General features: G+C 60.4%; 48 protein-coding genes, 1 pseudogene and 1 riboswitch. Of the genes and pseudogenes, 16 read left to right on the top strand and 33 right to left on the bottom strand.

Going from position 1 to position 50,591, the window contains the following annotated elements:
* Positions 1 to 148: 148 nt before the first annotated feature.
* On the bottom strand, positions 149 to 904 hold the full coding sequence (istB, locus tag AX760_RS15060) for an IS21-like element helper ATPase IstB (protein WP_071833745.1): 756 nt from the start codon (positions 902 to 904) through the stop codon (positions 149 to 151).
* Between the two features lie 14 nt (positions 905 to 918).
* Complete coding sequence (gene istA, locus AX760_RS15055) at positions 919 to 2,430, bottom strand: IS21 family transposase (protein WP_087149263.1); 1,512 nt, start codon at positions 2,428 to 2,430, stop codon at positions 919 to 921.
* Positions 2,431 to 2,516: 86 nt separating this feature from the next.
* Between istA and AX760_RS15050 the strand changes: the two genes are divergently transcribed.
* On the top strand, positions 2,517 to 2,771 hold the full coding sequence (locus tag AX760_RS15050; protein ID WP_139275968.1) for a hypothetical protein: 255 nt from the start codon (positions 2,517 to 2,519) through the stop codon (positions 2,769 to 2,771).
* Between the two features lie 534 nt (positions 2,772 to 3,305).
* Here the strand turns inward: AX760_RS15050 and AX760_RS15045 are convergent.
* The 10 genes and pseudogenes from AX760_RS15045 to AX760_RS15000 all read right to left on the bottom strand — a co-directional run bounded on the left by AX760_RS15045 (position 3,306) and on the right by AX760_RS15000 (position 13,344).
* Positions 3,306 to 4,140 (bottom strand): annotated as a pseudogene (locus AX760_RS15045) (IS5 family transposase).
* A gap of 346 nt (positions 4,141 to 4,486) precedes the next feature.
* Positions 4,487 to 5,224, bottom strand: a complete 738-nt coding sequence (locus tag AX760_RS15040) for an acyltransferase (RefSeq protein ID WP_071833742.1) — start codon at positions 5,222 to 5,224, stop codon at positions 4,487 to 4,489.
* A 65-nt stretch (positions 5,225 to 5,289) separates the two neighbouring features.
* Positions 5,290 to 6,624: a KpsE/RkpR family capsule polysaccharide export protein gene (locus tag AX760_RS15035; RefSeq protein WP_071833741.1), complete on the bottom strand. Its 1,335-nt coding sequence runs from the start codon at positions 6,622 to 6,624 to the stop codon at positions 5,290 to 5,292.
* Positions 6,624 to 7,283, bottom strand: a complete 660-nt coding sequence (locus AX760_RS15030; RefSeq protein WP_071833740.1) for an ABC transporter ATP-binding protein — start codon at positions 7,281 to 7,283, stop codon at positions 6,624 to 6,626. The genes AX760_RS15035 and AX760_RS15030 overlap by 1 nt, the downstream gene beginning before the upstream one ends.
* A complete protein-coding gene (locus AX760_RS15025) occupies positions 7,280 to 8,050 on the bottom strand; it encodes an ABC transporter permease (protein ID WP_071833739.1) in 771 nt (256 codons plus the stop codon). The genes AX760_RS15030 and AX760_RS15025 overlap by 4 nt, the downstream gene beginning before the upstream one ends.
* A gap of 225 nt (positions 8,051 to 8,275) precedes the next feature.
* Entirely contained in the window at positions 8,276 to 9,073 is a 798-nt protein-coding gene (locus AX760_RS15020; protein ID WP_071833738.1) for an ABC transporter permease, read from the bottom strand.
* A gap of 6 nt (positions 9,074 to 9,079) precedes the next feature.
* Entirely contained in the window at positions 9,080 to 9,907 is an 828-nt protein-coding gene (locus tag AX760_RS15015; protein WP_071833737.1) for an ABC transporter permease, read from the bottom strand.
* Positions 9,908 to 10,108: 201 nt separating this feature from the next.
* A complete protein-coding gene (locus tag AX760_RS15010; protein WP_071833736.1) occupies positions 10,109 to 11,188 on the bottom strand; it encodes an ABC transporter substrate-binding protein in 1,080 nt (359 codons plus the stop codon).
* Between the two features lie 57 nt (positions 11,189 to 11,245).
* A complete protein-coding gene (locus tag AX760_RS15005; RefSeq protein WP_071833735.1) occupies positions 11,246 to 12,319 on the bottom strand; it encodes an ABC transporter ATP-binding protein in 1,074 nt (357 codons plus the stop codon).
* 128 nt (positions 12,320 to 12,447) lie between these two features.
* Positions 12,448 to 13,344 carry a LysR substrate-binding domain-containing protein gene (locus AX760_RS15000; protein WP_071833734.1) on the bottom strand — a complete coding sequence of 299 codons (897 nt, stop codon included), beginning with the start codon at positions 13,342 to 13,344 and terminating at the stop codon, positions 12,448 to 12,450.
* A 159-nt stretch (positions 13,345 to 13,503) separates the two neighbouring features.
* Here AX760_RS15000 and AX760_RS14995 point away from each other — a divergent pair, with 159 nt between their 5' ends.
* Positions 13,504 to 15,102 (top strand): zinc-binding metallopeptidase family protein, encoded by a 1,599-nt coding sequence (locus AX760_RS14995; RefSeq protein ID WP_071833733.1) that lies wholly within the window; start codon positions 13,504 to 13,506, stop codon positions 15,100 to 15,102.
* 2 nt (positions 15,103 to 15,104) lie between these two features.
* The gene (locus AX760_RS14990) at positions 15,105 to 16,022 is read left to right on the top strand and encodes a dimethylarginine dimethylaminohydrolase family protein (protein ID WP_245295031.1); all 918 of its coding nucleotides are present in this window, start codon (positions 15,105 to 15,107) and stop codon (positions 16,020 to 16,022) included.
* Between the two features lie 430 nt (positions 16,023 to 16,452).
* Here AX760_RS14990 and doeB read toward each other — a convergent pair whose 3' ends face one another.
* The 10 genes from doeB to ehuR form a co-directional block, all read right to left on the bottom strand.
* On the bottom strand, positions 16,453 to 17,457 hold the full coding sequence (gene doeB, locus AX760_RS14985; protein WP_071833731.1) for a N(2)-acetyl-L-2,4-diaminobutanoate deacetylase DoeB: 1,005 nt from the start codon (positions 17,455 to 17,457) through the stop codon (positions 16,453 to 16,455).
* Between the two features lie 6 nt (positions 17,458 to 17,463).
* Positions 17,464 to 18,645: an ectoine hydrolase DoeA gene (doeA, locus tag AX760_RS14980; RefSeq protein ID WP_071833730.1), complete on the bottom strand. Its 1,182-nt coding sequence runs from the start codon at positions 18,643 to 18,645 to the stop codon at positions 17,464 to 17,466.
* 32 nt (positions 18,646 to 18,677) lie between these two features.
* Positions 18,678 to 19,667: an ectoine utilization protein EutC gene (gene eutC / locus AX760_RS14975; protein WP_071833729.1), complete on the bottom strand. Its 990-nt coding sequence runs from the start codon at positions 19,665 to 19,667 to the stop codon at positions 18,678 to 18,680.
* Complete coding sequence (gene eutB, locus AX760_RS14970) at positions 19,664 to 20,665, bottom strand: hydroxyectoine utilization dehydratase EutB (RefSeq protein WP_071833728.1); 1,002 nt, start codon at positions 20,663 to 20,665, stop codon at positions 19,664 to 19,666. The genes eutC and eutB overlap by 4 nt, the downstream gene beginning before the upstream one ends.
* 4 nt (positions 20,666 to 20,669) lie before the next feature.
* On the bottom strand, positions 20,670 to 21,452 hold the full coding sequence (eutA, locus tag AX760_RS14965; RefSeq protein WP_071833727.1) for an ectoine utilization protein EutA: 783 nt from the start codon (positions 21,450 to 21,452) through the stop codon (positions 20,670 to 20,672).
* Entirely contained in the window at positions 21,449 to 22,111 is a 663-nt protein-coding gene (gene ehuD, locus AX760_RS14960; RefSeq protein ID WP_071833726.1) for an ectoine/hydroxyectoine ABC transporter permease subunit EhuD, read from the bottom strand. Before ehuD ends, eutA begins: the two co-directional genes overlap by 4 nt.
* Positions 22,112 to 22,113: 2 nt before the next feature.
* Complete coding sequence (gene ehuC / locus AX760_RS14955; protein ID WP_071833725.1) at positions 22,114 to 22,773, bottom strand: ectoine/hydroxyectoine ABC transporter permease subunit EhuC; 660 nt, start codon at positions 22,771 to 22,773, stop codon at positions 22,114 to 22,116.
* 116 nt (positions 22,774 to 22,889) lie between these two features.
* Positions 22,890 to 23,744, bottom strand: coding sequence for an ectoine/hydroxyectoine ABC transporter substrate-binding protein EhuB (gene ehuB, locus AX760_RS14950; protein ID WP_087149262.1), 855 nt, complete (start codon positions 23,742 to 23,744; stop codon positions 22,890 to 22,892).
* A gap of 61 nt (positions 23,745 to 23,805) precedes the next feature.
* The gene (ehuA, locus tag AX760_RS14945; RefSeq protein WP_071833724.1) at positions 23,806 to 24,591 is read right to left on the bottom strand and encodes an ectoine/hydroxyectoine ABC transporter ATP-binding protein EhuA; all 786 of its coding nucleotides are present in this window, start codon (positions 24,589 to 24,591) and stop codon (positions 23,806 to 23,808) included.
* Between the two features lie 122 nt (positions 24,592 to 24,713).
* Positions 24,714 to 26,099: a MocR-like ectoine utilization transcription factor EhuR gene (gene ehuR / locus AX760_RS14940; protein ID WP_071833723.1), complete on the bottom strand. Its 1,386-nt coding sequence runs from the start codon at positions 26,097 to 26,099 to the stop codon at positions 24,714 to 24,716.
* 105 nt (positions 26,100 to 26,204) lie between these two features.
* Here ehuR and AX760_RS14935 point away from each other — a divergent pair, with 105 nt between their 5' ends.
* The 3 genes from AX760_RS14935 (at position 26,205) to AX760_RS14925 (ending at position 29,733) form a co-directional block, all read left to right on the top strand.
* Positions 26,205 to 26,699, top strand: coding sequence for an Lrp/AsnC family transcriptional regulator (locus tag AX760_RS14935; RefSeq protein ID WP_071833722.1), 495 nt, complete (start codon positions 26,205 to 26,207; stop codon positions 26,697 to 26,699).
* Between the two features lie 120 nt (positions 26,700 to 26,819).
* Entirely contained in the window at positions 26,820 to 28,316 is a 1,497-nt protein-coding gene (locus AX760_RS14930) for an NAD-dependent succinate-semialdehyde dehydrogenase (RefSeq protein ID WP_071833721.1), read from the top strand.
* A 40-nt stretch (positions 28,317 to 28,356) separates the two neighbouring features.
* Complete coding sequence (locus AX760_RS14925) at positions 28,357 to 29,733, top strand: aspartate aminotransferase family protein (RefSeq protein ID WP_071833720.1); 1,377 nt, start codon at positions 28,357 to 28,359, stop codon at positions 29,731 to 29,733.
* Positions 29,734 to 30,036: 303 nt separating this feature from the next.
* On the opposite strand, the gene ribB is transcribed toward AX760_RS14925, so the two are convergent.
* The 5 genes from ribB to AX760_RS14900 all read right to left on the bottom strand — a co-directional run bounded on the left by ribB (position 30,037) and on the right by AX760_RS14900 (position 35,353).
* Positions 30,037 to 30,672 carry a 3,4-dihydroxy-2-butanone-4-phosphate synthase gene (ribB, locus tag AX760_RS14920; protein WP_071833719.1) on the bottom strand — a complete coding sequence of 212 codons (636 nt, stop codon included), beginning with the start codon at positions 30,670 to 30,672 and terminating at the stop codon, positions 30,037 to 30,039.
* A 113-nt stretch (positions 30,673 to 30,785) separates the two neighbouring features.
* Positions 30,786 to 30,930: riboswitch (FMN riboswitch) on the bottom strand.
* A gap of 75 nt (positions 30,931 to 31,005) precedes the next feature.
* Positions 31,006 to 31,794 carry an SDR family oxidoreductase gene (locus AX760_RS14915; RefSeq protein WP_071833749.1) on the bottom strand — a complete coding sequence of 263 codons (789 nt, stop codon included), beginning with the start codon at positions 31,792 to 31,794 and terminating at the stop codon, positions 31,006 to 31,008.
* A gap of 12 nt (positions 31,795 to 31,806) precedes the next feature.
* Positions 31,807 to 33,300, bottom strand: a complete 1,494-nt coding sequence (locus AX760_RS14910) for a sugar ABC transporter ATP-binding protein (RefSeq protein ID WP_071833718.1) — start codon at positions 33,298 to 33,300, stop codon at positions 31,807 to 31,809.
* A 21-nt stretch (positions 33,301 to 33,321) separates the two neighbouring features.
* The gene (locus tag AX760_RS14905) at positions 33,322 to 34,257 is read right to left on the bottom strand and encodes a substrate-binding domain-containing protein (RefSeq protein ID WP_071833717.1); all 936 of its coding nucleotides are present in this window, start codon (positions 34,255 to 34,257) and stop codon (positions 33,322 to 33,324) included.
* A 121-nt stretch (positions 34,258 to 34,378) separates the two neighbouring features.
* Positions 34,379 to 35,353: an ABC transporter permease gene (locus AX760_RS14900; RefSeq protein WP_071833716.1), complete on the bottom strand. Its 975-nt coding sequence runs from the start codon at positions 35,351 to 35,353 to the stop codon at positions 34,379 to 34,381.
* A 210-nt stretch (positions 35,354 to 35,563) separates the two neighbouring features.
* On the opposite strand from AX760_RS14900, the gene AX760_RS14895 reads away from it, so the two are divergent.
* From AX760_RS14895 to AX760_RS14875, 5 genes are all read left to right on the top strand, one after another.
* Complete coding sequence (locus AX760_RS14895; RefSeq protein ID WP_071833715.1) at positions 35,564 to 36,373, top strand: transketolase; 810 nt, start codon at positions 35,564 to 35,566, stop codon at positions 36,371 to 36,373.
* Positions 36,373 to 37,341 (top strand): transketolase family protein, encoded by a 969-nt coding sequence (locus AX760_RS14890; RefSeq protein ID WP_071833714.1) that lies wholly within the window; start codon positions 36,373 to 36,375, stop codon positions 37,339 to 37,341. Before AX760_RS14895 ends, AX760_RS14890 begins: the two co-directional genes overlap by 1 nt.
* A gap of 76 nt (positions 37,342 to 37,417) precedes the next feature.
* Entirely contained in the window at positions 37,418 to 38,887 is a 1,470-nt protein-coding gene (locus AX760_RS14885; RefSeq protein WP_071833748.1) for an FGGY family carbohydrate kinase, read from the top strand.
* 21 nt (positions 38,888 to 38,908) lie between these two features.
* A complete protein-coding gene (locus AX760_RS14880) occupies positions 38,909 to 39,859 on the top strand; it encodes a sugar-binding transcriptional regulator (RefSeq protein ID WP_071833713.1) in 951 nt (316 codons plus the stop codon).
* A 51-nt stretch (positions 39,860 to 39,910) separates the two neighbouring features.
* The gene (locus AX760_RS14875; RefSeq protein ID WP_071833712.1) at positions 39,911 to 40,696 is read left to right on the top strand and encodes an SDR family oxidoreductase; all 786 of its coding nucleotides are present in this window, start codon (positions 39,911 to 39,913) and stop codon (positions 40,694 to 40,696) included.
* A gap of 83 nt (positions 40,697 to 40,779) precedes the next feature.
* On the opposite strand, the gene AX760_RS14870 is transcribed toward AX760_RS14875, so the two are convergent.
* The 6 genes from AX760_RS14870 to AX760_RS14845 all read right to left on the bottom strand — a co-directional run bounded on the left by AX760_RS14870 (position 40,780) and on the right by AX760_RS14845 (position 46,023).
* Positions 40,780 to 42,099, bottom strand: a complete 1,320-nt coding sequence (locus tag AX760_RS14870) for an MFS transporter (RefSeq protein ID WP_071833711.1) — start codon at positions 42,097 to 42,099, stop codon at positions 40,780 to 40,782.
* Positions 42,100 to 42,109: 10 nt separating this feature from the next.
* A complete protein-coding gene (locus AX760_RS14865; protein ID WP_071833710.1) occupies positions 42,110 to 42,385 on the bottom strand; it encodes a metal-sensing transcriptional repressor in 276 nt (91 codons plus the stop codon).
* Positions 42,386 to 42,596: 211 nt separating this feature from the next.
* On the bottom strand, positions 42,597 to 43,856 hold the full coding sequence (locus AX760_RS14860; protein WP_139275974.1) for an ABC transporter substrate-binding protein: 1,260 nt from the start codon (positions 43,854 to 43,856) through the stop codon (positions 42,597 to 42,599).
* A 2-nt stretch (positions 43,857 to 43,858) separates the two neighbouring features.
* The gene (locus AX760_RS14855; protein ID WP_071833709.1) at positions 43,859 to 44,905 is read right to left on the bottom strand and encodes an aldo/keto reductase; all 1,047 of its coding nucleotides are present in this window, start codon (positions 44,903 to 44,905) and stop codon (positions 43,859 to 43,861) included.
* Positions 44,906 to 44,915: 10 nt separating this feature from the next.
* The gene (locus AX760_RS14850; protein ID WP_071833708.1) at positions 44,916 to 45,266 is read right to left on the bottom strand and encodes a TIGR04076 family protein; all 351 of its coding nucleotides are present in this window, start codon (positions 45,264 to 45,266) and stop codon (positions 44,916 to 44,918) included.
* A complete protein-coding gene (locus AX760_RS14845) occupies positions 45,259 to 46,023 on the bottom strand; it encodes a GntR family transcriptional regulator (protein ID WP_083531199.1) in 765 nt (254 codons plus the stop codon). The genes AX760_RS14850 and AX760_RS14845 overlap by 8 nt, the downstream gene beginning before the upstream one ends.
* A 100-nt stretch (positions 46,024 to 46,123) precedes the next feature.
* Here AX760_RS14845 and AX760_RS14840 point away from each other — a divergent pair, with 100 nt between their 5' ends.
* The 5 genes from AX760_RS14840 to AX760_RS14820 all read left to right on the top strand — a co-directional run.
* Positions 46,124 to 46,933: an ABC transporter ATP-binding protein gene (locus tag AX760_RS14840; RefSeq protein ID WP_071833707.1), complete on the top strand. Its 810-nt coding sequence runs from the start codon at positions 46,124 to 46,126 to the stop codon at positions 46,931 to 46,933.
* On the top strand, positions 46,930 to 47,673 hold the full coding sequence (locus tag AX760_RS14835) for an ABC transporter ATP-binding protein (protein WP_071833706.1): 744 nt from the start codon (positions 46,930 to 46,932) through the stop codon (positions 47,671 to 47,673). The genes AX760_RS14840 and AX760_RS14835 overlap by 4 nt, the downstream gene beginning before the upstream one ends.
* The gene (locus AX760_RS14830; RefSeq protein ID WP_071833705.1) at positions 47,670 to 48,581 is read left to right on the top strand and encodes a branched-chain amino acid ABC transporter permease; all 912 of its coding nucleotides are present in this window, start codon (positions 47,670 to 47,672) and stop codon (positions 48,579 to 48,581) included. Before AX760_RS14835 ends, AX760_RS14830 begins: the two co-directional genes overlap by 4 nt.
* Positions 48,578 to 49,549 carry a branched-chain amino acid ABC transporter permease gene (locus AX760_RS14825; protein ID WP_071833704.1) on the top strand — a complete coding sequence of 324 codons (972 nt, stop codon included), beginning with the start codon at positions 48,578 to 48,580 and terminating at the stop codon, positions 49,547 to 49,549. Before AX760_RS14830 ends, AX760_RS14825 begins: the two co-directional genes overlap by 4 nt.
* A 5-nt stretch (positions 49,550 to 49,554) precedes the next feature.
* A partial coding sequence (locus tag AX760_RS14820; protein WP_071833703.1) for an aldo/keto reductase occupies positions 49,555 to 50,591 on the top strand: 1,037 nt, incomplete at its 3' end.

The following is a 50,591-nucleotide window of genomic DNA, read 5'->3' as shown; positions in this document are numbered from 1 at the left end:
TGCGTATTCCGATGATGCCGGCCACCTATTCCGACGCGAAGCCGGCCACCCATTCCGAATTCATTCCGGCCACGATTCCGGCGTGAAGCCGGTCATCTCAAGCTGAACTCTGGGTCTAGGCAATGAATGGCTCCTGATTGTCGCGTCGTCAAGCCTGGGTTGTTTCGGCGGCGGTGACGGAGCGTTGCTTTCGCATGCTCTCGCCGGACAACTCGATGCGGTATGCATTGTGCACGAGGCGGTCCAGGACGGCATCGGCGATGGTTGGATTGCCGATCATGTCGTACCAATGTTCGACGGGCACCTGGCTGGTGACGATGGTGGATCGCTTTTCGTATCTGTCCTCGACGATCTCCAGGAGGTCGCGTCTTTGCTCGTCATTGAGCTTCTCCGGGCCCCAGTCATCGAGAATGAGCAGGTCGGTTCTCGCCAAGGCCTTCAGCACCTTCGGATACCGGCCGTCACCACGCGCCAAAGCCAGAGTGGCGAAGAGCCTCGGCAGGCGATGATAGGCGACGGAGAAGTCCTCGCGGCACGCCTTGTGTCCGAGCGCGCAAGAAAGCCAGCTCTTGCCGACGCCGGCAGGCCCGATCATCAGTATGCTGTGGCGCTGCCGGATCCAGTCGCATCCGGCGAGCTTCAGGAAGAGATTACGATCGAGGCCACGGGTGGCGCGGAAGTCAATGTTCTCGAGCTGGGCATCGTGGCGGAGTTTTGCGGCCCGCGCCCTGGCCTCGAAGCGCTTCTGGCGGCGTGCGGTGGTCTCGCGCTCAAGAAGAAGAGCGAGCCATTCGCCGTGCTCGAGGTGCCTGGCTTCCGGTTGCGTGTCGAGTTCCTGAAAGGCGCTTGCCATGCCGGAAAGACCGAGTTCGCGCAGCATGTCTACGGTAGGGTTGGTCAGCATGATGGAATGTCTCCTCAATGAAAGTAGCCGGGACCGCGCAAATTGGCGTGTTCCATAACGGCGGCAGGTTCGGTGGAAGGTTTTTTGCCCTTGTAGGTGGCGATGAGCGAGGCGATGGTCTTGCTGTTCAAGCCGCCGATCTCGACAGCGCGTGCTGAAACGGCCTCGGCGCGGTCATGGCCGATATCCCGGTAGAGACGCAGAATCCCTAAGCAAGTTCTGAAGCCCTGTTCCGGATGTGGACGGCTGGCGAGAGTGGCGATGATAAGCCCCTCGGTCTGCGGCCCGATGGATGCGCCCCACCGCCGGAAGCGTTCCGGTGTCCATTCGGCATATCGGCGGTGCGAACTCGGCATATGGGCCGGGTCTGTTCCGTAACGCGGGCCACCATAGCGGCGCTGATGCACGGCAACGCGTTTGCCTCGATGGAAGATCTCGATCATCCGTGCGGTGGCCCGGACATCGACCTGGCTCCGGATGAGACCGTGCGGGACCGAATAGAAGAAGTTTTGGAATTCGACGTGATAATCCGTCGACACCCGCGCCAAGCGCCATTCGGCGAACTCGTAGTGTTCTGTGGGCAGGCTTGCGAGTGCTGCCTGTTCGACCGTCTCAAAGAGGTTCCGACGACTGACGCCCAACCGGCGCATGACGTGATTGTTGATGCGCTCCAGCACCTGGGCGATCGCGGCATTGGCTTCAGTGAGCGAGAAGAATGTCTGCTTGCGAAGACGGCCGAGAATGCAGCTCTGGGCGAACTTTACGCCATTCTCCACCTTGGCCTTGTCCTTCGGGCGTCGCGGACGTGCTGGCAGGACACCAACGCCATAATGAGCAGCCATGACCCCATAGCTGCGGTTGATCTCCGGATCGTAGAAGCTGGCGCGGTTGACGCCGGACTTCAGATTATCGGGCACGATCAGCCGGGGCACACCGTCGAAGAAGGTGAACATGCGCACGTGCGAGCCAATCCAGTCCGGCAGGGTCTGGGTCCATGTGGCTTCCGCGTATGTGTAGCTCGACGCGCCGAGCACGCCGAGAAACAGTTCCGCCTCGCGGATCTCACCGGTCTTGCGATCGACGATCGGCACGCGTCTGCCGGAATAATCCACAAAGACCTTGTCGCCAGCGACGTGTTCCTGGCGCATCGTCGGTGACAGGCGCTTCTCAAAGCCACGGAACAGCTCGCAAAAACGGCTATATCCATACCCATCCGGATGGGCGCTGCGGTATTCCTCCCAAAGGATCAGCAGCGTCACGCCTGGCTTCTTCAGCTCGATCGAAAGCGGCCCCCAGTCGGGCTCTTGGCGCAATCGCTGGCCCTGCTTGACGCCGGGGTGGACGAAGAGCTTGGCCTCAAGAACATCGTCTGTCAGGTCGCTGGCGAGGGGCCAACTCAACCCAGCCATCGCAGCCCGCTTCAGGTTGTCCTGAACGGTGCTGCGAGCAATGCCAAGCATCACCGCGATCTCGCGGCTACTCGTTCCGCTACCCGCAAGCCGCAGCATTTGTCGTATGTGTCGCATGGTCAGCTTTCTTTTTGCAGGCATTAAATTCCCCTCGTGGATATCGAGGGGACACATGCCAAGGTTGCTGACCCAGGGGAACTTGAGTGCCGGAAACTGGCCGGTTATTGATTGGAATGGTGGCCGGCTTCAAATCGGAACGGTGGCCGGTCAATGATCGGAATGGCGGCCGGCTTCAGAGCGGAATCCGCACACTCAACGGCTTTTTTTGGGAAGAAGCGGTTCAAGCACAGCCCATTCTTCATCGCTCAATTCGTGACGGCGCATCGCAATCTCCTTTCAAGGAGATTGAATCACATCGAATGCCGAAGATGAACCCCGTTTATGGGGACGCTCCCTAGAGGCGGAGTTGAGCCGGCATGGGTGGGGCCGTCATTGATTTGGCCGTGGAGTAGGGGCCTCCCCATGTAAATCCAGCCGAGCATTCTGTGATGGTTTCCACGCCGAACTGAGCCGGTTTTACACCGAGAAGTGAGCCACCTCTAATACCAATCGGTATTGATCATGACCGATGGGCCCAATCTCGCAATCCGATTGAGATGATCTTCCATCCCTAAACACGGCGAAAATTGTGACACGCATAATTTTTGCTGGGAACGGATTCACCTAGTATAAAATTTATACAATCATCGCTGATCATGTGAATCGTATTATAATAGTCCGGTCTTCCGGGGACATAAAATGAATTATATTCTCGAAATGAAACATCGAGAAATATTCGACGCGATAATTCGGAAATATTTTTGTCAATTCATAATTTAATATATTTACCACTTTAATCTGTCCTTTTCTTATTTTATGATTTTGATCTTATATGCGAGTTTTCATGGTTACCGCAGCTAATGTTGCAATTTAGAGACCGTCCGAAAACTTTCTCATTTTGAACACAGCCTTCGCAGCATGAGGCGGATGGATGCTAATTTGAGGAAAGCCAGTGCATTTCTCGACAGGTTTTCGAGGTCCTTGGCCAGTCTACGGCATCGCCCGAGCCATGCGATGGTTCGCTCGACCACCCATCGGCGTGGCAGCAGTTAGAAGCCTTTCGCCGTATCGGATCGCTTGATGATTTCGGTAGTCAGGCCTGGTCTGGCCTTCTTCTGACCCTTGGCGAAGATCGGCCCCTGATAGCCGCCATCGGCGTACAGCCTCCTCAAAAATGGGTAGCGCCCGAACAACGTCTTGAGAACGAGAACGCTGCCGTCGCGGTCCTGGATATCTGCCGGGTGAACAAGTGCATGCAGCAGCAGTCCTACTGTGTCGACAAGGATATGCTGCTTCTTGCCTTTGATATTTTTCCCAGCATCATACCCGCACGGGTCGATGCAACGCCCCTTTTTCAGCGCCTTTGACACTCTGGCTATCGATGACAGCCGCAGTAGGACTGGCTTCCCGGCCCATCGCTTCCCGGCATTTCACGTAGAGTTCCGCATGGATACGGCCAAGCGTCCCGTCCCAATTCCAGAGGTCGAAATAACCAAACAGCGTGCTCCGGGGTGGCAGGTCTTTCGGTACAGCCCGCCATTGGCAACCCGTCGACAGAACGTACATGAGGCCGTTCACCACTTCGCGCAAAACCACTGTGCGCTTGCCACCACCCCGCTTACCTGCCGGGATCAACGGTTCAACGATGGCCCATTCTTCGTCGGTAAGATCACTCGGATAACGCAATTTGCTGCGATCATATCGTCCGCGGTTTTCGATCGTCCACATCGGAGCTTCCTCTTGCGATTCGAAAGCCCAAAGGAATCACAACTGCGCCCAACCCGCAAACCTACAGGCACGAATTCCGCTAAACGATTCCACCAATTCCAAAAGTGCTCGGACGGACATTTAAACTCCGATTGGACTGCCAAGCATTGCTGCCGATTATTCATATCTCGTCGTGTTAGAAAATCAACAATGAATCGGTCAATAGTCATTTCGCCAGCGATTTGCTTCTACATATACTGGATGCTTGCGAAAATGACGCCGACTATCCATAAAGTTTTACATGTCTATGAACGCGTTTCATGCTGCACCAATTGTTGTGTGCAGCATGAAACGCGCTTACTATTCGTCAGAGATCGCTTGGCGGCAGTCGCCACTCTTCCATCTCGGCTGGCGAGTATTTCCGCTTTCGTCCCCTGTGCCAGGTTATGTCTTTTTTGATGATCTTCGCCGGCACGCCGGCAATGAGGCTGCCGCTTTCCGCAAACGGTTTGTTAACGAAGGACTTGGCCCCGACAACGCAGTCGTCGGCGATCGTCGTGCCCTTGTTGATGATCGAGCCAACCCCAACCCAGACGTGATCGCCGATGGTGACCGAGGCCGCCGGATTGAGGCGTTTGCCGGTCTTGCGGTCCAGCAGCGAATGGGCATCGCTGGTGCGGACTTCGATCTCGCGGGAAAACATGCACCAGCGGCCGATGCGGATATGGCTTGCTTCGATGCAAAGAAGGTAGACGGAGGCAAAGGTCGTTCCTTCGCCAATTGATACGGACTGGTTCGAGCCCTTGACGACAATGTCTGCGACGAGGCGGCAGTGTTCGCCGACGCTCACATTGATATTGTTTCCCTGAATAAAAATATGGCCCCTAAATTGTGCCGAGGGGGGAACGTCGATCCGGTTGTTGTTGCCTTTGACGCGCAGGGTGCCGAGGAAGCGCCCTTTGATCGACAGGACGTTCTCTCGTCCCCACTCCAGCTTGACGGCGAGCGGCCGCATCCATCGCATGCGTGGCAGGGCCGTGAGGAAATCACGCAGCTTTGCCCATAACGCCATGCCGGAAACGCCCCCCTTCATTTCATTGCCCATAGACCCTCGTCCTAAACCTGAGGGCCGCTTCTTTAAAGGCGTGTTTCGACGGCTTAAGCCGCCAGCTAGGTTCTGTCCCGTATATTGTAATAGCCCATGACGAGAACTGACCAGGCAAACAGGAGACCGAGCGTGACGAGAAAGGAATTGAGCAGTCGGCTTGGATATTGCGCCATCTGCGACAGCGTCGGCTCGATGAAGACGGCGAGATAACGCTGGCGATTGTTGGCGTCAAGCCGGGCCTTTTCCAGGCTTATGAGCGATGCGGCATAGGCGCGTTCCGCAAACTCCCGTTGCGTCTCGAGGGCCTCAAACCGCTGAATGCGGCCCGCAACGTCGGAACTGGAAGCCCCGTCTGTGCTATCCATACCGCTGCCCAGACGCTGCTTCTCGGCTTCGATCTGCTCCTCGATGGATGCAATCCTCGCCTTCATCACGCGGATGCGCGGAGTGTCGTCGCTCATCTGTGTCCGCGCCGTTGTCAGGTCGGAATTCAATTGCACGAGTTGCGCCTCCAGTCCGCCGATCAATTGTGCCGCCAGTTTGGCGCCTTCGACGGGATCGACTTCCTGAGATTGATCACGGTACTGGCGCACACCTACGCGCGCCTGCGCGAGGCGTACCTCAGCGACCAGAACTTCATCCTGCGCTGATTTGAGCACGCCGTCGCGCGCGACAGCGGAGAGGTTGTTGACCAAGGCGTCGCTCTGCTCGATGACAAATTTGGCAATGTCCTGCGACTGCTGCGGATCGAACGCCTTGACCTGTAATTGCATGATGCCCGAGCCATGATCGAAGTTGATGTCTATCATGCTACGCCAGAATGCCACTCTGTCTTCGACCGGCAGGCCGCTTGCCAACCCATAGAAGTAGTCGAGACCGCGGGCGGCATAGATAGCTTCAAGGTCGAATTTTGTCTCGACCGCTTCCAGCATGCGCTCGCTGCGGACAAAATCCATCAGGATGTAGCTGTCCGACACCGTGCTGCTGGATGTCGCCTGCGTAAACATACCAAGAAGGTCTGACGATCCTACAGAAGAGATGCTGCGAACGGAAAAGGAGGACGAACTGTGATATTGGTCAGCAGCCAGGAATACCATGTAAAAGCTCGCCAGCGTTGCTGGAACGGCAACCATCAGGAAAAAGCTGGCGACGATCACTGCGTGACGAAGCCGTAGCGATTTCATCCAGCCACGCTTCTTGGTCACCTCCTGCTTGATTGTCTGGATCTTGTTGCGGCCCTCTGTGATCGGGATCACAAGACGATCGTCTCTTCCCAGAAGCCCTTCGAGAAGGTGAACGCCCTTCGACTTCGCAGCCACTTCCTTGACTTTCCCCGCCTTGTCCGCTGCGGCATCGGCCGATGCGGCACCAGAGTCTACATTCTTGATGACCGCCATTAGCGCTCCTTCATATTTGCATCATGGGCGCGAATTGCATCCTCAATATCATCGTAGTAGATCAGTTTGCCATTTTCCATCACCACGCCGCGATCACAATAGTCGCGAAGCGTCGACGTGCTGTGCGACACCATGATCACATCGGAATCCTGCAGTCGACTTTGAAAAACAATTTGACACTTTTTCTTAAAATTTGCGTCACCGACGGCAGTGATCTCATCAACGAGATAATAGTCGAAATTCACGCCCATACTCAACCCGAAAGCCAGACGTGCCTTCATACCCGAAGAATAGGTGCCGACGGGTGCCTTGAAGAACGGGCCGAGTTCCGCGAAATCCGCGACATAGTCGATGAGTTCGCGTGTATCTACTCCATAGATCCGGGCCACAAAGCGGACGTTCTGTTCACCGGTCATGCCGGCCTGAAAGCTGCCCTGAAATCCCAAAGGCCAGGATACCCGACCGCGTCGGATAATGCGCCCGCTGTCTAGCCTGATGGTACCGGCGATCAGCCGTAGCAGGGTTGATTTGCCCGCACCGTTGCGCCCGAGCAGCCCGGTGCTCTTTCCACGCTTAAGAACAAGTGACGCCCGATCGATGATAGGCTTCGCAATACCCTTCGTGCGGGCAATCTTTGTTGCGTTTTCAAGCCTAATCATTCGTTTCTCAACAATGCAGCGGAAAAAGAGAAAATCACCATTCCAAAAAACAGTGTCAAAAATGCGAAGCTGTAGAGATAGGAAGTATCTAGGCCAATTGCCCTGTATTCGTCATAGAACCCGGTTCTGAAAAGCATGGTTAGGTGGACGAGTGGATTAAGTAAGACCACTTCCTTGTAGGGCGCAGGGATAGAGTCTGGAAGAAAAAAGACGCCGGAAACCATAAACAGAGGTCGGCTGATAATGCTGAACACCTGTTCGTAGAGTGGATATTTGACAAACATAACATTGTTGATCAGGCCGTTGCCCAGCGCTAATATGCTGCCCACAAAGGCCGCCTCGATCAGCGCCGGCCAATAAAGATCAACCGGCACGCGCATGAAAGCGATAATGCCACCGAGCACAACGATTGCGACAAGCGCCGTCGTTCCGAACTGCAGTAAATAGCGCGCAACCATCGCGTCGATGGGGGCGACATTCGGATAGCTAAGCAGTGACTTGTTCGCCTTGACCGCACCATTCAAATAGCCTGCCATGGCCTGATAAAACTGAAATCCTATGTACCCTGTTGCAAAGAAGAGCGGGAAGCTCGTGCCAAGCGCCGGAGCATGTGCAATCGCCTGGAAAATTAAGGTCATCAGCAACACATGCGAAACTGGATCCATCAACGCCCAAGCATAGCCTCCGGGCTTGCTGCCAAAGCGCGCTTCCATTTCCCTTATCAGTAGGGCTGCAACGACGCGGAGATGGGTTTGTATGTGGTTCAAAAGATTTCCAAACCGGCTGCACACGCGACGCAGGAACCAGAATATGCAGATGCCTTGCAAAATCAGACACGGCGGCTATCAAAGTTAACTTTGCGTCATATAGGCGGAAATTTCAAGGTGTCTAGAGCGATAGTCCGCGACAAGTCGATTTCGACCTTCTAAGCGCAAGGCGAGATTTCCATCTAGCTCGTGGTCACTTTGTTAGAAGTCTCTCCAATGCGACTCTCACATTTTTTCCCGTTGGGCGATTGCGGTCTTAATCAGCACAGCCGAAATCACGACGACGATGAGGATGACCGAGATCGCGGCGATTGCCGGGTCGATGTTGTCGCGCAGGCCCATCCACATCATTCGCGGCAGTGTCACCGCATCGATGCTGGTGATGAACAGCGTCACGCCGATTTCCTCCCAGGAGAGGACGAAGGACAGAAAAAAGGCCGTGAGGACGCCGAAACGGATGGTCGGAAGGATCACCTTGAAGACACGCTGGCCGACGCTTGCACCAAAACCCCGGGCCGCCAGATCGATACGCCGGTCCACCTGCGATAGGGAAACCGTGACCATTACGACGGCAAACGGCGCGATCATCACCGCATGGGCAATGGCGACGCCGATCCAGGTGTCGTAGGCGACGATCGAATTGATCTTGGAAAGTCCGATCAGGAAGAAATACAGCGTAATCGCAGAAACCACCGGCGGTGCGACCATCGGCAGAAGCACGAAACCGAACAGCAGGCCGGAAAACCAAGGCCTGAACATCCAGATCCCAAGGCTGAACATCAGCGCCAGAAGCGTCGCGATCCCGGAACTGAGGATGCCGATGCGGATGCTCAGCCCTGTCGCCTGCAACCAGGCCGGATTGTCGATAAGCGCCTGATAGTGGCGCAGCGACCAGATACCCGTCGGCATCGACAGGAACCGCGCTGGCGTGAACGACACCGGAATGACGGCGATCAAAGGCAGAAGCAGGAAGACCGCGACCGCGAAAGCAAGCACGACGGCGATGGGGCTGGGTTTCATCATGATCGGCTATCCCAGCATTCTGTTGGGACGCACGAAACGAACGAGCAGCGCAAGCAGCACCCCCACAAAGACCATCAGCAGTACACTGACCGCAGCCCCCAGCCCCCAGTCCGGGCTCTGGAAGATGCGCAGATAGATCAGTTCGGCAATCATCACGCTGCGGCCACCGCCGAGAATGGCGGGCGTGATGAAGAAGCCTAGCGCAAAGACGAAGACCATCAGGCCGGCACCCAGAATTCCTGGAAGGGTGATCGGCACGAAGATCGTCCAGAAGGTCCGCATCTGCGAAGCCCCCATGCCGCGGGCCGCCAAAAACACGCGCTCGTCAAGACTGCGCATGGCCGACGCGATCGGGAAGACGGCAAAGGGAATGAGGAAATGCGTCATGCCGAGCACGACGCCGAATTCGTTGCGCACCATGGTCAACGGCTCGGAAATAATACCAAGGGACTGCATCCATGTGTTCAGCAGACCACGATTTGACAGAAGCGCCACCCAACCAAACGCGCGGGTGAGAACCGAGATCCAGAAAGGGATGAGAATGCACAGTTCGGTCAGCAGACGCTGTAGCGGCGTGCCACGAACCCAGACATAAGTGATGGCATAGGCACACACGACAGAGGCGACCGTGACGATCAGGCAGATGCGGAACGTCCGCAGGAACACCGAATGGATCAACGGATCGCTGATCGCCTTGCCATATTGGCCGATACCCGGCTCCGGCAGCGTCACACTCCACTGCATGACACCGAGAAACGGAACGAAATAAGCAAGGCCAAGGAACAGGACCAGCGGGCCGAGCAGCAGGACGGGTTTCAGTCTGTCGAGTGTCATCGCGGGCCTCCTTTCTGCTGATTCCAGGTTTTGACTAAGGATGCGAGAAGCGCTCCGCGTTCCCGCTTCTCCCCAGCAGGGAGAAGGTGGCGCATCGCGCCGGATGAAGGAAGCGAAGCATCTGGCTTCAGCGTCGCTGAAGCGCCCTCCTCGTCTCGCTGGGCTCGACCCTCCTCCCCGCAGGGAGAAGGGTCATGATCCTTATGCCGAGATGATCTTGGTATATTCATCCAGCGCCGGGCCGTAATGGGTCTCGTACCAGGCCATGTCGAGTGCCACCTGCTTGGCCATGTTGGCGGGGTCCACAGGGTTTAGCATGGCCTGTTCTGGCGTCAGCATTGCGTCGGTGGCCGGGTTGGCCGGTCCCTGTCCGAGCATTTCGAACATGATCACCTGCTTTTTCGGATCCTGCGCGGAAGCGATAAACTTCATCGCCGCATCCTTCCCGCCCGGATTGCCCTTGATCACGCCCATTGCGCCGGGCGAAATCAGGCCCTGGTCCCAGATGAACTTGATCGAACCGCCGGAATCCTTCTCGATCAGGCCGGCGCGGGTCGACCAGATCAGCGCCATCGAGGCTTCGCCGTTCAGCAGAACGGACTGGCTCTCGGCACCGCCGCCCCAGTAGGAAACGATATTGTCCTTGAAAGCGGCGATCTTCTTGTGGGCGCGCTCGAGATCGAGCGGGTAGAGCTTGGACGGCTCGACGCCGTCCGCCATCAGGGCTGCCTCCCACATACCCGCACCCCACTTGTAGAGCGAACGCTTGCCGGGAAACTTCTCGACGTCGAAGAAGTCCGCCATGCCGGTCGGCACCTTGTCGCCGAATTTTGAGGCGTCATAGGCGATGATATAGGAGAAGAAATAGGTCGAGGCTGCATATTCCCAGGCAAAACCGTCGCGCATCTTGGACTTGTCGACGACCGCATAATCGATCGGCTCCATCATGCCCTTCTTGCCGAGCGCCTGGGCTGAGAACGGATCGGCATCGACGAGGTCCCAGCTCGGCTTGCCGCTTTCGAACTGCGCAGCGATTGCGCCTTCAGTCGGTCCGGAGCCGTCCTGCTTGACTGTTACGCCGGCCTCTTCCTTGAAGGGCGCACCATAGGCCTTGTCATAGGCAGGCCCGGCATCGCCGCCCCAGTTGACGAAGACGAGTTCGCCTTCGGCCGCGCGGGCCCACGAGGCGCTGAGCGCGATCGGGCTTGCGGTCAGAAGCAAAGCGGCCATCTGCGTGAAGCGCCGGCGGGACAGACCGTTCGGCTCGAAACTCTTGGTCATGACGTTCTCCTCTGGTTTTGCGGCGGCTTCTTTGGCGAGGCCGCTCGTTTCAGGCACTTACAGAAAGAAACCCTGGTTGGCGGGCCATCCGGCCCAGACACTCCGGCCCGGTGCAAAGGCACCTGTCACCTCGCGCGTCGGCATCTGCAGGACAAGATCGATGCCGCCAGGCGTCTTCAGCGAAAACCGCGTTTCGGCACCGAGATAGGTCACGTCGCCGATCGTTGCCTGCAGCATGTTGCCGTCCCGGGGCGCCTGTTCGAACAGAACCATGTGCTCCGGGCGGATCGCGAACTGCGCGCTGATCGCCTGTCCCGGTGCCGAAATGCGCATTGGCCGGCCCTCGAAGAGGCCTTCGGCTCCATCATCCGTCGGTTTGACCGAGGACAGGCTGAGGAAATTCACATCGCCGAGAAACTCTGCGACGAAGCGGTTTGCCGGGCGCTCATAGACGTCCTTGGGCGTACCGATCTGCTGCAGCCGTCCCTGATTGAAGATGCCGATCCGAGTCGACAGCGCCAGCGCCTCGGACTGGTCGTGGGTTACAAAGACGAAGGTGGTCCCGGTTTCCTGATGCAGCCGGCGGACTTCCTCCTGCATGGCGCCGCGCAAGTTCTTGTCGAGAGCAGAGAAAGGCTCGTCGAGCAGCAGAACCGACGGCTCGAAGACAAGCGCGCGCGCAAGCGCCACGCGCTGTTGCTGGCCGCCGGACAGGCCGGCAGGGCGCTTGTGTTCATGACCGCGCAGTCCGACACGAGCAATCATGTCATCGACACGGCGCTTGATGTCCCTAGCCGACCGCTTCTGCACCTTGAGTGGAAAGGCGATGTTCTGCTCGACGGTCATGTGCGGGAACAGCGCATAGCCTTGGAAGACCATGCCGAAGGCACGTTTCTCCGCTGGCACTCTGGTAATGTCGAGGCCATCCTTGTGGAGTTTTCCGGAGGTGGGTTCCTCGAACCCGGCAAGGATCATCAGGAAGGTGCTCTTGCCCGAGCCGGATGGGCCAAGCAATGTCAGGAACTCGCCGGAACCGATCGTCAACGAAATATCGCTGAGCGCATGGAAATCACCATAGGCCTTGCCGATTCCCGCTGCTGTGATCTCGGCCGCCTCGTGTCCGCCGTGCATTGACGCTCCTCTATCAAGGGGAAATCGTAGGAGTGTTTCCAGGTGAGGACAAACGAAATATTTTCCTGTCTTCCGCAAATGTAATTTGTCAAATATCGCCGGTTCCTGCGGCGAAAATCCATACCGTTCTAGGCATCTGCGTTATTTTTGAGCATTTCCGTCCGAAGCCAGGCGCTGAACGCAAGGACAGCCTGGCTGTCGGCCTTGGCGTCGGACACCACCATATAATAGGAACGGCTGGACTTGATGCTGATGTCGAAAGGCTGCACCAGTTGGCCGCTGGTCATGGCATGGCGGCAGGTGAAGCGATCGCCGACCGCGACCCCCTGCCCGGAAAGCGTTGCGGCAAAGACCAGGTTCATGTCCGAGAAAATGATGCCGGTGGAGGCGTAGCTCTGGTCGACGCCGGCAAGCGCCAGCCAGTTCTCCCAGTCTTCATAGTCGCCAAGATGCAGCAGGCAGACTTTCTTGATGTCGCCGGGATCGTTGAGGCCACCGATCTTGTTCAAGAGAACCGGGCTGCAAAGCGGCGCAAATTCTACCTCGACAATCAGTTCCACCTTCATCGACGGCCAGTTTCCCGTGCCGAAGGCGATGAACAGATCGACGTCCGGATTGCTGATATCGTCCAGCCGGCGCGGTGTGACGATTGAAATCCGCACATCCGGATAGGCCTCGCGGAAATGCGAAATGTAGTTGCACAGCCAGTTGGAGGCGAAGCCCGGCGGACAGCTGACGGTGATCGCGCCACTGACACCGCGGCTGGCATGGCGCGACGCCGATCCGGCAATAGTGTTGAGTGCCTGCCGGATATCGGCGGCATAGCCGAGCCCCTGCTCGGTCAATTCGATGCGGGTGCCGACGCGGTTGAAGATCTGGAAGCCAAGTTCGCGCTCGAGAAGCCGCAACTGGTGGCTGATGGCGCTGCGGGTCAGGTTCAGTTCATCGGCGGCCTTCCAGACCGTGCCGTGACGGGCAAAGCTTTCCAGCGCCCTCAAGGCCTGCGTCGATGGGATACGCTGCATGCTTGCGTCCTCTGATCCGGATGTGAGGCTAGACCGGTTTTTGAGCAATGGCGAACATAATTTGCCGAAGACGAGAAAACATTTCACTTTTTCGCGCTGCCAATCGGCGTTTAACTGCCGCGACGGCCTGTTTCGCCTCGTCAAGGAATGATTGTCGCAATGCCCGTCTCCGCCGCCCAGTCTTCAGCCGCGACCTTCGTCGACAGTCTCCGGAGGGATCTTTCGCTCTGGACCTCGACGATCTTCGACTTCGGCGAGACGGCCTGGCGGGAATACCGATCAGCCGAATGGTATGTGGCGCTTTTGAAGCGGAACGGCTTTTCCGTCGAGGAAGGCTCCGGCGGCATGCCGACGGCGTTTTGCGCGCAATGGAGCAACGGCGCCGCTCCGGTGGTCGGCCCAACTGTCGGAATGTATGCCGAATACGACGCCGTCCCGGGAAACTGCCAGGCCGCGACGACAAACCGCGAACCGCGCGACAATCTCGGTTTTGCCGCCGGCGGCCATACGGATCCACATTCGGCTTTGGGCATTGCCGCGCTCGGCGGACTGCTCGCGACCAAGGCAGCGATGCAGCGTCACGGCATTGCAGGCAGCCTGCGCTTCACCGGCGAGCCGGCCGAAAAGGTTCGTGGTTCCAAGCCGATCCATGCGGCGAAGGGCTATTATGACGGTCTCGACGGCATGTTTTCATTTCATCCGTTCTACATGCTGCCGCTCTGCAACACGGTGCGCTGGGACACGCATTGCGGCGCGGCCTATGCGATGATCTACCGCTTCGTCTGTGACGACCCCGAGACCTGGGGCATCAGCGACGGCGCCCCGATCCCGCAGTCGCATTCCGCGGTTCGCGCGCCGGGCGCCAACGACGCGCTGATGACCATGTACATGGCCTCGAAGGCGTTGCGCGATTCAATGCTGCCGCATCAGGGCGGCTGGTCGATCAGCGAGGCGATCCTGACCGCCGGCCAGGCGACCGCCGACAACCTGCCGGCCGGCCTTGCGGAGATCCAGTATATGATCCGCGTGCCGACGATCGCCATGGCCGAACAGGTAACGGCCGCGCTCGATCGCAATGCGCAGGCCGCCGCCGCCATGACTGGTTGCCGTTTCGAGCGCCATTGGGTGTGCAAGTCGAGACCGGGGCTTGCCAATCATGCGATGGCCGAGCTTGTCTGGCAATCGCTTCAGGCCGTCGGCGCGCCGCGCTGGGACGAGGCTGCAAAGCGCGTTGCGCGTGACATCCAGGGCAATCTCGGTCTTGCGCCGATGGACGAGCCGTTCATCCCGGAGATGGAGCGGCTGATGTCGCCGCAGGATGCCGAGGCCATCCTGCGGCGCGACCTGCCACCCTCGCAGGGCAACTCGACCTCCGACGACTATACCGACATGACGTGGCATGCACCGACCGCCCGCTTTTATATCGCCCGGCCGGCCCTAAAGGCACCGCAGGGCATGCGCTACCCGGGCTGGGTGATGAATGCGCTCGGCGGTATTCCCGCAACCATCGATCCGACCGTCATCTGTGCAGCAAAGACGCTGGCATTGTCCGCCGTTCGCCTGCTTGAGGATGCGGATATGCGCAGCGCAGCCAAGACGGAATTTCGCGAGCGCACCGGCGGCGGCATGGGCGGCAGTCGCTGGATCGCGCCGCTCTGCGACTACCCGCCCCCCATCCATTTCCGCTGGCCCGAATATGTGACGACCGCCCGCGGACGCGACTGGTCGATCCCCAACCTGAAAACCATGGAGGCATGATCATGCAGTTTAACGAGCCCTTCTCGCTACAGCGCCGCAATCCGAAGGGTGGCACAAGCCGCCTGGGCAATTGGGGTTTCAACAATGAAACCGATCCGCTCACCGACGTGCTGCTTGGTTCGCCGGCCTTCCTGCGGCATCTCTCGACCAGTTCACTCTCGCGAAAACACCTGCGCGAGGCGCCCTGCAACATCCAGGTCGCGCAATCGCAGCACAAGGAGCTGGTTTCCGCCTATGAGCATTTCGGCGTCAGGATCCACTGGCACGAGCCGACGCCGGAGCTGCCGATGCAGGTCTATTCGCGCGATTCGAGCTTCATGACGCCCTATGGGGCGGTGATCACCGCCATGGCCAACTGGTGGCGGCGGGGCGAAAATTACGCGGCGATCCGCACCTATGAGAAGCTCGGCATACCCATTTATGACATGGTGACCTCAGGCACCTTCGAAGGCGGCGATTTCAACGTGATCGAGGACGGTGTCGTGCTCATCGGCTGCGGCGGCGCCCGCACGCAGGAGGAAGGCGCCCGCCAGGTCGAGGATTGGTTCAAAAAGGAAGGTTGGGAGACGCGGCTTGCCTTCATCGACGAATATTACGTCCATATCGACCTGATGGTGGTGCCGATCGCCCCGAAGCTGACGGCCGTCTGCCTCGACTGCACGGAGCCTGGTATCGTTGACTGGCTGAAGGCCAAGGGCCACGAAATCATCGACGTCCCCTTCCAGGATACGATGGCGCTCGGTTGTAATTTCATGTCGCTCGGCAAGGACCGGGTGATTGCGCCCACCTCCTCGCAGACCCTGATCGAGCAATTGCGCGCCCGTGGCTTCGAGGTTGCCGCCATCGACATGAGCGAAATTTCCAAGACCGGCGGTGGGATCCACTGCATGGCCCAGGCGCTGATACGCGAAGCGGCATAGGTGCGTTCTGACACAGGCGCAAGCCGGGTCTTCGGAAGCAGAACGGTCAAAGGCGTTTCTGAAAGCCATACATGAGATGCCCCGTCCACCAGCCGTGGTCGCTGGGCCGTTGGATCAGCACTCTCCAGAAGAACGAAGGAACATGCCCGGTAAATCCAATGCTATTATATGCTGCCAGCCTTCGGGCTTTACCGCTTCATCCTGCGTGGTCGCCCGGAACATGATGAACAGGAGAAGGAGGGCCAACACCGCCCGCCAGAATACGGTCGCCATCGCTCCGATCTAAGGAAAATCGGCGAACCTGCGATAGCGCCGCCGCCAGAAGCAGCGCGACCAATGCGAGGCGATCGCTTGAGGTGGATGCCGTGGCGAAAAGGGTGGGCTGCGACACCGTCTTGTCCAGTTATATGCCGTTCCGGATGGCGAAGTGCTAGACGGTTATCGCTAACACCGCAACACAGTCTCCCGCCTTGACGAGGCCGGGGAAATGGCGCGCGCAGAGCATGCCATCCATCTTCGCAAGAACCTCCGAAGGCTGCGCCCCGGTGCGTCCAAGCGGATAGATACGCGCTATCATCTGATCCTTGATGACGGTTTCGCCCATATCCACCAGTGGCTCGATCAGTCCACCCTCCTCTGCAAAGGAGAAACAGTCGATACCAGGCATGTCGAGCCACTGCGTCGGTGATAGATCGGCATCGCCCGCGGCAATGCCGGCACGGCGTAGCACGTTGATTACGCCACGCTTGGCAATCCCGGCGCTTCTGGCGGTGGCCGTGCCGCCGCCACCTAGTTCGGTGGTGATGAACACCTTACCCATTTCTTCAGCCGCCGTGTCGTACATCCCGACGGCATCGATCTCGAGCATCTTCATCGAATAGGGTGCGGAAAACGCCTCGACCAGTTCGAAGGACCGCGCTTCCTGCTGCTTGTCGGGCAGGATATGGGCCGCACAGAAAGGCAGGAAGTCCAGCGTCCTGCCGCCCGAATGGAAGTCTAGCACGATATCGGCGAGCGGCAGAAGCACCCGTTGAAAATAATCCGCGATCTTCGGCGTCACCGTGCCGTCCGGCCGGCCGGGAAAGCTGCGGTTCAAATTGCCCTGGTCGATCGGCGACGTCCGGGTGCCGGCAACGAAGGCTGGATGGTTCATCGCTGGAACGATGATAACCCGTCCGGAAACATCCTCCACCTTCAGTGTCCGGGCCAGATCGAACAGCGCGATCGGCCCCTCATATTCATCGCCGTGATTGCCACCGGTGAGAAGGGCCGTCGGCCCCTCCCCGTTCCTGACAACGGTGATCGGGATCATCACCGAACCCCATGCGGAATCGTCGCGGCTATGGGGTAGCCGCAGGAAACCGTGCTGGATGCCTTGTGCCGAAAAATCGACCGTGGGCGTGATGAGCGAGGCGCGCAGTTCTGGTTGGCTCATGGCTGCTCAATCCTTGACGAACAACTTGCGCGGCACGTCGGCTAGGCATTCGACGCCGGTTTCGGTAATGAGAATGCTCTCGGTGATCTCCAGCCCCATCGTTTCCAGCCAGAGCCCCGTCATAAAGTGGAACGTCATGCCCGGCTTCAGTTCCGTGCGGTCGCCCGGGCGCAGGCTCATGGTGCGCTCGCCCCAGTCTGGCGGGTAGGAAATTCCGATGCCGTAGCCGGTGCGGTTGTCCTTGACGATGCCGTATCTCTTCAAGACAGCGAAGAAGCCATTGGCGATATCCTCGCAGCTATTGCCTGGTTTGGCCGCCGCCAGACCCGCATCCATGCCTTCCAGCGTCGCCTTTTCGGCGTCGAGGAATTCCTGCGTCGGCTTTCCGAGAAAGACGGTACGCGATAACGGCACGTGATAGCGGTTGTAGCAGCCGGCAATCTCGAAAAACGTGCCTTCTCCCCTTTTCATCGGCCTGTCGTCCCAGGTGAGATGCGGCGCCGCGGCATCGATGCCGGAGGGAAGCAGCGGCACGATCGCCGGATAGTCGCCGGCGATGCCATCGACGCCGCGGATGCCGGCGTCATAGATCTCCGCGACCAGATCGCATTTGCGCATGCCCACCTCGATCTTGTCGAAGATGCGCTGGTGCATGCCTTCGACGATGCGCGCGGCGTTGCGCATATAGTTGATTTCGGTTTCGCTCTTGACCGCACGCTGCCAGTTGACCAGCGCCGTCGCGTCGACAAACCGAGCATTTGGCAGATGCCGGACAAGGGCTGCAAAGGCGGCGGCCGAAAACCAGTAATTGTCCATTTCGACGCCGATGGTCAGCCTGTCGAAGCCGCGTTCCGTCAGCTTGGCGGAGAGATAGTCCATCGGATGACGCTCGGTCGACTGCACATAGTGATCGGGATAGCCGATGATGCTCTCATGCTTGAGATAGGCCGTCAGCTTCGCACCGTTGGCATCCTGCCCGCGACCGTACCAGATCGGCTCGCCGCTCGGTGGTACGATCACGGCCTGATGGACATAGAAGGACCAGCCGTCATAACCGGTCAGCCAGGCCATGTTGGAAGGATCGCTGCAGATCAGCAGGTCGATGCCTTTCGCCTCCATGGCCCTGCGGGTTTTCGCCAAACGGGCCTCGTATTCGCCAAGCGAAAATTTGAGGTTGGGTTGGGTCATGTTTCTCCCTCATTCTCCGGCCCAGGCCGGTCTTAACTTTCAAATTTCATGCCCGCGCCGGCAGAGCCGGCACGGGCGAAGGCGAAGGTCGCGATGGCGGTATCCTGGATGCCGGTTCCGGTCAGGTCAGCGACCGTGATCTGGCTGGCGTCGGCACGTCCCGGCTTCCGTCCGGTAATGATCTGGCCGAGTTCAGGGAAATCCATCTCAGCGTCGGTGAGACCGGCCGCGATGGCATGATGCAACTCTCCCAGCCGCCGTGTCTGCTTGACGCTGTCGGCGACGTAATAACCGTTGATGACGATGGCGGGATCGAGTTCGTTCTTGTGTTCCGCATCCGAGCCCATGGCCGTGACGTGCTGGCCGACCTGCAGCCATTCGCCCTTCAACACCGGCGTTTCCGACGGCGTCGTGGTGACGATGATATCAGCGCCTGTCACCGCATCTTGCGGATCACGACAGGCGGAGACAGGTATGCCCAGCCTGACCGCTAGATCCGCAGCCAGCATGCTTGCCTTGGCAACATCGCGGCCCCAGATGCGCGCCTCGCTGATCGGCCGCACCAGCATCAATGCCTGCAATTGCAAGCGCGCCTGCATGCCGGCGCCAAAGATTGCGGCAACGGTGGAATCGTCGCGCGACAGATGTTTCGCAGCCACCGCCCCTGCCGCCGCCGTGCGCACGTCCGTCAGAAAACCATTGTCGAGCAGCAGCGCCTGGACGAGGCCGGTCTTCGACGACAGCAACACCATCATGCCGTTGGTGCTGGGAAGACCAATCTTCGGATTGTCGAAGAAACCGGGGCTGATCTTGATCGCGAAACTGTCGAGCCCGGGCACATAGGCGGTCTTGACATCGACTTCGCCGCGATATTCCGCAATATCAAGCCGCAGGATCGGCGGCATGGCGACGGCCTTGGTGGCGAGGGCTCGAAAGGCTGCCTCAACGCAGTCGACGGCATCCATGTCCAGCTCTACAACAGACCTTAGATCCGCCTCTGTCAGGATGATCATCCGGCTCATGCCGTCCCCTCCGGAACAAGAGACGCCGTACCGTTGATGATCCGGCGATGGAGGATCATGTCGACGTTTCGGCCTGAAAGAATAGTGACGATCGGGCCGCCGGATGTCACTCGCCCGGAGAGCAGCGCCGCAATGCCGACGGCGCCGGCCCCTTCGACGATCTCGCGCTCGACGGCATAGGCATGTCGCATGCCGACGGCTATTTCTTCTTCGGAAAGCAGGATCACATCGTCAAGCAGATCGCGGCACATGGCCAAGGTCAGTGCATTGTCGAGCCCGATACCGCCACCGAGCGAATCTGCCAGGCTTGGCAGTTCCTCGACCAGAACAGGGCGCCCGGCATCAAGGCTCGCCTTCATCGCGGCCCCGCGCTCCATGGTTAGCCCGATGATCCTCGTCTTCGGCTTCAAACCCTTGATCGCCGCCGCCACACCGGCCGCAAGACCACCGCCGGAGAGCGGTACCAGCACTGTTTCCGCCTCGGGCACCTGTTCCAGGATGTCGAGCCCGAGTGTTCCCTGTCCGGCAATGACTGCCGGGTGGTCGAAGGGCGGCACCATGATCATGCCCTTCTCTGCAACCAGCCGATCGACCTCGGTCTGCGCCTCGTCTTGCGAGGTCCCGACGATGCGAACCTCGGCGCCGAGCCTTCGAATTTCGAGGACCTTGTTTTCAGGCACAAGCCGCGACATGCAGATGGTTGCCAAGGCTCCTTCTGCCTGTGCCGCATAGGCAAGAGCGCGGCCGTGATTGCCGGTGGACGCGGCCACGACGCCACGGGCGCGCTCTGTTGGCGATAGAGACAGAAGCGCATTGGTTGCGCCGCGCAGCTTGAAACTGCCGGTCGTCTGGTGATGCTCGAGCTTGAGGTAGACCGCGACGCCGGCCTGTTCTTCCAGTGCTGCGGAATGCACCATTGGCGTTTGCGACACGCGTCCGGCAATGCGCGTGGATGCCGTGCGAATATCGTCGAGTGAAACGAAGGGCTGTGCGCGCATACCGTCAGCCTTCGAGATAGGGTTTGGTCATGAGCGACCCGAGGTCGGGCCGTGAAACGGCATCGCCGCAAATGCGAAGGCACGCCCAGGCCGTCGCCAGATTGCTGCTCACAACCGGCTTTCCAAGCAGCGTTTCGATCCGCGGCACAACCTCGGCCGCGCGAACGGCCGTGCAGGAAATGAACAGGGCATCGGATTCCGGTGCCATTGCCTCGGCGGCAAAGGCAGAGATCTCGGCATGGGAGATCCGCGCCATCTCCCGATCATCGCTCATGCCGAGGCAGGTGAAACGATCGATCTTGAAACCCAGATCGGTAAAATAGCGCGCCATCGGCCGGCTGGTCTCGACCGTATAGGGCGTCAGAACGGAGATGCTTTTCGCCCCCATGACCTTCAAAGCCTGTACGGCAGCCGCCGTCGGGGTAACGACGGGGACGTCCGGCTTCGCGGCCTGGATAGCCGCCTCGATGCGGGCATCGCCAATGACGACGGAGGCCGAGGTACAGGAGTACATTACCACATCGAGTGGCTCGTCCGGCAGGATCAGCCCGGCTGCCGCCGTCAGCGACGGCTGCATCTTCATCAGGTTTTCCGGCGTGACCGGGTTGGCATAGGGAATGCGCGTCACATAAACGCCGATCCGCTCGTTTGCCACCATGCGCTGAAAATCAGCTTCGGTCGTGTGGTCGGTGGCCAGGATAATCAGGCCGATCCGCTTTTCCAGCGGACGCTCGTCGAGGTTGGGTGCGTGGCTTGCGAGGCCGATGCTGATATCGGATAGGGTCATCGTTCGTCCGCCCTGGTAAAACGCTCTTCCAGGAAACGCAGCGCGATCACCGAGATCAGGCTGATCACGAGGAAGAATACGCCGACCATGGTGATCGGTTCGATATAGCGGTAGCTGCTGTTGGCCACGCTCTTCGCCTGGTTCATCAGTTCCAGCACCGTGATGGCAGACAGCAGCGGCGTTTCCTTGAACATGGCAATGAAATAGTTGGCGAGCGCCGGGATCATCGGCGGGATCGCCTGCGGCAGCACGACATGAATCCACGCCTGCCGCATACTCAGATTGGTCGCCCGCGCCGCCTCCCACTGACCACGCGGCACATTGTCGATGCCGGCGCGATAGACCTCGGCGGTGTAGGTGCCGTAGTGAATGCCGAGCCCGATGACGCCTGCGACAAGCGGCGACAGACGAATACCGATGTCAGGCAGCACGTAGAAAATGAAATAGAGCTGCACCAGAAGCGGTGTGCCGCGAATGAAATCGGCGATGAACCCGACGGGCCGCGAAATCAGCCGATTTGGAGACCGCCGGGCAATCGCCAGAACAAGGCCGACGAAAGCCGCGACGATCGCCCCAAGGATCGTTGCCAGGATCGTGATCTTCAACCCTTCAAGGAGGGTCGGCATGATCTCCCAGACGAATGCCCAATCCCATTCCATAATCAGACCCTCACACCATCAAGACCACGCGCGGCGCGGCGCTCCAGCCAGCGCACGCCTGCGGAAATCGCCGTGGCCATGGCGAAATAGAGAACGAGGATGGTCGCGAACGGGATCAACGTGCTGCCCGTCTGCGCCCGCACCACCTGCGCCTGGAATGTCATGTCCGTCAGCGAGATCAGCGAGACGACGGCGGTCCCCTTCAAAAGCTCGATGGCATTGTTGCCGAAGGTGGGCAGCATCAAGGGCAGGGCCTGAGGCAGGATGACATGGCGCATCCGGTGATAACGACCAAGATTGAGGGCAACGCAGGCTTCATGCTGTTCACGGCCGATGGCCCGCACAGCGCCACGGACGACCTCCGCTCCATAGGCGCCGACATTCAGCCCGAGTGCCAGGACACCGGCTTGGAGCGGCGTCAGCGTGATGCCGGCAAATGGCAGCACGAAATAGGCCCAGAACAGCTGAACAAAGATCGAGGTGCCGCGAAAGAACTCGATATACACGGTTGCCAGCATGCGGATGACGGCAAAACGCGACAGGCGGCCGAGGCCGGCGGCAAAGGCCATGACGAGTGCCAGCGCCGAGCCCATGACCGTCAATTCGACGGTCACAAGCGCGCCTTGCAATATCAGCCCCAGGTATCCGGACCAGTCGATCATCGTGTTTTCTCTGTCCTCGCCGTTTCAATTTTGCGGGTCATTTGGCGATTGCCGTCTCTGCGGCAGGAAGCGCGGAGGAGGAGCTTCCTCCCCCAGACCTCCTGCCTAACCAGGCGTCAATTCGAAGCCGCACAGAGCTTTTCACGGGACGTGGACATCGCTGCCGCAGCCGAGAAGCCGTAGGGCTCGATGATCTTGGCGAACTCGCCCGATTCCTTGAGCTTCGCCAGTTCCACGTCGAATGCATCGCGCAACGCCTCGTCACCCTTCTTGAAGGCCGCGCCATCGCAGTAGACCGGTGCACCCTGGACCGGAGCAATCACCTCAAGGTTTGGATCATTGGCCTTCTTGACGAGGTCGTTGATCGAAAGGACCGGCAGCGAATAAGCATCGATGCGGCCGTCCTGCAGCATTTTCAGGCCGCTCTGGCCATCCGGGACGACGATAACCCGGTCGCGTGGCACGCCAGCTTCGAGCGCAAGTTTTTCCTCCGTGCCGCCACCTGGCGCACCGATCGTGGCGGATTGGTCATTGGCGACATCGGCATAGCTCTTGAAGCCTTTTGGATTGCCCTTTTTGACGAGCATCGCCTCTGCATCACACAGAACCGGCTCTGAATAGGCAACCGCCGCGCAGCGCTCCGGCTTCATGAAGAGGCCAGCAGTCACGGCGTCGTGGCGTCCGGCCTGCAGGCCGGGGATCATCGCGCCGTATTCGGAAATCGAAGCGACGACATCGTCCACACCGAGACGCTTGAAGATCTCGCGGGCGACGTCGGGGGCAGCACCCGAAACCTTCCCGTCGGCGCCGACCGCCGTAAAGGGCGGTTCGTTGGCAATGGCGATGCGGGCAAAGCCTTGCGCCTTCAAGGTTTCGAGTTTCGCTTCGTCAGCGCTCGCAGGTGCTGCGGCAAGAACCGCCATCAGCGCCGTTGCGCCGGCTGCCATCGTCATGAAATGTTTCAACGTCATTGTTCCAACTCCTCTGGATTTTTCCATTTTTATCGGAGGCATTACCGGATCGCCGAAGCGATCAGACGCGGTGCCCCGCCGCAATTACCTTGCGCAGGAAGGTCTGCGTGCGCTCCTGCCGGGGATTTCGGAATATGTCGTCCGGCTTGCCTTCCTCGACGATCCGTCCCTTGTCGAAGAACAGGATGCGATCGGCGAAGTCGTGGGCAAAGCCCATTTCGTGGGTGACGAGCAGCATCGTCATGTCGGTTTCGGCGGCGAGCTTGCGCATGACGTTCAGCACTTCCTCGACCAGTTCCGGGTCAAGCGCCGAGGTCACCTCGTCGAACAGCATGATCTTGGGTGAAAGCGCCAGCGCCCGGGCAATAGCCACGCGCTGCTTCTGCCCGCCGGACAATTGCGCGGGCATGCTTTTCGCCTTGTCGGCCATGCCCACCATGTCGAGAAGCTCCATCGCCCGAGCCTCTGCCGCGGCCCTCGCAATGCCCTTGGTCAGCATCGGTGCCAGGGTGATGTTGTCGCGTACGCATTTGTGGGGGAAGAGGTTAAAGTGCTGGAAGACCATGCCGATCTTCTCGCGCATTTTCTGCAGGTGCCTCTCATCGGCGGCCACAAGGCCACCAGCCTTCTGCATGTGATAGAGTTGCTCGCCGTCGATCTCGATGTGACCGCCATTGATTTTCTCGAGCGTCATGAGAATGCGCAGGATGGTCGTCTTGCCGGAGCCGGAGGGGCCGATCAGCGCCAGTTTTTCGCCCGGCATGACAGACATCGACAGACCGTCAAGCACCGTCAGCGGCCCATAGGTCTTGATGATATTGTCAATGTGGATGATCGGCGAAGGCATGCATGTCTCTCCCTGTTGAGACGAGCGATGCCACAACGATGACGAGCTTGCTAAATCATGTCAATTCTCAAAATAATCTCATGACAATTTTTCTGACATTGCCCAATTGGCAGGCGAACTCATCAAATGGCGAGCAGAAGCGCTTCCGGGTTTCCCTGCGCTAGGGAGGCAATGATCCCCAGTCCGGTGCGCAATTCGCTTTCTGACGTGGAACCGAGCGAGATGCGCACGGCGGGAACCCGCCCGTGATCGGCCGTCTGGAAAGAGGCGCCCGGCGCGATCGCGACGCCGCGCAACCGTGCCTGCGCGACGAAGCCGTCCTCCGTATGCTGGCATGTCAGCGGCATCCAGACATGCAGGCTCTGCGGATGTGCGTGGTAGGCCAACCCTGTCAGGGCTTGGGCGGCAATGTCGTGACGCCGCGCAAGCGCCTTTCTCTGCCAGTTGACCAGTTCCATCGCCGTGCCATTGCTGACCCAGCGCGTTGCAATCTCGGCAATCGCCGGCGTCGCCATCCAGTTGGACACCAGATGCCGGTTCGCCACTGCGGCGACATAGCGGTCCGGCGCGACGAGATAGCCAATGCGCAGGCCAGGCACGGTGATCTTCGTGAAGCTGGTGACATAGAGCGTGCGCTCCGGTGCAAAACTCTGCACCGGCGGCGGCCTGTTTTCGACCATGGGGCCCAGAACATCGTTCTCGATGATGGCGATATCGTGCCTTGAAGCCACGGCGGCCAACTCCCGTCGGCGTTTCGCGCTCATCAGCGTGGCGGTCGGATTGACCACCGAGGGCTGGAGAAAGACGGCCCGGATCGGTCCGTTGCGGCAAGCGGCGTCGAGTGCGTCGGGTATCATCCCGTCGGCATCGATCGCAAGCCCCTCAAGGTGGATGCCCAGATAGGTCGAGAGCGGCACCAGTGTGTGATGGCTGATGGCTTCCGTCGCGACTGTCGATCCGGGTGGCGCAACGCTCATCAGCGCCACGGTCATGCCAGACGTCGCCCCATTCGTGAGGTTGACATTCAGTGGCGAGACATCGAGCCCGCAGAGGTTAAGCCAGTCCGTCGCAACGGCCCTGTGGCGCGGAAACACCATGTTCGGCCTGAACGACAGCGCAGAACTTGACGGCAGATTTTCGCCAAGCCAGGTAAAGGCTTCCCGCATGCGGTCAAGATGGATCTGCTCGCAGACCGGCTTGAGGATCGACAGATCGATGACCTCACCCAGTCGTTCGGGCAGGTAGGGCGGTTCGGGCTCCCTTGGCCGCGTCTGCACGAAGGAGCCGCGGCCGACCTCTCCCGCGATCATCCCGCGCCGGATCAGTTCGTCATAGGCGCGGCTCACCGTCTGGATCGACAGCTTCAGGTCCTCCGCCAGTTTCCGGTGCGTCGGTAGGCGGGTTCCGTTTACAAGCTTGCCGTCATGGATGGCGCTAGCAATCTGCTCGGCAAGCGAGAGATAGGCCGGGCGGCGAAGCTGAAGCGGATCTGGACGCCAATTTGTCATGATTTGACAGTGATAAAATTCAGGTCAATTGACAATGCAAAAATTGCATTCCTTCGGGCTTTTTCATAGTCTTTGCCATGATTTCGCTTGGGGGCTTCCATCGGTATGAAACTTGACGCGATCGACATGCGCATCCTCGAGGCCGTCCAGCGCGATGGCCGCATTACCAAGGTGGCGCTCGCCGAAGCGGTCGGGCTGTCGCCGACACCGTGCTGGATGCGCTTGCGCAAGCTGGAAAAGGCCGGCATCATCTCGGGCTATCACGCCCGCATTGCGGTTCGTCGCATCGCACCGGTGGCCAGCGTGATGATGGAGGTAACCCTCGAAAATCACCGTCAGGCCGATTTCGATCGCTTCGAACGCGCCATCACTATGCTTCCCGAGGTCATCGCCTGCTGGTCCGTCGGCGGTGGGGTCGACTATATCCTCAAGATCATGGCCGCCGATATCGATGCCTATCAGCGGCTGGTCGACGACCTGCTCAACCGCGAGATCGGCATCGCCCGCTATTTCACCTATATCGTCACCAAGACGGTGAAAGAGGAAACGGCACTGCCGCTGTCAGTGCTTTTGTCCGGGACGGAGACGCCGGAGCGCTAGATGATTCCTCTCTCCAGTCGCCCTGCTTTAGACCAATCCTCTCTCCGCACAGGACGGAACAGACCATTTCTCGCGTGAAAGCTGCCATGCTTGCAGCAGCCAAACACGAGGGAGCCGGAGATGAACGCTGTATTTGCACGCCCCGCTTGTCACGATGCGCTTGGACGCCTGAAGGACAGGCATCTCCTGAAATCACTCGCGTATATCGGTGGCCAATGGACCGCCAATGGTGCGAACCGCACGTTCGAGGTCCGCGATCCGGCCACCTCCATGTCGCTCGCCTGGGTATCGGCGCTGGACGCGGACGAGGCAACAGCCGCGATCAATGCCGCATCGACCGCGTTTTCAAAATGGCGCGCTCTGCTACCGCAGGAGCGCGCCAGAATCCTGCGGCGCTGGTACGACCTCCTGCTTGCTGCCCGTGGTGATCTGGCGCTGATCATGACTCTGGAACAGGGAAAACCGCTGGCGGAATCGGAAGGCGAAATCGACTATGCCGCCTCGTTCATCGAATGGTACGCGGAGGAAGGCAAGCGGCTGAATGCCGAGAATGTCACCAGTCACCTAACGGGCGCCGAGATGATCGTGCGGCGCGAAGCGCTAGGCGTCGTCGGCATCGTCACGCCCTGGAACTTCCCGTGCGCCATGATCACCCGCAAGGCAGCGGCAGCGCTGGCGGCGGGCTGCACGGTCGTTGTTCATCCTTCTTCCGAAACTCCCCTGTCCGCCCTTGCCCTGGCGGAACTGGGCGAGCGCGCCGGTCTTCCGGCCGGCGTCTTCAACGTCGTCACCGGTGACGCCGCAACCATCGTCGGCCGCATGAGCGGCGACGCCCGGGTGCGCGCGATGAGTTTCACCGGTTCGACAGAAATCGGTAAGCGTATCGCCGGGCAATGCGCGACGACCATGAAGCGGCTGGTGATGGAACTGGGCGGCCACGCGCCGCTGATTGTCTTCGCCGATGCCGATATCGGCAAGGCGGTGGACATCGCCATCGACGCCAAATTCGCGACCTCGGGCCAGGATTGCCTCGCGGCCAATCGTATCTATGTCGAACGGCCGGTGCTTGCCGCTTTCAACGCCGCGTTCAAGGCTCGGATCGAGGCTTTGAAGGTCGGTGCAGGGCTGGAGCATGGCACTGAGATCGGCCCGCTGATGCATGAACGGGCCATCGCCAAGGTGGAAGAGCAGGTCGCCGATGCGCTTGCCCGCGGCGCCACGGTTTTGACCGGCGGCGTGCGTCACACGGCGGGATCGCTTTTCTATACCCCAACGCTTCTTACGAACGTGCCTAAGGACGCGCTGATCATGCATGAGGAGACCTTCGGGCCTGTCGCTGCCGTCACGGCGTTCGACACCGAGGCAGAGGTCGTCACGCGGGCTAACGATACCGAATACGGGCTCGTGGCCTATGTTGTCACCGAGAACGGAGCCCGCCAGATGCGGCTGGGCCGCGCGCTCGAATATGGCATGGTTGCGATCAACCGGGTGAAGATTACCGGCGGCCCAATTCCCTTCGGCGGCTGGAAACAATCCGGCATCGGCCGCGAAGGCTCCCGCCACGGCATCGAGGCCTTCACCGAACTCAAATATCTCTGCATCGACACGGCCGCCTGAGGCGTCTCGACGCACGCGCCAACACAGAAAAGGAAAGACCATGTCCGACCACAGCAACGAAATGACCGCCTGGGACCGCGATCACTTCTTCCATCCGTCGACCCATATGGGCATGCATGCGCGGGGCGATACGCCGACGCGCATCATCGCCGGCGGCGAAGGCGTCTACATCACCGACACCAACGGCCGCACCAGCCTTGATGCTTTCGCCGGGCTTTACTGCGTCAATGTCGGCTATGGCCGCCAGAAGATTTCGGATGCCATTGCAGCGCAGGCCAAGAACCTTGCCTACTACCATGCCTATGTCGGCCATGGCACGGAAGCCTCCATCACGTTGTCGAAGATGATCATCGACCGCGCGCCCAAGGGCATGTCCAGGGTCTATTTCGGTCTTTCCGGATCGGACGCCAACGAGACCAACATCAAGCTGATCTGGTATTACAACAACATCCTCGGCCGTCCCGAAAAGAAGAAGATCATTTCGCGCTGGCGCGGTTATCACGGTTCCGGCGTCATGACCGGATCGTTGACCGGACTTGAACTCTTCCACAACCTGTTCGACCTGCCGCGCGCTCCGATCCTGCACACCGAAGCCCCCTATTACTTCCGCCGTCCGGATCGTTCGATGAGCGAGGAGCAGTTCTCGCAACAGTGCGCCGACAAGCTGGAGGAAATGATCCTGGCGGAAGGCCCGGAGACGATCGCAGCCTTCATCGGCGAACCGATCCTCGGTACCGGGGGCATCGTCCCGCCACCGGCAGGTTATTGGCAGAAGGTCCAGGCTGTGCTGGAAAAGTACGACATTCTCCTGGTCGCAGACGAGGTCGTCACCGGTTTCGGACGTCTGGGCTCAATGTTCGGCTCTGACCACTACGGCATGAGGCCGGACCTGATCACCATCGCCAAGGGTCTGACGTCGGCCTATGCGCCGCTGTCAGGCTCCATCGTATCGGACAAGATGTGGCAGGTGCTCGTTGAGGGCTCTGACCGGATGGGTCCTATCGGTCATGGCTGGACCTATTCCGCCCATCCGATCTGCGCCGCGGCCGGTATCGCCAATCTCGAACTGGTCGATGAACTCGGGCTTGTCGAGAACGCCGGAACGACGGGCGCCTATTTCCGCGCAGAACTGTCAAAGGCGGTGGCTGACCACAAAAATGTCGGCGAGGTGCGCGGCGACGGCCTGATGGCTGCGATCGAATTCGTCGAGGACAAGGACGGCCGCACGTTTTTCGACCCGTCTAAGAAGATTGGCCCGAAGGTCTCGGCTGCCCTTCTCGAACGTGGCGTCATCGGCCGGGCCATGCCGCAGGGCGATATCCTCGGCTTTGCCCCCCCGCTCTGCCTGACGCGCGCCGAAGCCGACATTGTCGTCACGGCTGTAGCAAGCGCTGTTAAATCAGTTTTCGGTGGCTAAGCAGGGGCGAGCTTGCAGTAAGGCAGCATGCCGCGCCTTGATGAGATCGGAATTGACGACCCGCTCCTCAAGCACGTGTGAGAATGCGCGTTTATGGACCTCATTCGATGCTCAGGAGGCGAGTTACAATCGGAAGAAACAGCCTTGCGTGCAATTGAAACATATCAGGACAAGCCCGTTCGGAACCCATGCAGAACCGGCGGAGACAGTGTCGCAGTCGGCTAAACGAGAGCCTGGCCACTGTCTCCTTCCCTTCACTGCAGCGCGAGACCAAATGGCTGGCGTGCTTGGCAGCGGAATTTTTCAGGCGGCAACGGCGGATGCTGCCGCACCATGGGATTTGCGGTACCGCATGAGAGCTTCGATCGTGATGAGCGGTAGATCGTGAAGCTGACAAAACGCCTTGAGGTCCGGTAGGCGCGCCATCGTGCCGTCGTCATTGGCAACCTCGCAGATCACGCCAGACGGGCGTTTTCCGGCCAGCCGCGCCAGATCGACCGCGGCTTCCGTATGACCTGGCCGTCCCAAAACGCCGTCCGGATGCGCCCGCAGAGGGAAGATGTGGCCGGGACGGGCAAAATCGTCCGCGCCTGTTCTGTCGTCCATCAAGGCATGAACGGTCGCGGACCGATCCGCTGCCGAGATCCCGGTTGTGGTTCCATGAATGTAGTCGACCGAAACGGTGAAGGCTGTCTTCAGGTATTCCGTGTTGTTCGGGACCATCATGGGGATGTCCAGCGCATCCAGCCGGTCGCCTTCCATAGCCACACAGACGAGGCCACGTGCATGTTTCATCATGAAAGCGATCGCCTCGGGCGTCACAGCATCCGAGGCGATGATGACGTCGCCCTCGTTCTCGCGATCTTCATCATCCACGACGACGATCATGCCGCCCCGTGCCAATGCCTCGATTGCATCTTCAATTGTCGAAAGTGTCATTCCTGTGCCTTTCAAGGGTCACCGCGTTTGCGGCCAAACCACGACCTGACGGCCGCCATCCATCCCTTGGGCGAACAAAGCCTACGCCTTCCCCTTGCGGGTGGCGTCGCAGACGTTGTTCTCTTTCATCCGGACTATGACCGTCGGCTCCGGCATCGCACCGGATCTGCTGCCTTCCACCGAAATGGAAGCGCTCGCGGGCTCCCGGCAAAGCCGGATACCGCCGGTGGGGAATTGCACCCCGCCCTGAGAACACTGCAAAGATAAGGATATTTGCGCAGCGATTTCAAGCTTTAAAGAAATATCGCTGCGATTTCCGAGCGTTTGCCCGGCTCACCAGCAGCAGAAGCCTCCATCCACAAGCAGATCGACGCCGGTGACGAAGCTTGCTGCATCCGACAGCAGAAACACGGCCGGTCCGACCATTTCGTTCACATCCGCCATACGCTGCATCGGTGTCTGCTCCTCGAACAGCTTGGTCTGATGCACCATTTCGGCGCGCATGTTCATCGGGGTCGCTGTGTAACCCGGGCTGATCGTATTGACCCGGAGACCGCGGCCGACCCATTCCATGGCCATGGACTTCGACATATGGATCACGCCGGCCTTGGCGGCATTGTAATGGCACTGGTTGAGTCCACGATTGACGATCACGCCCGACATGGAGGCGATATTGACGATCGACCCGCGGCCGTTCTTCAGCATGGCACGAGCTTCGGCCTGGCAGGACAGGAAGACGCCCTTCAGGTTGATGTCCATCATCGTCTGAAACTGGCCCTCCTCCATCTCTTCCGCCGGATTGGCATTGGCGATGCCGGCCGCATTGACGGCAAGCGTCAGCGGCCCAAGCTCCGCTTGCGTCCGCGCGACGGCTTCATTCAGCGCTTCCGCTTGTGTGACGTCGGCAGCGATCCGGATACTGCGGCGGCCCGTCGCTGCGATGAATTTTGCGGTATCGGCAAGACCCTCGTCCGCGCGCCGGTCAAGCAATGCGACGTCAGCGCCGCATTGGGCCAATCCGACGGCGATCCGCTGGCCGATGCCGCTGCCGGCGCCCGTCACAAGCGCGACATTGCCGCTCAGGTCAAACAGCTTCGGTGCGTTCAGTGTGATGTCCGACATTTTCATTCCTCTTCAAATCGTTGCCAGTTCCATGACCGAGACGTCGTTTGCGTCCTTCCGGTCCAGGATTCCGGCCTGCTTTCCTTGTGCCATGACCATGATGCGATTGGACACGCCCAGCACCTCTTCGAGATCCGAGCTGACGACGATCACCGCGACGCCCTCCCGGGCCAGATCCATGATCGTATCGTAGATCGACGAGCGAGCGCCGACGTCGATGCCACGGGTCGGCTCATCCAGGACGACAACCTTCGGCTTGCGGGCGAGCCATTTCGCCAGCACCACCTTCTGCTGATTGCCACCGGATAGTTCCCCGGCATTCTGGCCGCCACGGCCTTTGACCCCGAACTTCCTGATATAGGCGTCGGCAAACTGGCTGAGCCGCCGCGACGTCACCCAGCCTCGACGCGAGACTTCCTCCAGATTGGCATAACCGATATTTTCCTGGATCGAATGTTCGAGTACGAGGCCCTGGAGCTTGCGATCTTCGGGGACCAGAACAATGCCACGCCGGATTGCATCGCGCGGCGACCGCAGTTTGATGACGTTGCCATTCAGGACGACATCGCCGCTGGCAATGGGATCGGCTCCCGTGATGGCCCGCACCAGTTCGGTTCGACCGGCACCGACGAGGCCTGCGATCCCGAAGACTTCACCGCGCCGGACAGAGAAATTGATGTTGTTGAAGGTTTTGGCCGGAGATGAAAGATTTCGCACGTCCAGCGTCACATCGTCTTTCGGCTCTGGAATGGCCGGGAACATGCGCTCCAGCGAACGGCCGACCATGGCCTCCACGATGGTGCGCACCGGCACGTCGCCGCTGTCGAATTCCTGCACCTTGGCGCCGTCGCGCATGACGACGATCCGGTCGGCGATCTGGCGGATCTCGTCCAGCCGGTGGGAAATGTAGATGATGCCGACGCCATCGGCTTTCAGGCGCTCGATCTGCCGAAACAACAGCTGTGTTTCATCGCCCCCGAGTGCGGCCGTCGGCTCGTCGAGAATGAGCAACCTGGCATTAAGCGTCATCGCCTTGGCGATCTCGATCAGCTGCTGTTTGGCGGTGGAGAGACCTTCCACCAGGCGGCGGGGCGAGACATCCAGCCCGAGGCGCTGCAGACCGGCATGGGCGCGCTCCTCCATGGCATGGCGATCGATGCGCCCTCCTTTCATCAAATAGCGGCCGACGAAGACGTTCTCGGCGATGGACAATTGCGGCAGGAGCTTGAGCTCCTGATGGATCATGCCGACACCAACATCCATCGCAGCGCGTGGAGAGGCCGGGGCGTAAGTCGCCCCGAGCCATTTCATCTCGCCTGATGTCGGCTGAACGGCACCGGAAATGATCCTTGAAAGGGTCGACTTTCCTGCGCCGTTCTCGCCAAGCAGTGCCACGACTTCCCCAGCCCCGACATCGAAATCGATGCCGTGGAGCACCTCTTGAGATCCGTAGACTTTTCGAATCTGGCGAAGCGAGAGGATGGGATTGAGGTCCTTGGCAGTCATGGCACTGTCTTCCGATCTGGATCAGGGATGCTCGGCGACGTATTCGGCGGCATTTTCCGGCGTCGTCAGGAACCCCGGGAGCAGTTGCTCGGCCGGAAGCTTTTCGCCGGCAGCCAGCTTGATGGCACTGTCAACTGCCAGACGACCGATGCCGCGCACCTGCTGGGTTGCGGTTGCGTCGAAGCCACCTGTTGCGAGGATTGGCAGGGCCGTTGTGTCGCCGTCGAAACCGCCGACATAGACGCGCTGCGACACACCGGACACCTTGACCGCCTGGGCGGCACCCAGCGCCAGACCATCAGCCTGTGCGAAGATCAGCGAAACATCCGGATGGGCCTGCAGCAGGTTCTGGCCGATATTCAGGCCTTCAGCCTGCGACCACTGCTCGCTCCACTGTTCGGCAACCAGCTCGACGCCGGCATTTTCGCCGATCGCCTGCATGCAGCCCTTGGTACGCTCCACTTCCGGTGTGGTACCCTTCTGTCCATGAATCATCAGCATCTTGCCCTTGCCGCCGGCGAGCCCGATGATGTGCTTGCAGACTTCGTAAGCAGACGTCGCGTTGTCCGTGGCGATGAACGTGTCACCCGGAGCGCCGTCAGCATTCCGGTCGACGTTGACGACTGGAATGCCTGCTTCCTTTGCAAGACGGGTCGGAACGGCAGCAGCGGCAGCACCGGCCGGGATATAGATGAAGGCGTCGATACCCTGGGTCAGAAGGTCCTGAACCTGGCTGACCTGCGTGGCGCTATCGTTCTTGGCATCCACGGTGATGACCTCGATGCCCTTCTCCTTGGCATAGGCTTCGACACCGATCTTGATCTGGTTGAAATAGTCCGCCTGCAGGTTGGAAACCGCAAGGCCAATCTTCTTTACGTCCGCCGCCGAGGCGCCGAAGGGATAGAGGGCGGTTGTCGCCAATGCTGCGGCCGCCAGAATTACTGTCTTGAATTTCATGGTAGATCTCCTCCGTTGTATTCGGGCACCTGCTACCACCGCAGGGCCGAAGTTTTGCCTGGCGTCTCGCCCGGCGGTGAACTGGCGGCAGGGCCACCAGAGTTTGGCGCAACGCCAAATTTTACTTTCGCTTGAAGCCCTCCGCCGCAACGGCAAGGGCAATGACCACGCCGATAACGACCGCCTGCGTAAAGGGTGAAACACCGAGAAGGTTGAGGCCGTTGCGCAGCACGCCGATGATTAGGACGCCGATGATGGTGCCGAGAATGCCGCCCTTGCCGCCGCTCAGGCTGGTGCCGCCGATGACGACAGCTGCAATCGTGTCAAGTTCGTAGGAGACGCCCGCCGTGGGCTGCACCGAGTCGAGCCGCATCGCCAGAACCACACCGGCAAGACCGGCCAGCAGGCCGGACACGACATATACCCCGACGGTGTAGAGATTGACGTTGATGCCGGCGAGACGCGCGACTTCCTGATTGCCGCCGATGGCATAGAGCGATCGCCCGCCGGATGTGTAGCGGAGGTAGAGCCAGCCGAGCACAAAGACGATCAGCATGATGGCCACGGTCAAGGTCAGGAATCCACCAAAGCGCGTATAGGAAAGCAGGCTAAACCAGGGTGGGAAACCGACGATCTGCTGGCCGTCGGTGATCATGTTGGCAAGGCCGCGCGCGACCGACATCATGGCAAGCGTCGCGATGAAGGCCGGCACCCCGAGCACGGTAATCAGCAGACCCGCAATGGCTCCGGTAACGCCGGCCACTGCCAGCGCCAATAGGATCCCCATCCCGAGGGGAAGCCCGATCTGGTTGGCGAGATAGCCCATCACCATCATGGTCAGGGCCATCACCGATCCCACAGCAAGATCGATGCCACCAATCAGGATCACCATGGTCATACCAACGGCCATGATGCCCAGCACGGTGATCTGGTCGAGGATGTTGAGAAGATTGCGAGCAGACATGAAACGGTCGGTCGCAAAGGAGAGGAAGATGCAGAGGATGATAAGCCCGATCAAAGGACCCGTCGCACCTTTGAATACAGAAAGCAGACCGGACCCTGCATTTCGGTTCTCTTCTTTTACGGACGTGATCATCCAGCCCTCCCAACTCCATGCACCGTACACTGGACTGCGGTGCAGAATAAATATGCATGCTTGTGTGGAAATTCATATCCGATCAAAACTGACCCTGTCAACTCCCCATCGATCAAGGCTTTACCGAATAATTTCTGTCTGCCGCCTTGACACGAGAAGCCTAAATGCAATTATATCACCACAAGCATATTTATTCAGTAGGAGGGTTTCATGCAGCCGAATGATCTCGACGGCATCGCTCGACAGATACGTCTTCGCGATCTTCAAGCGGTTTACGAAGCAGGGGCCGGTCATATCGGCGGCGAAATGTCGGCCATCGACATTCTGACTGCGCTCTATTTCCAAGTCCTGCGCGTCTGGCCTGAGCAGCCGAAGCACCCCGATCGCGATCGTTTTGTCCTATCGAAGGGCCATGTCGCACTGGCGCTCTACGTCACGCTCGCCAAGCGCGGTTTCCTGCCGGAAGAGGAAATTTCAACCTTCCTGAAGCCGCACTCCAGGCTCAACGGACATCCGAACTGCAACAAGGTGCCGGGCGTAGAGACAAATACCGGTCCGCTGGGCCACGGGCTTCCAGTCGCAGTCGGCATGGCCAAGGCCGCCAAGCTGACGGGCTCCGGCTATCACACCTACGTGCTGACCGGCGATGGCGAAATGCAGGAGGGCTCGAACTGGGAAGCGATTTCATCCGCAGCCCAGTTCAACCTCGACAACCTGACCCTGATCATCGACCACAATCGCTTCCAGCAGGGAGCCTCCCTGAAGGACACCAACAATTTGGCCCCCTTCCCCTCCAAGCTGGAAGCTTTCGGCTGGGAGGTTACGGAAATCGACGGCAACGCCATGAACGAGATCGTGCCGGCCCTCCAGCATCGCACGACGCGCCCGCACTGCATCGTTGCCCATACCAACAAGGGGCATGGGATTTCCTTCATGCAGGACACGGTTGACTGGCACCACAAGGTCCCGAACGCCGAACAGTATAAAATTGCCGTAGCCGAGCTTTCGGAGGTGCTATGATGAACGCCGTAACGACTTCTCCCAAACTTCACGATTGCCGCGACGCCTTTGTGTCCGTGCTGGAAAGACTGGCGGCGGACAATTCAAAGATCGTCGCTGTTTGCAACGATTCCGTCGGGTCCTCCAAGCTTGGTGGCTTCAAGGCCAAGTGGCCGGAACGACTGGTCAATGTTGGCATTGCCGAACAGAACATGGTCGGCGTCAGCGCCGGTCTTGCCAATGGCGGGCTCCTGCCCTTCGTCTGTGCCGCCTCCTGCTTCCTCACGGGCAGATCGCTGGAACAGGTCAAGGCCGACATCGCCTATTCGAATGCCAATGTGAAACTGATCGGCATCTCCTCGGGCATGGCCTATGGGGAACTGGGCCCTACACACCACTCCATCGAAGATTTCGCCTGGATGCGTGTGTTGCCGAACCTTCCGGTCATTGCACCCTGCGATTCAATCGAAACAGCCGCAGCCGTGGAATGGGCCGCGCAGTATGACGGGCCGGTCTTCCTGCGCCTATCCCGCGTGGGGGTTCCGGATCTTCTCCCCCCTGGCCACAAGTTCGAGCTCGGAAAGGCCAATTTGCTGCGCGATGGCGATGCGCTGACGCTGATTGCCAACGGCACCCTGAGCCATCGCGTGATGAAAGCAGCCGACCTGCTGGCGGCAGAGGGCATTGAGGTCCGCGTCCTGAACATGGCGACCGTGCGCCCTATGGACGTGGAGGCCATCATCGCGGCAGCCGGTGACACCGGTGCCATTCTGACCGCAGAAGAGCACTCGACGTTTGGCGGCCTTGGTTCTGCCATCGCAGAAGTCGTCGTCGCAGAGGCGCCGGTACCGATGAAAATCCTCGGCGTGCCCGGGATCTTTGCACCGACCGGATCGGCGGAAGCCCTGCTCGACGAGTTCGGCATGTCACCGGATGGCATCGCGTCGGCGGCCAAGGCCTTGATTGCCCGAAAAAGCGCTCGCAACTGAGATCGTTCGCGCTGATAACAACAACCGGATACGGCCGATCCCTGCGGCGGCCGCATCCCAGCTTGCCGGAGCCAGCATGACGACCGCAATTCTTGCCATCGACCAGGGCACAACAAATTCGAAGGCGGTGCTTGTCTCGACCACAGGCGAGATCCTGTCGCGCGGCGCCTCTCCCGTCGGGCTTGCCCTTCCGCAGCCGGGCTGGGTGGAACAAAGCCCGGAACGCATCTGGGCTTCCGTCCAGGAGGCGATGTCGGCCTGCTTGTCGCAAGCGCCTACCGTCGAAATCCTTGGAATAGCAATCTCGAACCAGCGGGAATCCGTGACGATTTGGGACGCCGAAACGGGCAAATCGCTCGGTCCCGTGATCAGCTGGCAATGCCGCCGGACCGCGCCGGTCTGCGCCGAACTCAATGCTGCCGGTCATTCCCCCATGGTTCTGGGCCTCACGGGTCTGCCGATCGACCCGATGTTCCCGGCCCCGAAGATGAAATGGCTGCTGGATCGTGCACCTGCAGGCCGACCCGTTCGTCTCGGAACGATTGATTCCTGGCTGATCCATTGCCTGACGGATGGCGCCGTCCATGCCTGCGACGCATCGAATGCGGCACGCAGCCAGCTCTACGATCTCAACCGCCAAACCTGGAGCGACGCGCTCTGCGATCTGTTTGGCGTGCCAAAGTCGGCATTGCCAAAGGTTTGCGACAGCGCTGCCCTGTTCGGCGTGACGCGCAATGTTCTAGGGCTTGCCGATGGCACCCCGATCGCTGCGGCAGTCGGAGACAGTCACGCCGCCTTGTTCGGCCATGGCGCCTTCAATCCGGGTGACGGGAAAGTGACGTTTGGCACCGGCTCGTCGATCATGACGACCCTGCCCCGCTTCATCGCACCCGAACTTGGCATCACGACAACGATCGCCTGGTCAATTGATGGCAAGCCGACCTATGCATTCGAGGGCAATATTCTTGTTTCGGCAGCGGCCTTGCCATGGATGGTCGAGATTTTGGGCCTGCCGGATGTCCAGGCGCTTGTCGACCTGGCAGCAACCGCCGGCCCTGCCGGACCCGGTTTCGTTCCGGCCTTTGTCGGCCTGGGCGCACCGCACTGGCACGCCGATGCGCGCGCGCTTTTCTCCGGGATCACCTTCAACACCACACGCGCCCAGATGGCCCGTGCCGTGACGGATTCCATGGCATTCCAGGTTCATGATGTCTTCAAGGCGATGTCGGCACAGTCGCCCACACCGCTTGGCCGCCTTTACGCCGACGGCGGACCAAGCCAGAACACGTTTCTCATGCAATGCGTGGCCGATACGCTCGGCCATGAAATCTTCCAGTGCGACGCACCGGAAGCGTCGGCGCTTGGCGCCGCCTATCTTGCCGGCCTGTGCCTTGGGGTCTGGCCCGATCTTGTGGCCATCGCAGCCCTTCCGCGCGCCAGGACCGCGGTGCCTCCAAGGCCAACCGACGCAGGGGCGCGTCTCGAGGTCTGGCAGGACGCAATCTTCCGCTCGACCCTTCCCACGACTTCGACTATGGGTGAATAAAAATTCATATCCGGAGGGACCATGTCACGCCTCAACGAGCTTCGACTGATTGCCCGTATTGCGCAGATGTATCATGTCGAAGGCAAGCGCCAGGCAGAGATCGCAGCCACGATGCACATGTCCCAGTCAACCGTGTCGCGGATGCTGAAGCGCGCCGAGGTGGAGGGCATCATTCGTACGACCGTCATTCCGCCGCCGGGGACCTTTGCAGATCTGGAAACCGCGCTGCGCGAGCGCTACGCCTTGACCGAAGCGATTGTAATCGACTGTTCCGAGGACCGGGATGGCGCGATCATGGCCCGGATCGGCGAGGCGGCGGCGCATTTTCTCGAAGTCACGCTTCAGCAGGACGAGATCATCGGCGTCTCAAGCTGGAGCCAGACCCTCTTGCGGATGGTCGACAACATCCATCCGTTCAAGACCGGCAAGGCCAAATATATAGTGCAGATTCTCGGCGGCATGGGCGAAGCGTCCGTCCAGGCCCATGCCACGCAACTGACCGCGCGCCTTGCCAAACTGACCGGAGGCGAACCTCGGTTGCTTCTCGTGCAGGGCATCACCTCGTCGCGCGAAGCGAAACTCGTGATGCTGGCCGATCCGGTCGTGCGCGGAACCATGGATCTGTTCGGCCGACTGAGCCTTGCGATTATCGGGATCGGCGCGGTCGAGCCATCGGAGTTGCTGGCGCGCTCCGGCAATGTCTTTTCCCGCCAGGAAATGGCCATGCTGCATGAAGCGGGCGCGGTGGGTGAGATTTCCTATCGTTTCTACGACAAGGACGGAAAACCTGTGGAGACACCGCTTAATGAGCGGGTCATTGGCATCTCGCTCGAAGACCTCAGAAGTGCCGACCGCGTCATGGCGCTGGCGGGGGGGGAATCAAAGACACAGGCGATCGCCGGTGCCCTGAAACTTGGCATCATCGATGTGTTCGTCACAGACAAGTTCACAGCAGCCAGATTGACGGCCTGATCTCTCTTGAGGCGGACCGGCTGATCGGCTGCGTAGCAGGGAGTATATACCATGAGACGTTTTGCAGATCAGTCCGTGTTCGTGACGGGTGGGAACAAAGGCATCGGGCGCGGGATCGCCAGGCGTTTTGCCGAAGAAGGCGCGAATGTAGCGATCGCCGCGATCGACAAGGACACGCCCGAGGTTGCGGCGGCACTGGGGGAGGAAACCGGTGTCAGGGTAGTCGGCCTTGTCCTGGACGTCACCGATGCTCACGCCGTGCAAGCAGCCTATGCCGAGGCTGAAGGCCAACTTGGACCTCTCTCGGTGTCCGTCCAGAACGCCGGCGTGATCACCATCGCAAAGGTCGAAAACCTCACCGAACGGGAGTGGGATCTCAATCTTGACGTCAACACCAAGGGCGTCTTTCTCTGCTGCCAGGAGGCCATTCGCCGCTTTCGCGCCAGCGGCACGAAAGGACGCCTGGTCAATACCGCCTCCGGCCAGGCACGCCAGGGCTTCATCTACACGCCCCACTACGCCGCCTCCAAGTTCGGCGTCGTCGGCCTGACGCAAAGCCTCGCCAAGGAACTGGCTCGCGAAGGCATCACCGTCAATGCAATCTGCCCCGGCATCATCCACACCGAAATGTGGGATTACAACGACCGTGTCTGGGGCCAGATGCTGGGAGAATATGGTCCCGGCGAACTGATGACCGAATGGGTGGAGGGCATCCCGATGGGCCGAGCCGGCACGCCCGCCGAAGTCGGCGCCCTCGTCGCATTCCTCGCTTCGAAAGACGCGGCCTACATCACAGGCCAGACCATCAATGTTGACGGCGGTTTGATCATGTCATGATGTTGCTTCCCAAGTGCCGGTACCATCCTTCGGCCTTGTCGATTTTTCCCACGAAACCGGGACGAGGCCGATAGGCTGCAAAGTCAGTGCTCGCGCGGCCAGCCCGGATGTAGGCGATCGATCATGAAGGCGTGGCTGTGGCGATGTCCAAGCCGGTGATGTCCCTCCATCAGATGGGGATCGTTCTCTGCCAGATCGTCATGGCTGTGTTCGATCTCCATTTCGTCAGAGTGTCGCCAGACGGAGATCGCGACCATAAAGCCAAGACCTGCCAGGAGGCAAAGGACGATTGCCGTCAAGGACAATCCGATGGTTGCGCCGAGCCATCCGGCGAGCGGATATGTCAGCAACCAGGCGGCATGGGACAATGCGAAATGGGCGGCGAATAAAGAAGGGCGATCCGCCGCATGGGCAGACCGGCGCAGCAATCTGCCGGACGGTGTCTGAATGATCGAGTAGCCCAGCCCGATGAGCAGCCAGACCGCCAGCAGCATGGCATAGCTGGTGACAAAGGCAGCCAGGACCAGGCCGACGATGAGGATGGTCGCGCCGGACAGCATCACCGGCCGGTCGGGGATCCTGTCCAAAAGCTTGGGAAGCGAAAGAGCGGCCAGCATGGAGCCGCACCCAAAGACAGCCAGTGCCAGTGCGGTATCGGTTTGGGACAGCGAAAGATCAACCTGGACGAAGACGACGGTGTTGACGATGACCATCGCGCCGCCAGCCGAAACCGTGATGCTGAGCGCCAGCAGGCCGCGCAGACGAGGTGTCGCGAGATATAGGCGAAGCCCGCTGGTCGTCCGGTCATAGATGCTTCTGCGTTGTTTGACCGGATGGCTGGGCAGTGCCACGGACATCACCAGAGCAGCAGACACGAGGAACCCCGCAACAGTGCCGGCAAATAGCGAGTGGAAGGAAATGACTGTCAGCAGGGCCGCCGCCAGCATCGGACTGACAAGGCTTTCTAGATCGTAAGCCAGTCTGGAAAGCGATAGGGCGCGGGTATAGTTCTTCTCGTCCGGCAGGACGTCGGGGATCGTCGCCTGAAACGCTGGAGTGAATGCGGCGGAGGCAGATTGAAGCACGAAGATCAGGACGTAGACCTGCCAGATATCCGTGACGAAGGGCAGGCACAGCGCCACGAGCGCGCGCACGAGGTCAAGGCTGACCAGCATGGCCCGGCGCGGCAGCACGTCCGCAAAAGCCCCTGCGATCGGCGCGACTGCGACATAGGCGATCATCTTGATGGCAAGTGCCGTTCCGAGCACCGCGCCCGCCCGGTCTCCGGCCAGTTCATAGGCAAGCAAGCCCAAAGCCACGGTTGCCAGTCCGGTTCCAACCAGCGCGATCACCTGCGCCAGGAACAGATGCCGGTAGGTTCGATTTTTCAGAACATCCAGCATGGCGGCTCCTTCAGAGATATTTGGTGATCGTCTTGAACTCGTCGATGGATTTGCGCTGTTCGAGATCAAGCGCGCCGACGGTTTCTTCCAGACAGTGATCGAGGTGATCCCGGATCAGTGTCCGCTTGGCGTTTTCGACTGCCTTCTCCACCGCGTGAAGCTGCTGGGCGATATCGAGGCATGGCTTGCCGGCTTCGATCATGGCAACCACGCTTTTCAGGTGGCCTTCCGCACGCTTGAGGCGCTTGACGATATCCGGATGGGTTTGGTGGCGATGCTCTGTCATAGGGAAATTCCTATCCCCCTGGAGGGGATGGTTCAATGCCGATTCTCGCCTTAAGCGGTGTTGCGCCGTCATGAATGACGCGCATTCTCGTGTTCGTGGCGATCATTCGCTCGATGACGGTGAGCCGCTTGCGATCGACGGACAGCTTATCCAGCGCATCTCCTGCCGGAAATCGCGGCGTTGGGGCTTTGCCCCAATGCCATATTCTCGCTTAGTTGGAAGCCTTGATCTTGGTGACGTCCTCGGCGCTCATTTCGCCGACGGTCGTGACTTCACCATTGGTGATCTTCCAGAGGCGGAACGGGCCGGTGATGTCGCCATACTGGTCGAAGCTCACGGGTCCGATGACGCCTTCGTATTTCACCGGCTTGCCGTCCTTGATGAGCTGCAGGGCCTTTTCGAATTCCGCCTTGCCCGCATGAACAGGCGTACCGCCTTCGGCCACCACCTGCGGTATGGCTGCCTTGATCGCGGCTGCGTCAGGCTTGCCGGCCTTAGCAATCGCCAATGCAACAATCGCACCGGCGTCATAGGAACGGTCGGCGGCCGGAGCAGAGGCGGAGATGCCGCCCGAAAAGGCTTCGTAGGTGCTGTTGAAATATTCGGTCGATGCGGTCGGCGCGGTGCCCGATGACGTGCCATAGGCATTTTCGAGATATTGCGCACCGACGCTTTCGATGAAGTCCTTGGAATTCATGCCGTCGTTCAGCAGGAAGGCCTGCTTGCCGCCGCCGGAGATCCAGGCGCGGGCGATGGTTGCGCCATCGACGGGCGTGCTGACGAGATAGAGCGCATCCGGTTCGCCGGCCATGGCAGCGCTTGCTTCCGACGAATAGCTCGACTGCTTCTCGTTGTACGGCGTTGTCGTGGTGATCGTGCCGCCGAGCTTCGTGTAGGCGGTGGTGAATTCGCGCACCATGTTGACGCCGAAATCATTGTTGACGTTGATGACGGCGATCTTCTTCAGACCCTGGTCGATGGCATATTTGGCGGCCGCCGTGCCCTGCAGCGCGTCGGACGTGATGGTGCGGAAAAACACGCCATTGGTCTTGCCGTCGCGGCCAAGCTGCGTCAGCGTCGGAGAGGACGAGGCCGGCGAGACCTGCACGACACCGGCCGGCGCCGTCACGGAAGTGAGAATCGGGATCGACACCGACGAGATGATGCCGCCGATGATGACCGGCACCTTCTTGATGTTGACGAGCTGCGTCGCCTGATCGACGGCGACATTGCCCTGGCTCTGGCTGTCGCGCGTATCGGCAACGATCTTGCAGCCATCAACGCCGCCGGCATCATTGAAATCGCGGAAGGCCATCTCGACCGACTTGGCGCCGGCCTGGCCATATTCGCCGGCCGGCCCGGTCAGTTCCATGACGACACCAACGGTGATGTCGCATTCGGCCGCAAACGTCGGCGCCGTGGAGGCAGCGAGGGCAGCAAAAATGGTGGATAGCAGAAATGTCGTTCTCATTGTTATTCCCCTTTGTTGAGATTGTATTTCATGATGCTGCCGTGGCGGCCTTCCCGGTCCCGCTCCAGCGTATAGACGTCACCTTCCAGCGGATGGGCCTGGGACAGGATTGCGTCCATCTCGCCCAAGTCGGCATCGGTCAGCGTGATATCGGCGATGGCGAGATTGGAGGGTAGATGATCGCGGTTGCGGGCGCCGACGATGACGGCGGCCACACCCGGCCGGGTCAGCATGGCCGCGCTGGCGACCGTTGCGATATCCACCTGGTGACGGTCGGCGATTGTTCTCAGGGTTGACAGTAGTGCCTGAAACAGGTCCCAGCCGCCGAAATCGTCGATGATCAGCTTGTACTTGGTCAGCGAGCGGTTCTCGAGCGGATGGTCGGGCTCCGACCGGCCAAGCCAGCGATCCCCCAGAAAACCGCCGGCGACCGTTCCGTAGCAGAACAGCGCGAAATTTTTCTCCGCGGCAAGCGCTGCCATGCGCTTTTCCGGGCGCCGGTCGAGCAGCGAATACTGCAGCTGCAACGAGGTGAACGGCACTCCTGAACCGACGATCGCCTCGATATGATCGGTGTCGAAATTGGTGCCGCTGATCTTGCCGATCTTGCCTTGCTGATGAAGCTCGTTCAGCCAGCCGGCCGTTTCCAGCCAGCCCGGAATATCATAGGCCCACCAGTGGAACTGGACGAGATCGAGGCAATCGAGGTTGAGCCGCTGGCGCGAGGTGTCGATAACGCCCTCGACATAGGCCTTGCTGATGACAGGCAGCACCGCCAGATCGGGCACGAACTTGGTGTGGACGCGGATGCGGGCCAAGGCTTCTGCGCCGCGCAGGTTCTTGTACGCCAGCCGGAACCGGCCGATCAGCTCTTCGACACCCGTATAGATATCGGCGCAATCGAATGTGGTGATGCCGGCATCGGCAAACGCAATCATATCGTCGACGGCGGTGTCGGCATCGATGTCCCCATGCCCTCCGGCCAGCTGCCAGCCACCGCGGATGACGCGGGAGATCTCGTAGTCGGGGCCGATGGTGATGCGCTGCATGATGTCTGGCCTATTCGTCAATCAAGGGAACCGCCGTCGTTGCGGCATGGCTGAAACGGCGAAGGCCCGTGCGGGTGATCCGCAGCCGGGTTGAGCAATTCGGATCCGGGCAGGCGATATCCGCGTCGGTCGTCATCCAGTCGTTGCGAGCTGTCGGGCGCTGCTTGGCGGCCAGAAGCGGCAACACTGAGGAGAGCGAATAGATCGAGAGGCCCTGCCCTTCCGGCAAATGCAGCATCTCGCCGCGCAGCTCGAAATGGTCGCCGGGCTTTGCGCCGCAATAGACGACGCCACCGTCTGGAATGATCACGTCGACGCGCAGATCGAACAGGTCGAAACCATCATCAACAGGATCAACCATGGTCTTCACCCTCGGTAAAAATCTGTGCCTCCGCGTCCAGACGGCCCCGAATGAGATCGAAGGAACGGCAGATATCATTGGACAGCGACAGCATGGCGCCTTCCGGATCGCGCCTTTCCAGCGCCTCGATCAATGCCCAATGGTGGTTGGTCGCTGCCAGACCGCCCTGCTCGTCGTGGATGTGGGCCGCCTTGCGGATGATTGCGCCCGATTGCAGCCAGAGGCTTTCGACGATCGGGATCAGCACCTGCGAGCGTGCCGCGTGGTAGATGTGGAAATGAAAACGCTGGTTCAGCGCGGATGTGACGTGGCCGATGTCCTTGCCATGCTGCTCGAAGGCCTTGTCGCAATCGACGTTAATCTGTTTCAGAACGGCAAAATCATCCGCTGTCAGATTTGGCAGCGCCAGCGTCACCATCTTCCCCTCGATCAGGATGCGGGCGCGGGCGAGATCATCGAGCCGGTCGCGGGTGATCAGTGGCACGCGCACCGAGCGGTTCGGCAGCGATTCCAGCGCCTGCTCGGAAACAAGCCGGCCGAGCGCCTCGCGCACCGGCATGGTGCTGGTCTGCAGCCGTTCGGCCAGGTCGACGATGCGCAGAATGTCGCCGGCATCGAACATGCCGTTGATCAGAGAATTGCGCAGCTGGGCATAGACGCGGTCCTGCAAAGTCTCGCGGCCGACCGGCGACAGGGCGTCGTCGCGATCATGGCCACCAGCGCCTGCCTCTGACGTTTTCCGCATCTGGACTGCCATTCCGCCTGCTCCACCCATGACTGCTTTTTTCGGTTGCATTTCCCCAAGCAGTAAAGTTTGATCAAACATCACCGATCAAATCAAGAGACTTCTTTCAGAAATGACCTCTACCGTGCCAGACGCAGAACAGAGCAACGCGCCGCCAGCCCGCGCGGTGATCGATGCGCGCGACCTGGTGAAGCGGTTCGACGGCAATACCGCCGTTGCCGGCATGTCGCTGACGCTTGCAGCCGGGGAGATGGTCGGGCTGATCGGGCCGAATGGCGCCGGCAAGACGACGCTGTTCAACCTGATTGCCGGCAGCCTCAAGCCGACATCGGGCGAAATCTGGATCGGTGGCCGCGATGTCTCGCAGGAAAGCCCGGAGAAACGGATCGGCCGCGGCGTCGGGCGGACCTTCCAGATCCCGAAACCCTTTCTCGAAATGACCGTGCTCGAAAACGTTCTGGCCGGCGCGCAGGCGCAGGATGGCGAACGGTTGCTGGCAAACTTCCTGCGTCCCGGCCATGTTCGGCGCCAGGAGAGGCTGGCGATCGACAAGGCGCGAACCCTTCTGGAGTTCGTGACACTGTCGGGCCTCGGGGCTCAGCCGGCGAGAGTGCTCTCCGGCGGCCAGCGCAAGCTGCTGGAACTGGCGCGCATCCTGATGGCCGATCCGCAGGCAATCCTGCTTGACGAACCGGCGGCCGGCGTCAATCCGGCGCTGCTCGAAACGATCATGGATCGCGTTCTAGACCTCAATGCGCAGGGCAAGTCGATCCTCCTGATCGAACACAACATGGACATGGTTACACGGCTCTGCACGCGGGTCGTCGCCATGGCGCTCGGCAAGCCGCTGGCGGAAGGCACGGCGGCCGAAGTTGCCGCCAATACCGATGTCATCTCGGCCTATCTCGGAGCGACCGCATGACAGCGCCTGCACTTTCGACCCAAGCTCTGATCGCCGGATACGAGCCGGACCTGCCGATCGTGCGCGGTGTCGACCTGAGCGTGGCGCAAGGCGAACTTCTGGTGCTTCTCGGCCCCAATGGCGCCGGAAAGTCGACGCTGGTCAAGGCAATCGCCGGTGTCGTGCCCGTTCACTTCGGCAGTATCATGCTCGGCGAGCGCGACATCACGCGGGTTGCTGCGCATCGCAAGATCGGCGAGGGTCTCGCCTTCGTGCCGCAGACGGAAAACATCTTCGCGACGCTGACCATTCACGAAAACCTCCAGCTTGCGGCCGCCGTGTTGCCGAAAAAACTGCGCGTCGAGAAGATTGCCGCGCTCTACCGGCGGTTTCCGGATCTTGCGACGAAGCCGACGCGGCTGGCGGGCGCACTGTCCGGTGGGCAGCGGCAGATGCTGGCCGTCGCCCGCGCGCTGATTGTCGATCCCTCTGTGCTCATTCTCGACGAGCCTTCTGCCGGCCTGTCGCCGAAGATCGTCGCGGAGGTGTTTGCGATGCTGAAAGAGATCAATGCCGGCGGAGGCACCGTCATTCTGGTCGAGCAGAACGTCAAGGCGGCGCTGGCGATTGCCAGCCGCGCCGTCATCCTGGTTGAGGGCAAGATCCGCCATGAAGGCGAAGCGTCGTCGCTTCTGGGCGATCCGCTGATCGCGAGACTCTATCTCGGCACCAGCCAGCCGCAAAAGGCGGAGCAGCCATGAACCCGCAATTTCTGATGGACGGCCTGATTGCCGGCGCAATGATCGGCCTTGGTGCGATCGGCGTGACGCTGACCTATTCGATCCTGCGGTTTGCCAATTTTGCGCATGGCGAACTGCTCGCCTGGGGCGCCTATCTGGCGCTGGCGGTGAGCGGCGCGCTCGGCCTTTTCTCAACGACGCTGACGCGGCCGATCGGCCTGTTCTCCTTCGGCTGGTCCCTGCCGCTGGCGGCGATCATCGCCATCGTGCTCACCGGACTTCTGGCGCTTGCCGTCGATGGCATGCTGTTCGGGCGGCTCAGGGCGCGCGGCGGCGCCGTCATCATTCTGGTCATGGCGAGTTTCGGCGCGTCGCTGGCGCTGCGCAGCCTGCTCGAATTCATCTTCACCTCGAAGCCCGCCTATTACACGAAAGCCCTGCAGATCGCGGTCCAGATCGGCGGTGGCCTGCGCGCCACGCCGGATCAGCTTCTGTCGCTCGGCGTGGCGCTCGCCGCTGTCATCGCCATCCACCTGATGATGACCCGAACCGACATCGGCCGCTCGATGCGGGCCGTCAGCGAAAACTCGGCGCTTGCCGGTATTGCCGGCGTCGATGTGCGCAAGGTGATCCGCGTCGTCTGGTTCGTCGGTGCCGCCCTTGCCTGCATCGCCGGCATCATGACCGGGCTTCTGGTGCAGATCCGACCCTATCTCGGCCACGACCTGCTGCTGCCGCTGTTTGCCGCCGCAATCCTCGGCGGCATCGGCAGCGTGCCGGGGGCGATGATCGCCGGCCTGATCGTCGGCCTGTCGGAAGCTGCCGCCGTGCAACTGGTCGGCGCCGAATGGCGGGCGGCGGTGTCTTTCGTCATTCTCGTCGCGGTTCTTCTGCTGCGTCCGCGTGGCCTTTTCGGGAGAGCCGCATGAGCCTTGACCTGATCGCCTACGCCGCCTTCTTCCTGACCATGGCGCTGACCTACGCCATCATGTGCCTCGGCCTCAATGTGCAATGGGGCCAGACAGGGCTGTTCAATGTCGGCATCGCCGCCTTCGTCGCGATCGGCGCCTATGTCTCGGCGCTCTTGACGACGCCTGACGCGGCCGACCGGGTCGGTGGCTTCGACCTGCCGATCGCCGTCGGCTGGATCGGCGGCGCGCTGGTTGCCGGCCTTGCCGCCTGGCTTGTCGGGGCGCTCACCATCCGGCTGCGCTCCGACTATCTGGCCATCGCCACCTTCGGCGTTGCGGTCACCGTGCAGCTTTGCGTCCTCAACCTCCAGCCACTGACCGGCGGCGCCTTCGGCATCGGCTTCATCCCGCGGCCGTTTGGTGATCTCGCCGGTGATCCGCTCGCCTTCGGCCTCTCCAATCTGGCACTGATGACAGCCGTCGTGCTGGCGCTCTACCTGGCGCTCCAACATCTGGCAAAAAGCCCCTGGGGGCGCGTGCTTCGGGCGATCCGCGAGGACGAGACGGCGGCCCAGGCGCTCGGCAAGCGGCCGATCCGTTTTCGCCTGCAGGCCTTCACCATCGGCGGCGCCATCATGGGGCTCGCCGGCGCCGCGCAGGGGCAGTTCATAGGCTTCATTGCGCCCGACAACTATCTGCCGATCCTGACCTTCCAGGTCTGGGCGATGCTGATCGTCGGCGGCTCGGGCAACAATCGCGGCGCCATCCTCGGAGCCGTACTCGTCTGGGGCCTCTGGGCGCTGTCGGCGGCAGCCGTCTCTGCATTCGTGCTCCCGGAACAGCAGGCGCGCGCCGCAGCGCTGCAGATCGTCATGATCGGCGTTGGCCTTTGCCTGATCCTGCTTGTGCGCCCCCGCGGCATTCTCGGCGCCTCGAATGCACTCGCGTCGCTGACCCGCAAGCGCACACCAAAATCCAAGGAATAGAGACGATGTCAAAGCTGCCCGATCGCATAGCGCTCACAAAAGACCTCTCCATCAGCCGTATGGTGTGCGGGCTCTGGCAGGTGGCCGACATCGAGAAGAACGGCACGGTGATCGATCCCGAACAGGGCGCCGATGCGCTGCAGGCCTATGCGCGCGACGGCTTCGACACGTTCGACATGGCCGATCACTATGGCTCGGCCGAAGTGATCACCGGCCGGTTGCTGTCGCGTTACGACACCGGCACGCGTCCTGTCGCCTTCACCAAGTGGTGCCCCGAGCCCGGCCCGATGACAGCGGACGTGGTGCGTCGCGGGGTTGAGGAACGCCTGACCCGGCTGGGCGTCGACACCGTCGACCTGCTGCAGTTCCATTGGTGGAGTTTTGAGCATCCCGCCTGGCTCGACGCCCTGCACGAGATGCAGAAACTGCGCGAGGAAGGCCTGATCGGTGCGCTTGGACTGACCAATTTCGACGCCGGCCATCTGGCGCTGGCGCTGGCCGACGGCATCGAGATCGCTACCAACCAGGTCTCGTTCTCGCTGGTCGATCGCCGTGCTGCCGGCCCGCTGTCGGAGCTCTGCGCAAACAGCAACGTCAAGCTGCTGGCCTACGGCACGCTGTGCGGTGGCTTTCTATCGGAGAAGTGGCTCGGCCAGCCGGAGCCCTTGAACATTCCGGACTGGAGCCGCTCGAAATACAAGCGCTTCATCGATACCGCCGGTGGCTGGGAGGCGTTCCAGGGGATCTTGCGGGCGGCAGCAGGCATTGCCGCAAAGCACGGGGTTTCGATCTCCAACGTCGCCAGCCGCTGGGTTCTCGAACATGAGGCCGTCGCGGCCATGATCATCGGCGCGCGCATCGGCGAAAACGAGCATCGCGGCGACAACCTCAATGTCTTCAGCTTCGCGCTGGACGAGGAAGACCATGCAGCCCTCACCGCTGCATTTGCCGGGACAAAACCCATTCCGGGCGATTGCGGCGACGAGTATCGCAAGCCGCCTTTCCTGACGGCGTCGGGCGATCTCAGCCATCATCTTGATGC

This window comes from Pararhizobium antarcticum (assembly GCF_001885585.1).
In the GTDB taxonomy this organism is placed as follows: Bacteria; Pseudomonadota; Alphaproteobacteria; order Rhizobiales; family Rhizobiaceae; genus Pararhizobium; species Pararhizobium antarcticum.
The sequence above is the reverse complement of the archived record's forward strand: the minus strand, read 5'-3'. Positions and strand labels throughout refer to the sequence as shown.

Excerpts from the sequence above, each read along its gene's own strand:
- istB (WP_071833745.1), bottom strand. The coding sequence starts at position 904 with ATGCTGACCAACCCTACCGTAGACATGCTGCGCGAACTCGGTCTTTCC.
- istA (WP_087149263.1), bottom strand. The coding sequence starts at position 2,430 with ATGCGACACATACGACAAATGCTGCGGCTTGCGGGTAGCGGAACGAGT.
- AX760_RS15040 (WP_071833742.1), bottom strand. The coding sequence starts at position 5,224 with ATGGGCAATGAAATGAAGGGGGGCGTTTCCGGCATGGCGTTATGGGCA.
- AX760_RS15035 (WP_071833741.1), bottom strand. The coding sequence starts at position 6,624 with ATGGCGGTCATCAAGAATGTAGACTCTGGTGCCGCATCGGCCGATGCC.
- AX760_RS15030 (WP_071833740.1), bottom strand. The coding sequence starts at position 7,283 with ATGATTAGGCTTGAAAACGCAACAAAGATTGCCCGCACGAAGGGTATT.
- AX760_RS15020 (WP_071833738.1), bottom strand. The coding sequence starts at position 9,073 with ATGATGAAACCCAGCCCCATCGCCGTCGTGCTTGCTTTCGCGGTCGCG.
- AX760_RS15015 (WP_071833737.1), bottom strand. The coding sequence starts at position 9,907 with ATGACACTCGACAGACTGAAACCCGTCCTGCTGCTCGGCCCGCTGGTC.
- AX760_RS15010 (WP_071833736.1), bottom strand. The coding sequence starts at position 11,188 with ATGACCAAGAGTTTCGAGCCGAACGGTCTGTCCCGCCGGCGCTTCACG.
- AX760_RS15005 (WP_071833735.1), bottom strand. The coding sequence starts at position 12,319 with ATGCACGGCGGACACGAGGCGGCCGAGATCACAGCAGCGGGAATCGGC.
- AX760_RS15000 (WP_071833734.1), bottom strand. The coding sequence starts at position 13,344 with ATGCAGCGTATCCCATCGACGCAGGCCTTGAGGGCGCTGGAAAGCTTT.
- AX760_RS14995 (WP_071833733.1), top strand. The coding sequence starts at position 13,504 with ATGCCCGTCTCCGCCGCCCAGTCTTCAGCCGCGACCTTCGTCGACAGT.
- AX760_RS14990 (WP_245295031.1), top strand. The coding sequence starts at position 15,105 with ATGCAGTTTAACGAGCCCTTCTCGCTACAGCGCCGCAATCCGAAGGGT.
- doeB (WP_071833731.1), bottom strand. The coding sequence starts at position 17,457 with ATGAGCCAACCAGAACTGCGCGCCTCGCTCATCACGCCCACGGTCGAT.
- doeA (WP_071833730.1), bottom strand. The coding sequence starts at position 18,645 with ATGACCCAACCCAACCTCAAATTTTCGCTTGGCGAATACGAGGCCCGT.
- eutC (WP_071833729.1), bottom strand. The coding sequence starts at position 19,667 with ATGAGCCGGATGATCATCCTGACAGAGGCGGATCTAAGGTCTGTTGTA.
- eutB (WP_071833728.1), bottom strand. The coding sequence starts at position 20,665 with ATGCGCGCACAGCCCTTCGTTTCACTCGACGATATTCGCACGGCATCC.
- eutA (WP_071833727.1), bottom strand. The coding sequence starts at position 21,452 with ATGACCCTATCCGATATCAGCATCGGCCTCGCAAGCCACGCACCCAAC.
- ehuD (WP_071833726.1), bottom strand. The coding sequence starts at position 22,111 with ATGGAATGGGATTGGGCATTCGTCTGGGAGATCATGCCGACCCTCCTT.
- ehuC (WP_071833725.1), bottom strand. The coding sequence starts at position 22,773 with ATGATCGACTGGTCCGGATACCTGGGGCTGATATTGCAAGGCGCGCTT.
- ehuB (WP_087149262.1), bottom strand. The coding sequence starts at position 23,744 with ATGACGTTGAAACATTTCATGACGATGGCAGCCGGCGCAACGGCGCTG.
- ehuA (WP_071833724.1), bottom strand. The coding sequence starts at position 24,591 with ATGCCTTCGCCGATCATCCACATTGACAATATCATCAAGACCTATGGG.
- ehuR (WP_071833723.1), bottom strand. The coding sequence starts at position 26,099 with ATGACAAATTGGCGTCCAGATCCGCTTCAGCTTCGCCGCCCGGCCTAT.
- AX760_RS14935 (WP_071833722.1), top strand. The coding sequence starts at position 26,205 with ATGAAACTTGACGCGATCGACATGCGCATCCTCGAGGCCGTCCAGCGC.
- AX760_RS14930 (WP_071833721.1), top strand. The coding sequence starts at position 26,820 with ATGAACGCTGTATTTGCACGCCCCGCTTGTCACGATGCGCTTGGACGC.
- AX760_RS14925 (WP_071833720.1), top strand. The coding sequence starts at position 28,357 with ATGTCCGACCACAGCAACGAAATGACCGCCTGGGACCGCGATCACTTC.
- ribB (WP_071833719.1), bottom strand. The coding sequence starts at position 30,672 with ATGACACTTTCGACAATTGAAGATGCAATCGAGGCATTGGCACGGGGC.
- AX760_RS14915 (WP_071833749.1), bottom strand. The coding sequence starts at position 31,794 with ATGTCGGACATCACACTGAACGCACCGAAGCTGTTTGACCTGAGCGGC.
- AX760_RS14910 (WP_071833718.1), bottom strand. The coding sequence starts at position 33,300 with ATGACTGCCAAGGACCTCAATCCCATCCTCTCGCTTCGCCAGATTCGA.
- AX760_RS14905 (WP_071833717.1), bottom strand. The coding sequence starts at position 34,257 with ATGAAATTCAAGACAGTAATTCTGGCGGCCGCAGCATTGGCGACAACC.
- AX760_RS14900 (WP_071833716.1), bottom strand. The coding sequence starts at position 35,353 with ATGATCACGTCCGTAAAAGAAGAGAACCGAAATGCAGGGTCCGGTCTG.
- AX760_RS14895 (WP_071833715.1), top strand. The coding sequence starts at position 35,564 with ATGCAGCCGAATGATCTCGACGGCATCGCTCGACAGATACGTCTTCGC.
- AX760_RS14890 (WP_071833714.1), top strand. The coding sequence starts at position 36,373 with ATGAACGCCGTAACGACTTCTCCCAAACTTCACGATTGCCGCGACGCC.
- AX760_RS14885 (WP_071833748.1), top strand. The coding sequence starts at position 37,418 with ATGACGACCGCAATTCTTGCCATCGACCAGGGCACAACAAATTCGAAG.
- AX760_RS14880 (WP_071833713.1), top strand. The coding sequence starts at position 38,909 with ATGTCACGCCTCAACGAGCTTCGACTGATTGCCCGTATTGCGCAGATG.
- AX760_RS14875 (WP_071833712.1), top strand. The coding sequence starts at position 39,911 with ATGAGACGTTTTGCAGATCAGTCCGTGTTCGTGACGGGTGGGAACAAA.
- AX760_RS14870 (WP_071833711.1), bottom strand. The coding sequence starts at position 42,099 with ATGCTGGATGTTCTGAAAAATCGAACCTACCGGCATCTGTTCCTGGCG.
- AX760_RS14865 (WP_071833710.1), bottom strand. The coding sequence starts at position 42,385 with ATGACAGAGCATCGCCACCAAACCCATCCGGATATCGTCAAGCGCCTC.
- AX760_RS14860 (WP_139275974.1), bottom strand. The coding sequence starts at position 43,856 with ATGAGAACGACATTTCTGCTATCCACCATTTTTGCTGCCCTCGCTGCC.
- AX760_RS14855 (WP_071833709.1), bottom strand. The coding sequence starts at position 44,905 with ATGCAGCGCATCACCATCGGCCCCGACTACGAGATCTCCCGCGTCATC.
- AX760_RS14850 (WP_071833708.1), bottom strand. The coding sequence starts at position 45,266 with ATGGTTGATCCTGTTGATGATGGTTTCGACCTGTTCGATCTGCGCGTC.
- AX760_RS14845 (WP_083531199.1), bottom strand. The coding sequence starts at position 46,023 with ATGGCAGTCCAGATGCGGAAAACGTCAGAGGCAGGCGCTGGTGGCCAT.
- AX760_RS14840 (WP_071833707.1), top strand. The coding sequence starts at position 46,124 with ATGACCTCTACCGTGCCAGACGCAGAACAGAGCAACGCGCCGCCAGCC.
- AX760_RS14835 (WP_071833706.1), top strand. The coding sequence starts at position 46,930 with ATGACAGCGCCTGCACTTTCGACCCAAGCTCTGATCGCCGGATACGAG.
- AX760_RS14830 (WP_071833705.1), top strand. The coding sequence starts at position 47,670 with ATGAACCCGCAATTTCTGATGGACGGCCTGATTGCCGGCGCAATGATC.
- AX760_RS14825 (WP_071833704.1), top strand. The coding sequence starts at position 48,578 with ATGAGCCTTGACCTGATCGCCTACGCCGCCTTCTTCCTGACCATGGCG.